62 protein-coding genes and 1 tRNA gene (1 of these 63 running past the window's edge) are annotated in these 54,227 nt (G+C 63.4%); 27 read left to right on the top strand and 36 right to left on the bottom strand.

Annotated elements, in window-relative coordinates:
• From FAX90_RS16235 to FAX90_RS16225, 3 genes are all read left to right on the top strand, one after another.
• Positions 1 to 146, top strand: partial view of a hypothetical protein gene (locus FAX90_RS16235; RefSeq protein WP_144098552.1) — the 3' portion only. Its footprint begins 43 nt before the window's first position; 146 of the gene's 189 nt are visible here — the last part of the coding sequence; its start codon lies off the left edge, out of view; the stop codon is at positions 144 to 146.
• A 315-nt stretch (positions 147 to 461) separates the two neighbouring features.
• On the top strand, positions 462 to 809 hold the full coding sequence (locus FAX90_RS16945) for a zinc-ribbon domain-containing protein (RefSeq protein WP_144098550.1): 348 nt from the start codon (positions 462 to 464) through the stop codon (positions 807 to 809).
• 231 nt (positions 810 to 1,040) lie between these two features.
• A complete protein-coding gene (locus FAX90_RS16225; RefSeq protein WP_144098548.1) occupies positions 1,041 to 1,226 on the top strand; it encodes a hypothetical protein in 186 nt (61 codons plus the stop codon).
• A gap of 23 nt (positions 1,227 to 1,249) precedes the next feature.
• Here FAX90_RS16225 and FAX90_RS16220 read toward each other — a convergent pair whose 3' ends face one another.
• From FAX90_RS16220 to FAX90_RS16850, 5 genes are all read right to left on the bottom strand, one after another.
• Positions 1,250 to 2,680: a glycoside hydrolase gene (locus tag FAX90_RS16220; RefSeq protein ID WP_144098546.1), complete on the bottom strand. Its 1,431-nt coding sequence runs from the start codon at positions 2,678 to 2,680 to the stop codon at positions 1,250 to 1,252.
• A 46-nt stretch (positions 2,681 to 2,726) separates the two neighbouring features.
• Complete coding sequence (locus FAX90_RS16215; RefSeq protein ID WP_144098580.1) at positions 2,727 to 3,830, bottom strand: glycosyltransferase; 1,104 nt, start codon at positions 3,828 to 3,830, stop codon at positions 2,727 to 2,729.
• Positions 3,831 to 3,865: 35 nt separating this feature from the next.
• Complete coding sequence (locus tag FAX90_RS16210) at positions 3,866 to 5,980, bottom strand: GumC family protein (RefSeq protein WP_144098544.1); 2,115 nt, start codon at positions 5,978 to 5,980, stop codon at positions 3,866 to 3,868.
• Positions 5,981 to 6,034: 54 nt separating this feature from the next.
• A complete protein-coding gene (locus FAX90_RS16205; RefSeq protein ID WP_170235020.1) occupies positions 6,035 to 7,345 on the bottom strand; it encodes an outer membrane beta-barrel protein in 1,311 nt (436 codons plus the stop codon).
• Between the two features lie 212 nt (positions 7,346 to 7,557).
• Positions 7,558 to 8,232, bottom strand: coding sequence for a sugar transferase (locus FAX90_RS16850; RefSeq protein WP_338080305.1), 675 nt, complete (start codon positions 8,230 to 8,232; stop codon positions 7,558 to 7,560).
• A gap of 401 nt (positions 8,233 to 8,633) precedes the next feature.
• Here FAX90_RS16850 and FAX90_RS16195 point away from each other — a divergent pair, with 401 nt between their 5' ends.
• Both FAX90_RS16195 and FAX90_RS16190 read left to right on the top strand, forming a co-directional pair.
• A complete protein-coding gene (locus tag FAX90_RS16195; RefSeq protein WP_144098538.1) occupies positions 8,634 to 9,251 on the top strand; it encodes a polysaccharide biosynthesis/export family protein in 618 nt (205 codons plus the stop codon).
• Between the two features lie 151 nt (positions 9,252 to 9,402).
• The gene (locus FAX90_RS16190; protein WP_240704957.1) at positions 9,403 to 10,149 is read left to right on the top strand and encodes a LuxR C-terminal-related transcriptional regulator; all 747 of its coding nucleotides are present in this window, start codon (positions 9,403 to 9,405) and stop codon (positions 10,147 to 10,149) included.
• Positions 10,150 to 10,220: 71 nt separating this feature from the next.
• On the opposite strand, the gene FAX90_RS16185 is transcribed toward FAX90_RS16190, so the two are convergent.
• The 6 genes from FAX90_RS16185 to dinB all read right to left on the bottom strand — a co-directional run bounded on the left by FAX90_RS16185 (position 10,221) and on the right by dinB (position 16,873).
• On the bottom strand, positions 10,221 to 11,420 hold the full coding sequence (locus FAX90_RS16185; protein WP_144098578.1) for an ABC transporter permease: 1,200 nt from the start codon (positions 11,418 to 11,420) through the stop codon (positions 10,221 to 10,223).
• An 8-nt stretch (positions 11,421 to 11,428) separates the two neighbouring features.
• Positions 11,429 to 12,154: an ABC transporter ATP-binding protein gene (locus tag FAX90_RS16180; protein ID WP_144098534.1), complete on the bottom strand. Its 726-nt coding sequence runs from the start codon at positions 12,152 to 12,154 to the stop codon at positions 11,429 to 11,431.
• The gene (locus FAX90_RS16175; RefSeq protein ID WP_144098532.1) at positions 12,154 to 13,470 is read right to left on the bottom strand and encodes an efflux RND transporter periplasmic adaptor subunit; all 1,317 of its coding nucleotides are present in this window, start codon (positions 13,468 to 13,470) and stop codon (positions 12,154 to 12,156) included. Before FAX90_RS16175 ends, FAX90_RS16180 begins: the two co-directional genes overlap by 1 nt.
• Positions 13,467 to 14,813 (bottom strand): efflux transporter outer membrane subunit, encoded by a 1,347-nt coding sequence (locus FAX90_RS16170; protein ID WP_240704954.1) that lies wholly within the window; start codon positions 14,811 to 14,813, stop codon positions 13,467 to 13,469. The genes FAX90_RS16175 and FAX90_RS16170 overlap by 4 nt, the downstream gene beginning before the upstream one ends.
• 282 nt (positions 14,814 to 15,095) lie before the next feature.
• Entirely contained in the window at positions 15,096 to 15,680 is a 585-nt protein-coding gene (locus FAX90_RS16165) for a nitroreductase family protein (RefSeq protein ID WP_144098528.1), read from the bottom strand.
• A gap of 68 nt (positions 15,681 to 15,748) precedes the next feature.
• Complete coding sequence (gene dinB, locus FAX90_RS16160; RefSeq protein ID WP_240704953.1) at positions 15,749 to 16,873, bottom strand: DNA polymerase IV; 1,125 nt, start codon at positions 16,871 to 16,873, stop codon at positions 15,749 to 15,751.
• Positions 16,874 to 17,021: 148 nt separating this feature from the next.
• On the opposite strand from dinB, the gene FAX90_RS16155 reads away from it, so the two are divergent.
• Positions 17,022 to 18,248: a multidrug effflux MFS transporter gene (locus tag FAX90_RS16155; RefSeq protein ID WP_240704952.1), complete on the top strand. Its 1,227-nt coding sequence runs from the start codon at positions 17,022 to 17,024 to the stop codon at positions 18,246 to 18,248.
• On the opposite strand, the gene FAX90_RS16150 is transcribed toward FAX90_RS16155, so the two are convergent.
• On the bottom strand, positions 18,245 to 19,675 hold the full coding sequence (locus FAX90_RS16150; protein ID WP_144098522.1) for a helix-turn-helix domain-containing protein: 1,431 nt from the start codon (positions 19,673 to 19,675) through the stop codon (positions 18,245 to 18,247). The two genes, FAX90_RS16155 and FAX90_RS16150, sit on opposite strands and share 4 nt — an antisense overlap.
• Before the next feature lie 166 nt (positions 19,676 to 19,841).
• On the opposite strand from FAX90_RS16150, the gene FAX90_RS16145 reads away from it, so the two are divergent.
• Entirely contained in the window at positions 19,842 to 21,440 is a 1,599-nt protein-coding gene (locus FAX90_RS16145) for an isocitrate lyase (protein ID WP_144098520.1), read from the top strand.
• Positions 21,441 to 21,520: 80 nt separating this feature from the next.
• Complete coding sequence (locus FAX90_RS16670) at positions 21,521 to 21,691, top strand: hypothetical protein (protein WP_170235018.1); 171 nt, start codon at positions 21,521 to 21,523, stop codon at positions 21,689 to 21,691.
• Positions 21,692 to 21,786: 95 nt separating this feature from the next.
• On the opposite strand, the gene FAX90_RS16140 is transcribed toward FAX90_RS16670, so the two are convergent.
• From FAX90_RS16140 to leuC, 8 genes are all read right to left on the bottom strand, one after another.
• Positions 21,787 to 22,551 carry an NUDIX hydrolase gene (locus FAX90_RS16140; RefSeq protein ID WP_144098518.1) on the bottom strand — a complete coding sequence of 255 codons (765 nt, stop codon included), beginning with the start codon at positions 22,549 to 22,551 and terminating at the stop codon, positions 21,787 to 21,789.
• A gap of 217 nt (positions 22,552 to 22,768) precedes the next feature.
• Positions 22,769 to 23,098 (bottom strand): Grx4 family monothiol glutaredoxin, encoded by a 330-nt coding sequence (gene grxD / locus FAX90_RS16135; protein WP_144098516.1) that lies wholly within the window; start codon positions 23,096 to 23,098, stop codon positions 22,769 to 22,771.
• A 34-nt stretch (positions 23,099 to 23,132) separates the two neighbouring features.
• The gene (locus FAX90_RS16130; RefSeq protein WP_066761407.1) at positions 23,133 to 23,366 is read right to left on the bottom strand and encodes a BolA family protein; all 234 of its coding nucleotides are present in this window, start codon (positions 23,364 to 23,366) and stop codon (positions 23,133 to 23,135) included.
• Between the two features lie 84 nt (positions 23,367 to 23,450).
• Complete coding sequence (locus FAX90_RS16125) at positions 23,451 to 23,774, bottom strand: DUF1476 domain-containing protein (protein WP_144098514.1); 324 nt, start codon at positions 23,772 to 23,774, stop codon at positions 23,451 to 23,453.
• Between the two features lie 23 nt (positions 23,775 to 23,797).
• Complete coding sequence (leuD, locus tag FAX90_RS16120) at positions 23,798 to 24,394, bottom strand: 3-isopropylmalate dehydratase small subunit (RefSeq protein ID WP_144098512.1); 597 nt, start codon at positions 24,392 to 24,394, stop codon at positions 23,798 to 23,800.
• Positions 24,395 to 24,465: 71 nt separating this feature from the next.
• Positions 24,466 to 24,624 (bottom strand): hypothetical protein, encoded by a 159-nt coding sequence (locus FAX90_RS16115; RefSeq protein ID WP_240704951.1) that lies wholly within the window; start codon positions 24,622 to 24,624, stop codon positions 24,466 to 24,468.
• A 41-nt stretch (positions 24,625 to 24,665) separates the two neighbouring features.
• The gene (locus FAX90_RS16110) at positions 24,666 to 25,193 is read right to left on the bottom strand and encodes a DNA-deoxyinosine glycosylase (RefSeq protein WP_144098510.1); all 528 of its coding nucleotides are present in this window, start codon (positions 25,191 to 25,193) and stop codon (positions 24,666 to 24,668) included.
• 22 nt (positions 25,194 to 25,215) lie between these two features.
• Entirely contained in the window at positions 25,216 to 26,643 is a 1,428-nt protein-coding gene (leuC, locus tag FAX90_RS16105) for a 3-isopropylmalate dehydratase large subunit (RefSeq protein WP_144098508.1), read from the bottom strand.
• 69 nt (positions 26,644 to 26,712) lie between these two features.
• Between leuC and FAX90_RS16100 the strand changes: the two genes are divergently transcribed.
• Together FAX90_RS16100 and FAX90_RS16725 are read left to right on the top strand one after the other, a co-directional pair.
• Positions 26,713 to 27,231 carry a sterol desaturase family protein gene (locus FAX90_RS16100; RefSeq protein ID WP_144098506.1) on the top strand — a complete coding sequence of 173 codons (519 nt, stop codon included), beginning with the start codon at positions 26,713 to 26,715 and terminating at the stop codon, positions 27,229 to 27,231.
• A gap of 52 nt (positions 27,232 to 27,283) precedes the next feature.
• Positions 27,284 to 27,622: a hypothetical protein gene (locus FAX90_RS16725; RefSeq protein ID WP_205700716.1), complete on the top strand. Its 339-nt coding sequence runs from the start codon at positions 27,284 to 27,286 to the stop codon at positions 27,620 to 27,622.
• A gap of 177 nt (positions 27,623 to 27,799) precedes the next feature.
• Here FAX90_RS16725 and FAX90_RS16090 read toward each other — a convergent pair whose 3' ends face one another.
• The 9 genes from FAX90_RS16090 to FAX90_RS16665 are packed head-to-tail and all read right to left on the bottom strand — an operon-like array spanning position 27,800 to position 31,164.
• On the bottom strand, positions 27,800 to 28,222 hold the full coding sequence (locus tag FAX90_RS16090; protein WP_144098502.1) for a SufE family protein: 423 nt from the start codon (positions 28,220 to 28,222) through the stop codon (positions 27,800 to 27,802).
• A gap of 55 nt (positions 28,223 to 28,277) precedes the next feature.
• Positions 28,278 to 28,517, bottom strand: coding sequence for a hypothetical protein (locus FAX90_RS16085; protein ID WP_144098500.1), 240 nt, complete (start codon positions 28,515 to 28,517; stop codon positions 28,278 to 28,280).
• Positions 28,518 to 28,545: 28 nt separating this feature from the next.
• Complete coding sequence (locus FAX90_RS16080; RefSeq protein WP_144098498.1) at positions 28,546 to 28,806, bottom strand: hypothetical protein; 261 nt, start codon at positions 28,804 to 28,806, stop codon at positions 28,546 to 28,548.
• Positions 28,803 to 29,126 carry a hypothetical protein gene (locus tag FAX90_RS16075; RefSeq protein WP_144098496.1) on the bottom strand — a complete coding sequence of 108 codons (324 nt, stop codon included), beginning with the start codon at positions 29,124 to 29,126 and terminating at the stop codon, positions 28,803 to 28,805. Before FAX90_RS16075 ends, FAX90_RS16080 begins: the two co-directional genes overlap by 4 nt.
• A gap of 2 nt (positions 29,127 to 29,128) precedes the next feature.
• On the bottom strand, positions 29,129 to 29,419 hold the full coding sequence (locus FAX90_RS16070) for a hypothetical protein (RefSeq protein WP_144098494.1): 291 nt from the start codon (positions 29,417 to 29,419) through the stop codon (positions 29,129 to 29,131).
• A 30-nt stretch (positions 29,420 to 29,449) separates the two neighbouring features.
• Positions 29,450 to 29,824, bottom strand: a complete 375-nt coding sequence (gene pspC, locus FAX90_RS16065) for an envelope stress response membrane protein PspC (RefSeq protein WP_144098492.1) — start codon at positions 29,822 to 29,824, stop codon at positions 29,450 to 29,452.
• Positions 29,821 to 30,114, bottom strand: coding sequence for an envelope stress response membrane protein PspB (pspB, locus tag FAX90_RS16060; protein WP_144098490.1), 294 nt, complete (start codon positions 30,112 to 30,114; stop codon positions 29,821 to 29,823). The genes pspC and pspB overlap by 4 nt, the downstream gene beginning before the upstream one ends.
• A gap of 4 nt (positions 30,115 to 30,118) precedes the next feature.
• Complete coding sequence (gene pspA / locus FAX90_RS16055; RefSeq protein WP_170235017.1) at positions 30,119 to 31,009, bottom strand: phage shock protein PspA; 891 nt, start codon at positions 31,007 to 31,009, stop codon at positions 30,119 to 30,121.
• Positions 31,006 to 31,164, bottom strand: a complete 159-nt coding sequence (locus FAX90_RS16665; RefSeq protein ID WP_170235016.1) for a hypothetical protein — start codon at positions 31,162 to 31,164, stop codon at positions 31,006 to 31,008. Before FAX90_RS16665 ends, pspA begins: the two co-directional genes overlap by 4 nt.
• A 154-nt stretch (positions 31,165 to 31,318) precedes the next feature.
• On the opposite strand from FAX90_RS16665, the gene pspF reads away from it, so the two are divergent.
• The 9 genes from pspF (at position 31,319) to FAX90_RS16010 (ending at position 40,185) form a co-directional block, all read left to right on the top strand.
• Positions 31,319 to 32,344 (top strand): phage shock protein operon transcriptional activator, encoded by a 1,026-nt coding sequence (gene pspF / locus FAX90_RS16050; protein ID WP_144098488.1) that lies wholly within the window; start codon positions 31,319 to 31,321, stop codon positions 32,342 to 32,344.
• Between the two features lie 45 nt (positions 32,345 to 32,389).
• Complete coding sequence (locus FAX90_RS16045; protein ID WP_144098486.1) at positions 32,390 to 32,689, top strand: hypothetical protein; 300 nt, start codon at positions 32,390 to 32,392, stop codon at positions 32,687 to 32,689.
• A 146-nt stretch (positions 32,690 to 32,835) separates the two neighbouring features.
• Positions 32,836 to 33,411: a ribosome maturation protein RimP gene (gene rimP, locus FAX90_RS16040; RefSeq protein ID WP_144098485.1), complete on the top strand. Its 576-nt coding sequence runs from the start codon at positions 32,836 to 32,838 to the stop codon at positions 33,409 to 33,411.
• Positions 33,412 to 33,414: 3 nt separating this feature from the next.
• Entirely contained in the window at positions 33,415 to 35,067 is a 1,653-nt protein-coding gene (nusA, locus tag FAX90_RS16035) for a transcription termination factor NusA (protein WP_144098483.1), read from the top strand.
• Positions 35,048 to 35,794 carry a DUF448 domain-containing protein gene (locus FAX90_RS16030; RefSeq protein WP_144098482.1) on the top strand — a complete coding sequence of 249 codons (747 nt, stop codon included), beginning with the start codon at positions 35,048 to 35,050 and terminating at the stop codon, positions 35,792 to 35,794. Before nusA ends, FAX90_RS16030 begins: the two co-directional genes overlap by 20 nt.
• Positions 35,795 to 35,895: 101 nt before the next feature.
• Complete coding sequence (infB, locus tag FAX90_RS16025) at positions 35,896 to 38,493, top strand: translation initiation factor IF-2 (protein WP_144098480.1); 2,598 nt, start codon at positions 35,896 to 35,898, stop codon at positions 38,491 to 38,493.
• 78 nt (positions 38,494 to 38,571) lie between these two features.
• Positions 38,572 to 39,108, top strand: coding sequence for a DUF1697 domain-containing protein (locus FAX90_RS16020; protein WP_144098478.1), 537 nt, complete (start codon positions 38,572 to 38,574; stop codon positions 39,106 to 39,108).
• Between the two features lie 73 nt (positions 39,109 to 39,181).
• A complete protein-coding gene (gene rbfA, locus FAX90_RS16015; protein WP_144098476.1) occupies positions 39,182 to 39,577 on the top strand; it encodes a 30S ribosome-binding factor RbfA in 396 nt (131 codons plus the stop codon).
• 29 nt (positions 39,578 to 39,606) lie between these two features.
• Entirely contained in the window at positions 39,607 to 40,185 is a 579-nt protein-coding gene (locus FAX90_RS16010) for a thymidine kinase (RefSeq protein WP_144098474.1), read from the top strand.
• On the opposite strand, the gene FAX90_RS16005 is transcribed toward FAX90_RS16010, so the two are convergent.
• Positions 40,163 to 41,755: an AbgT family transporter gene (locus FAX90_RS16005; RefSeq protein WP_144098472.1), complete on the bottom strand. Its 1,593-nt coding sequence runs from the start codon at positions 41,753 to 41,755 to the stop codon at positions 40,163 to 40,165. The two genes, FAX90_RS16010 and FAX90_RS16005, sit on opposite strands and share 23 nt — an antisense overlap.
• 101 nt (positions 41,756 to 41,856) lie before the next feature.
• Between FAX90_RS16005 and FAX90_RS16000 the strand changes: the two genes are divergently transcribed.
• The 6 genes from FAX90_RS16000 (at position 41,857) to FAX90_RS15975 (ending at position 47,385) form a co-directional block, all read left to right on the top strand.
• Positions 41,857 to 42,540 (top strand): site-2 protease family protein, encoded by a 684-nt coding sequence (locus FAX90_RS16000; protein ID WP_144098470.1) that lies wholly within the window; start codon positions 41,857 to 41,859, stop codon positions 42,538 to 42,540.
• Positions 42,540 to 43,424: a tRNA pseudouridine(55) synthase TruB gene (gene truB, locus FAX90_RS15995; protein WP_240704950.1), complete on the top strand. Its 885-nt coding sequence runs from the start codon at positions 42,540 to 42,542 to the stop codon at positions 43,422 to 43,424. Before FAX90_RS16000 ends, truB begins: the two co-directional genes overlap by 1 nt.
• Positions 43,425 to 43,448: 24 nt before the next feature.
• Positions 43,449 to 43,718, top strand: a complete 270-nt coding sequence (gene rpsO, locus FAX90_RS15990) for a 30S ribosomal protein S15 (RefSeq protein ID WP_144098466.1) — start codon at positions 43,449 to 43,451, stop codon at positions 43,716 to 43,718.
• Positions 43,719 to 43,952: 234 nt separating this feature from the next.
• Positions 43,953 to 46,265: a polyribonucleotide nucleotidyltransferase gene (pnp, locus tag FAX90_RS15985; protein WP_144098464.1), complete on the top strand. Its 2,313-nt coding sequence runs from the start codon at positions 43,953 to 43,955 to the stop codon at positions 46,263 to 46,265.
• A gap of 86 nt (positions 46,266 to 46,351) precedes the next feature.
• Entirely contained in the window at positions 46,352 to 47,023 is a 672-nt protein-coding gene (locus FAX90_RS15980; protein ID WP_144098462.1) for a spermidine synthase, read from the top strand.
• A gap of 98 nt (positions 47,024 to 47,121) precedes the next feature.
• A complete protein-coding gene (locus FAX90_RS15975; protein ID WP_144098460.1) occupies positions 47,122 to 47,385 on the top strand; it encodes a hypothetical protein in 264 nt (87 codons plus the stop codon).
• Here FAX90_RS15975 and FAX90_RS15970 read toward each other — a convergent pair.
• Both FAX90_RS15970 and FAX90_RS15965 read right to left on the bottom strand, forming a co-directional pair.
• Complete coding sequence (locus FAX90_RS15970) at positions 47,382 to 47,663, bottom strand: hypothetical protein (RefSeq protein ID WP_144098458.1); 282 nt, start codon at positions 47,661 to 47,663, stop codon at positions 47,382 to 47,384. The genes FAX90_RS15975 and FAX90_RS15970 overlap by 4 nt on opposite strands.
• Positions 47,664 to 47,751: 88 nt before the next feature.
• Entirely contained in the window at positions 47,752 to 48,423 is a 672-nt protein-coding gene (locus FAX90_RS15965; RefSeq protein ID WP_144098456.1) for a GcrA family cell cycle regulator, read from the bottom strand.
• 103 nt (positions 48,424 to 48,526) lie between these two features.
• Here FAX90_RS15965 and FAX90_RS15960 point away from each other — a divergent pair, with 103 nt between their 5' ends.
• On the top strand, positions 48,527 to 49,381 hold the full coding sequence (locus FAX90_RS15960; protein WP_144098455.1) for an ABC transporter permease: 855 nt from the start codon (positions 48,527 to 48,529) through the stop codon (positions 49,379 to 49,381).
• On the opposite strand, the gene FAX90_RS15955 is transcribed toward FAX90_RS15960, so the two are convergent.
• Positions 49,338 to 49,988 carry a hypothetical protein gene (locus FAX90_RS15955; RefSeq protein WP_144098453.1) on the bottom strand — a complete coding sequence of 217 codons (651 nt, stop codon included), beginning with the start codon at positions 49,986 to 49,988 and terminating at the stop codon, positions 49,338 to 49,340. The genes FAX90_RS15960 and FAX90_RS15955 overlap by 44 nt on opposite strands.
• Before the next feature lie 42 nt (positions 49,989 to 50,030).
• Entirely contained in the window at positions 50,031 to 50,465 is a 435-nt protein-coding gene (hspQ, locus tag FAX90_RS15950; protein ID WP_144098451.1) for a heat shock protein HspQ, read from the bottom strand.
• 168 nt (positions 50,466 to 50,633) lie between these two features.
• On the opposite strand from hspQ, the gene FAX90_RS15945 reads away from it, so the two are divergent.
• Positions 50,634 to 50,723 (top strand) — tRNA-Ser (locus FAX90_RS15945).
• Between the two features lie 63 nt (positions 50,724 to 50,786).
• On the opposite strand, the gene FAX90_RS15940 is transcribed toward FAX90_RS15945, so the two are convergent.
• A complete protein-coding gene (locus tag FAX90_RS15940; RefSeq protein ID WP_144098450.1) occupies positions 50,787 to 51,803 on the bottom strand; it encodes a PepSY-associated TM helix domain-containing protein in 1,017 nt (338 codons plus the stop codon).
• A complete protein-coding gene (locus FAX90_RS15935; RefSeq protein WP_144098448.1) occupies positions 51,803 to 53,983 on the bottom strand; it encodes a TonB-dependent receptor in 2,181 nt (726 codons plus the stop codon). Before FAX90_RS15935 ends, FAX90_RS15940 begins: the two co-directional genes overlap by 1 nt.
• Between the last annotated feature and the right edge of the window lie 244 nt (positions 53,984 to 54,227).

The following is a 54,227-nucleotide window of genomic DNA, read 5'->3' as shown; positions in this document are numbered from 1 at the left end:
TGAAGTGCGTCTGGACGCCAAGGACCATCTGGCCGGATGCCGACTGGACAGGTGCGGCCGCTGCCGGGGTGGGCGAAGGCGTCGGCGAGGGCGAAGGCGTCGGGGACGGGCTCGGGGTCGGCGTACTGCCGATCTGGACGGGCTGACTTGCGGATCCGGAGGAGTCTCCGCCGCCACAAGCAGCAAGGGCTGCGAGCATGCCGAGCATAAGCGCCGAGTTTGACACAGGGCGAACGATCATTCCACGTGTCCCGTCGTTTTTGCGATCCGGGTCTCACAGCGCCACAAGGTGCTTACTATCGGGTTAAAGAGGGCGCGGGCGCCCCGCGGAAACGGGCGGGCCGAACGCCTGTTGCGACAAGCTGCCTGCTTCTGGCGCACCGGGCGCGCTGCACCCCGGGATCATCGCCCCATTTGGATACAGGGCATGCTTTCGGCTTGCGGCCCGATATTTTGTTCTTATGACTCGCCCAATGCGCGTCGATTGTCCGGAATGTAGCGTCGAGTTCCGGGTCCCCCAGGAATACATTCGGCACCCAGGACGATGGCTGCGGTGTGGTTTTTGCGATAATTCGTGGTTCGAATTCGCGGATCAGGATCAGGGGGATCCTCCAGGAATCGAAGACGCGCCCTCTACCGCCATCGCGAGGGTGGAGCAGCCATTGCAGGCCGACTTCAGCCCTGTCGGCCGTCCGTCGCCATCTTCCAGATTTGCGATGGATATTCTCGACGGGTCATTAGCCGTGATCGACAAGCGCAAGAGACCGGGGTGGTTCGGCCGGATTTTGAAGTCGCGGCGCCAATCCTGACCGATGATTCCGACGGGGTGGTCATAATCCAGTCGGGTTAGTGGTGCGCTTTATTGGCAGGCCCCGGCACGGCGGGATTAGCCGACTTCCATTGTCGGGAAACCGCGGTCACGGTGTGGATGCTTTCTTCATCCCTTGAACCCCCATCGGGCGCGGAGTGCGACATTGCCAATCGATCGATATGATGATCACGGCGGACTGCCCTCCGCAGATGCGTCCTTGCGTGCGTTCATGGCGACGTCGCAGAGCTTCGTCGACAGTTACACCATGCTGACCTCGCACGGTTTCAAACCGGAAGACATCGCGCGTTCGATGCTGGCTGCGGCCATCAATTTCTATCAGATCTTCGAAATTCACCAGGCCCTGCCGGAGACGCTGCGGCTATTGGCGGACAGTCTCGAGGACAGCCACAACTAAGGCGAAGCCCGAGCAATCGTGCGTCAGGACGTAGTAGGGGTTACGTCCTGACGCACTTGCCGCCACGAGCTCGCTGACGACAATCTGAAATGCGGTCGCAGGGCCAGCGATGCCCCGGCCAGTAATCCGAACATGAAGTCCGGTACCGGCGAACTTGCCGTGAACATGGCCGGGATGAGCGAGAGGACCGCGGCGGTGCCGCAGGCGCCCGACAGGCTCGCCTGCAAATCGGACGAATTGCCCCACGAGGACTTGTTCGCGGGACGGAAAATCCAGAGGGCATAGGCGCCGATCGACAGGATACCGACGACACCCGTCGATCCCAGAACCGCTGTCAGCAGGCTGGAGGACCGGAAGCTGCCCGGCCCGATGCCCAGCCCGCCCGAGGCGAGCATCGCGTCGATGCCTTGCGCCATCCAGAACCAGCGTTGCTTGCCCGAAACGGTTTCGGCTTTCGAAAAGACCATCTGGTCGATGACCCGACCCGCCGTGTCGACATAGGCAGGCAAGGCGACCAGCATCGCCGCGATGGCAATCACGCCGACAATCGCCGCGATGGCGGCCTCGTTCACGCGGCGATGACTGGCCAGCCGCCAGAAAACCGCGAGGCGCAAGAGGAAAAAGACGGCATAGGCGGCAAGCGCCAGATACCCGGTAGACGCGGTACTGCCGATCAGCGCCAGCATAAGCACGATCGCAGCGGCCCCTGTGCGCCTTGGCAGGACCGATCGATACCAGCATTCAGCCATGAAAACGAACAGTCCGAAGCCGAAGGCGGCATAGGCCGAGGGTTCCGGGAACAGTCCGTTCATGCGCGCCACACCGCTGACGGTCTGGCTCAACTGTTCATACGATCCGTTGCGCAGGCGCTCGAAGACCAGGTCGATCGGTGTTCCGCGCGCCGCGACTTCGATCATCCCGGTCAGGGCGTGAAGCCACGCCATGACCACGGCCCCCTTGACCAGCGCCTCGGCCCCGCCGCGCTGGCGGCACAGGACCGTCATCGCGAGTGCCAGCAGGGCCACCCCGATCAGGTAGACCGAGGTCGTGATGTTCTGCGAACTGGGCCGAAGCGGTTCGGTGTAATAGATCATCCGCGACACTTCGTTGCGCAGCGGCGTTACGTCGATCATGCCATGGAAGAGGCGCGGGCCGATAAAGGCCATGAACACCCCGTAAGCCACGAATATGCAGAGGAAGACGTTCTCGCGCAAAGCCGCCACGATCAGCGGCGCATTGCCCGATCCGGGCACCATGAGCCGTGCAATGACGAATACGAGCGCAAATTGCACCGGCGGGATCGACGATCCGCCAAGCGCCGGAAGCTGGATTGCCGCCGATCCGCCGAACAGGGCGGATGCCAGCAGAAACCATACGCAATGTCGGCTGGTGCCGCCGACAAGAAGAAGGGTGCCGAAGAGCAGCTGGACCAGTCCGATATAGGTCGGGATCATGGCAGTGCTGCTCTTCGGCACGGGCAAGGATGGCAGGTCCGGTTGGTCATGCCGAGACAAGATCCATCAACTTGCGGTCGAAATGTTCAGGCGCGAAATTGCGCGCGTGAAGCATTGCATCGTCCGGGGCGAAATCGCGCAGGAAATGTTCCATGCGAGCCACCCCGTCGATCAGCGACGGCGTATCCTGCCGGTCGAAAAACAGGCCCGACACCCCGTCGAGAACACTGTCGAGCGCACCGCCGCGACCGTATGCCAGCACCGGACGTCCCGAGGCCATCGCCTCTACCGGCACGATCCCGAAATCTTCCTCGGCGGTGAAGACAAGCGCTCTCGCAGTCGCGTAAGCCTTGCGCAGGTCGTCGAAATTCATCCTCTCGATGAAACGGATGTTCCCCTTTGCCTGCGACTTCAGGTTCTTCAACATGCTGCCGCTGCCCACCATCGTAAGCGGCAGGCCCAGCGCGTTGAACGCATCCACGGCAAGATCCGGACGCTTGTACGGGACCATCTGGCCGACCCAGAGATAGGCGCTGGAAATGTCGTCGGACTTTGAAAACAGGCTTGTTTCCACCGGCGGGTGGATCACTTCGGCCTCACGGCGCCAGAACTTGCGGACGCGGCTCTGGATGAAGCGCGAATTTGCGGCGATGCGATCGACCCGCGCGCTGGAACTGACGTCCCATGCGCGCAACCGGTTGTACATCACCGGCATCGCGATCCGGGCCAGCGGGTTCGCCTCTGCGCGGTAGTGATGATAATGATCCCACAGATATCGCATGGGCGAGTGGCAGTAGCAGACGTGCGTGGACCCGGGATCGGTGATCACGCCTTTCGCCGGACCGGATTCGCTGCTGATCACGATATCGTAGCCGCGCAGGTCCAGCTGTTCGAGCGCCATGGGCATCAGCGGCAGATAGTATTGGTAGAACCGGCGCGATCCGGGCAGGCGATCGATGAAGCTCGTCGTCACTTTCCGGCTGCGGATCTTTTCCGAAACGGCGGCTGGGTCATAGACGTTGGTGAAGATGTCGGCCTGCGGAAACAGGTCCAGCATGCGTTCGATCACCCGTTCGCCGCCACGCATCGACACCAGCCAGTAATGCACGATGGCAACGCGCGGCTGAGAGAATGCCGTTTGCAGCGGCATCGCGGCATCGGCCACGATCTGCGGCGAGAACGAATTCAAGCGTAATATTCCTTGTACTGCTCGAAGTAGTAGTAAGGATCCTCGCGGCCGAACCGGCCCCGCCGCTTCATGTCGACCTGGGTAATCGCGACGCCGGCCACCGTGATCCAGCTGCCCGCCATCAACCGCATCGCGGCCTGCAGGGCATCGACAGGGGTCTTGCCAAAGCGGGCCAGCATGATCGTGGTATCCGCCTTGGCCGCGACCGAACGCGCCGACGCGATGGGCAGAACCGGCGGCAGGTCGAGCACGATGTTATCGAACCGGCTGCGCAAACCTTCCAGCAGCGCGCTGAACGCATCGCCGTTAATGAGGCTTTCCATGTTCTCGTTGGCGCTGGTGATCGGCAGGATGGCCAGCTTGTCTCCATCCCACAGAAGCGCGTCCTCGATCGATGCTTTTCCTTCGAGCACTTCGCAAAGGCCCGGTCGGCCCGAAACGTCCATCAGTTGCGAAACGCCGCGGCGGGCATAGTCGCAGTCGATCAGCAGCGTATGCCGGTGCCCCGTCGACAGGACCTGCGCGAGGCTTGTGGACGTGACCGACTTGCCTTCCTGGGGCAGGGGAGAGGTGATCGCGATGACCTTGGTCGGGCCGTCGGCGGTGAGTTCGACCGACGTGATGAGCGAGCGTAGCGATTCGACGAAAGGCGAACGCGGCTCTTCAAAGACATAGCGAACGCCGCTCCCCTTGTGCTCAAGCTTGGGGATCGAGGTGAGATACCGCTGGCCGGTCGCGTTTTCGACCTGGCGCGGCGTGGCGATGGTGCGATCCACCGAGTCCGCGAGGAACCCGGCAAGAAGCCCCAGTCCCAGCCCCACGAATGTCGCGAGCAGGAGATTGATCGGGATATTGGGAGAGCTGGGCTTAGTCGGCAGCGGCGACCGGGTCAGGACGCGCGCGTTGGGTCGCTCTGTCCCCTCGCTCGCGACAAGCTGCTGGTACGAATTGAGGTAGGCCTCGTAAAGCCCTTGCGAGACTTGCGCATTGCGCTGCAATTCGTCGAGACCGGCGAGCGCACCGTTGGAAACCGCAAGGTTGGAACGGGCCCGCGAAAGACTGCCCGAAAGCGACGAAAGGCGCTGCTGCGACACGGTCGCCTTGGCCTCAAGGTTCGAAATGACCCTGCCGATTTCCGCCTGAATACGCTGGCGCACTTCGGCCAGCTGATCCCTGGCTGCAATCAGCGCGGGGTGGTTCGGGCCGTAGCGTGAAGACAGGTCGGCCACTTGAGCCGCGATTGTCGCCTCCTGCGCGCGCAGGTCCGAGACCACGCTCGATCCAAGTGCTTCGCCGACATCGTCGCCGCTCGATCCGGAACGCAGTTGTCGGCGCGCCGTCGAAAGCCGCGCCTGATCTTCGGCGGCCGCAGCGCGTGCGGACGTGACTTCCTGATTGTAGCTGGAGATTTCCTGCTCGGTCAGCGAAGCGCCCGACGTGCTCAACAGGTCGTGACGAATGCGGTAGTTCTGCAACGCGACCGTGTCGGCCTGTGCCTGGGATCGAAGTTCGTTCAACCTTTCGCGGATTGCACCGATCGATCCGGTGGTGCGTTCCTTGGTCGAAAGCAGTTCCCACTGGACGAACTGGCTGGCGAATTCGTTGGCGCGGTCCGATGCCTCCTGCGGGCTGTCCCCTTCGTAGGCGATGGTTATGGCATAGCTTTCGCCGCTCCGCGTGGCCGACACCCGGTCCACGATGTCATCGATGATTTCGTCCCGTTCGTCGGGGCTCTTGCCGTTCAGCAGACCTGCGGCACTGGCCACGCGATTTGCCATTTCCCGCGATTCGATGATCTCGATCTGGGTATCGACCAGCGCGCTGTTCGGAAGCTGGTCCGGATTGGCCGCCGCCGCGCCGGGATTTTCGGGCGAGGGCGATTCAAGGCTGACGACCGAGCGTGCCGTGTAAGTCGGCTGCATCAGGAACGTGATTGCGATGCCCAGCGCCAGTACCGCGGCAAAGACGGCCGCGATCAACTTGAACCGGCGCCTTATGAACGAAAGGCTCTCGGAAAAGTCGATGGAATCGGCTTCGCCGAATGTGCGGTTCCCGATCTCGGCAAGAGAGCCGTGGGATGCGCCGTGTACGACGAGACGGGTGCCGTGCATGTCACTCACCTTCTGATTGGCCTTGGCCGGGGGACCTTGTGATGAAGTCGAAGGTCATATGATGACCGCCAGACCGATGCGGATCGTCGCGCCATCGTAAGCGCGGCCACCACCGGTCTCGGTTTGCTTGCGATAGCCGGCACCGCCGGTCACGCTGAACATTCGCGCCAGCCGCACGCTCAGCGATCCGTCGATGGCGTATCGTGTCTCGCGAACGGGGCTGTCCTGATAGTCCCACCGCGCGACGTCGGCGGAAAGCGCGGCAATCATGCGCGATCCCAGGCTTTGCCGCGCTTCCAGCTGAAAGCGGCTCTGCACCACGGCCGGAATGCCGACGGAAGGCGAACGTTCGACCGAGCGGCGACCCACGGCCGCAACCTGCAGGCGCGGCGTAGGGCTCCAGCGGCCAAGGACGCGGAAATCCAGCCCGTTGAAGGATCGGATCGTCGGATCGTCATAGCTGCGATGGACGTAGCCGGCCGCGACTTCCGCCTCGATCAGGTCGGATACGTCGAAGCGCGCCCCGGCGAGCAGCGAGTAGCCATCGGAATCGCGGTCCCTGACCGGATTAACGTCATAGCTCGTGGTTTCGTAGGAAGCCTCGCCAAATGCCCTTATTCCGGGTGAAAGCCGGATGCTGCCGTCAACGAAGGCGCGCTTGTCAGTTACGTCGCGGAAGGACAGATCGGTGTCGACACCGCCGATCGAAACGTCGGAATAGTTGCGATGGCTTATCTGTGCGCCTGCGCCGAGTTCAAGGACGCCGCCATAACGCCCGACGTTCAGGCCGCCCGACGTCAGCGTGTATTCGATCGGACTGTCACTTAACGGATTGTCGCCGAATTCGCCCCGGCTTTCCACGCGCCTCGCGATTTCGGCGGTGCTGCGGACGACGATCCGCTGCGCCAGATCCAGCCTTGTCCTGGCGCGAAGTCCGAACTGCTCGCTGTTTTCCGAGGACTGTTCGAAATAGCGGCGTATTTCGCCGCTGGCGGTAACGTCGACTTCGTGTCGGGAGAGGTCGGGACGATAACTGACGCTGGGCCGCACCGATACGAAGGTGTCGGCGATCTTGGCCGTTTCGCGGTCGTAGATGTTGGTATCGCGAGCGAGATCGAAATCGATCCGGGGGTAGAAGGCTTGCGGACCGGACCGCAGTCCCTGCGGGGTCTGATCGACCAGCAGGTCCTCCGGGTTCTGTATCCCGAACGACTGGGCAGCTGCGGCACCCGGTGTGGCCAGTCCCAGCGCCGCGGCAGCGGCCAGGCAAATTGCCCTGGCGTTCAGGCGCAGCGACCTTGGCGCCTCTTTACCACTTGTTAACGATAAGTGGGGATAAGCTGGGCGCTCACGGATCAAGATCATTTCTGCTTTGCTATAAAGCGCACACTCATCCAAAAGAGGTAGATGGAGGGGCACGATGGAACTCGCCTTGTGGTCTGGCACACCGAAATCTGCAGAGGGCATCTTGGCTAGGCGCGCGCGGCCGCTGCGTTCGTTCGGGCGCGGACTGCTGTTCGCAGCCCCCGTCGCCATCGCGGCATGGGCGCTGCTTTTCTGGCTTCTGTAACGCTTCATCAAACCGCTCCCTTGCGCAAAAGAACGGCCGGAACGGTCGCTGCCAGTATTCTCAAATCCATCCCCACACTCCGCGAACAGGCGTAATAGCGATCGGTCGCGACGCGCCTGCGATATGTCGTGCCGCTTCTGCCGGTTACCTGCCAAAGCCCGGTGAGACCCGGCTTCACCGCGTGATAATGAGAGATGAAACGGCCGTAGCGCGGAACCTCGTCGCGCACGATCGGCCGGGGGCCGACCAGGCTCATTTCCCCGCGTATCACGTTCAAAAGCTGCGGTAATTCATCAAGGCTCGTGGCGCGTAAAAAGGCGCCGAGGGGCGTGACCCGGGGGTCATTCGCCAACTTCTGGTGAAGCGCCCATTCGGCAGCGGCCAGAGGGTCGGTATCCAGCAGAATCCTGAGCACTTCGGCGCTGTCGCAGCGCATGGAGCGGAATTTGAAGCATTCGAATTCCGAGCCGCCGCGCCCGATCCTTTTTTGCCGGTAAAGTGCGGGACCGGGATTGAAGATGCGGATCGCGATCGTGATCAGAACCATGACCGGCAGCAGGAACACGAGGAGCAGGATCGCCCCGACGAGGTCTATGCAGCGTGTGATCAGGGCGTGCGGCGCGGCGAGGACCAGGGTTTCCGGCTCTTTCGCGCGATTCCCTGCGGTCTGGTCCGATCTCACTACCGGGAGCGGGACGGGCGCCGGGAGCGTATCGCCCCCTTTGCGGTCATCGCCTTTTCCAGCCGACCTGCCGAGGCACGGCCGATTCACTGCGCTGTCCGGCCAAACCAGGTCGGGGCGCTTTCCGTGATCGTTGTTAGTAGCTAGCAAGATGTGGACCCGACATTGTTCGTGACTGCAAGGGCCGTGATCTGGAGAAGCACGGTCACTTGGCGATGACGATATTGTCAGGCGGGCAGAGGCTGTTAGGCAAACGGGCATTGGGTCTAGTGGACCTACCCGCAGGGGCTAATCTTTCTGATCCCTTGGTTCCCCGTAAAGGCGCGCTCTACAATTCCACGCAATTTCGGCGCGTGTGGACATGATGCCAGCGCGCCCTATCGATTACGAGGAGCTGTGAAATGGCGATCCATGCAAAGAACACGAGCGCGCGGCCTGCTGCGCGCATCCGTCCGGCCCTGGTGCTCGGGCTGATATCTGCAATCGGGCTCTCCGGCTGCGCATCCAGCAATTATGGCAGTGTGTCCGCCATGTCGGCGAACAACGCGGTCGAACGTGGGTATGCGCTTGCCGCGGGTGAGACGGTCAAGGTCGGTGTCTTCAACGAACCCAGCCTTACCGGCGAGTTCGTGATCGGGCCGGACGGCAAGCTGGCTCTACCCCTGATCGGGGTCGTCGACGCAGCCGGACAGACGCCAAGCTCGCTCGGAACGATCATCAGTACGCGATTGAGCGAGGGCGGCTATGTCCTCGATCCCAAGGTCAACGTCGAGACGCTGGCATTTCGTCCGGTCTATGTTCTTGGCGAAGTCCAGAAGCCGGGGGAATACTCCTACTCGACCGACATGACCTTATTTCAGGCCATTGCAAAAGCCGGAGGTTATACGCCCCGTGCAGCCAAGAACTACGTCGTTCTGCAAAGATCGTCATGGGACGCTCCGAAGCGTGTCGAGCTTGAGGAAAGCGTCCTCCAGATCGGTCCTGGCGACACGATCATGGTGGCTGAGTCGTTTTTCTGACCCGGAATTTCTGTCCCATAATGGCACACAAATTTATACGTAACAATTGTTAACAGAAATTCACCTTTTTTTTACCTTTAATTCTGCCACTCTATCGCAGTCGCACAAATTTAGGTGAGTCGGGGAATTTTGGCTAGCGGTGCCTTAGTTGGTGCCGCGGCGCTCACCAATGCTGTGCCCATCAAGATGGGGGTTAGACATGGGCAGTTCCGTCAAGTTGATTTGCCAAAACGCGATCGCTCGCGAAGGGTTGGTTCGAATACTTTCCGCAGAAGACTTCAGTTCGGTCGAAGCCTCTGGCGATTTCGAAGCCGCATCGTGGCCGACGTCCAACGATATCGGTCTCGTCATTATCGACGTTCCCGATCACGACAAGCTCGATGAAATTCTCGACAGCATCGCCACGGACAATCCGCACGTGCGGCCCGTCGTTCTGGCGAACGCACTCGAAGTCGGCGCGATGCTGAACTGTTTTCGCAAAGGCGCACACGGGTACATCATCAAGGACCTCGATTGCGCCGGACTTCTGGCGTCCTTGAAGTTGATCGCCGCCGGTCAGAAGATCGTCCCGCCCTCGATTCTTGAGGAGTTCGAGAACCAGTTGCCTGCGTTTGAAGGGCATGATGCGTCCGAGGAATCGCTGAGCCGCGCAAATCTCTCCAACCGCGAAACTGACGTGCTCTGCTGCCTGATGGCGGGCCTGTCGAACAAGCTGATCGCGCGTAAGCTCGATGTCAGCGAAGCGACGATCAAGGTCCATGTGAAAGCGATCCTCAGGAAGATCAAAGTCGGCAACAGGACCCAGGCAGCGATCTGGGCAACCTCGCAGGGCTCTGCCTTGACCTCGACCCACAACTGGGCTCGCCGCCATCCGGAAACGTCGGCTGGCGCGGCGTAAGTCGATCCGGGGTCTCGCCTGATAGAGACGGAAACCGTTTCCTCGGGCGAAAAACCCGGTCGCTGCGCGCGCTATTCGTGGCGTAGTGCGTCGATCGGGTCGAGCCGCGAGGCCCGGGCGGCCGGGTAATAGCCGAAGACGATCCCCATCACGGCCGAGAACAGGAAGCTGAGCAGGTTGATCGCCGGGCTGAAGATGAACGGCACGTCGATCACCGATGCCAGCGACCAAGACAGCACAAAGGCCAGCGCGATCCCGGCAAGACCGCCCAGACTGCACAGCACGACAGCCTCGGTCAGGAACTGGAGCCGCACTTCGCGCGCAAGTGCCCCGATGGCAAGGCGAATGCCGATCTCCCGCGTTCGTTCGGTGACGGATACCAGCATGATGTTCATGATCCCGATACCGCCGACCAGAAGGCTGATCCCCGCGATCACGGCGACCATGGCGGTCAGCGCGCCGGTCGCCGCGCCAAGGGCCTGGTTCACTTGCGCCGTGTCGATGATGTTGAAATCGTTGTCCGCCCCTTCCTGCAACAGGCGGCGTTCGCGCAGCAGGTCGATCAGTGAATCCTGGATCGCGCTGCTGGCATACGCGCTGTCGTACTTGATTACGAAGTACTGCAGGTCGTCGCTGCCGGTGAAACGGCGCTGCACCGTTTTCAGCGGCATCATCACCGTGTTGTCCTGGTCCTGGTTCGGCCCGCCGCCCTGACCGCGTTCGGCCAGAACGCCGATCACGGTGCACGATACCCCGCCAAGCCGCATTTCCTCGCCCAGTGGGCTGGTATCGGGCACGAAAATCGCATCGCGCACTTTCGGACCCAACAGGCACACGTTCTTGCCCGCGCTTTCCTCTTCGCGTGTGAAGGGGCGGCCGACTTCGACATCGATCGATTGCGCGCGCAGGAACGCGTTGTTCACGCCCTGAACGCTGGTGGTCCAGTCCGCACCGTTGTGAAACGCGGTGGTGGACGCGGAGACGCTGCCCGCCACTTCCTCCGCGCCCGCGATCTGCTTGGCCACGGCCTCCACGTCGTCTTCTTTGAAGGGGCGGATCACTTCACGGTCGCCGCGCAGCGGAAAGACGATGAACACGTTGGAGCCGAGCGAGCTGATCTGGTCCCGGATCGAAGCGGTGACGCCATTGCCCAGCGTAACCATGGTGATGACCGCGGCGACGCCGATGATGATGCCCAGCGTCGTCAGGAACGAGCGCAGCAGGTGGCGCCGGATTTCGCGGAAGGCGAGCAACAGGGTCGCGCCGAACATCCCGAACATCAGGCCTGCTCCGCCACGCGGGTCTTGCCGCGTTCGATACGCTCGACCAGCCCATCGCGGAAATGGACGATGGTACGCGCGTACTGCGCCATCTCTTCCTCGTGCGTCACCATCAGGATGGTAATGCCTTCACCGTTCAGGCGAGTGAGCAGTTCCATGATTTCCAGCGATCGTTCGGTGTCGAGATTGCCCGTCGGCTCGTCCGCCAGCAGCACGTCGGGTTCGGTTACCAGCGCACGGGCGATGGCCACGCGCTGCTGCTGACCGCCCGACAGTTCGGCGGGCGAGTGCGAAGCCCATGGCGCAAGCCCGACCTGATCGAGTGCGCGCATTGCCGCTTCGCGCCGCGCGGCCTTGTTCTCGCCGCGGTAGAGCAGGGGCAGTTCGACATTTTCCAGCGCGCTGGTGCGGGCGAGCAGGTTGAAACCCTGGAACACGAAGCCGAGATAGCGCCGCCGCAGGAGTGAACGCTGGTCCCGGTCCAGCGACTGCACCTCGATCCCGTGAAAGCGGAACACGCCGCTGGTCGGCACGTCGAGACAGCCAAGGATGTTCATCGTCGTCGACTTGCCCGAACCCGACGGGCCCATGACCGCGACGAAATCGCCGCTCTCGATCGCCATGTCCACGCCCTTCAGCGCCTGGAACGCGGCCGGCCCCTCACCGAAGGTCTTGGTGATACCCTCCAGTTCGATCAGCGGCCGGGTTTCGGGCGACGTGCCCATCAGCGCGTCTTCGCACCGACGCCGGTGACGACTTTCATGCCGGCTTTCAGGTTTTCCGAGGTCACGACCGTCAGGCGCCCGTCGCTCTGTCCCGTCACGACGTCGATCGGGTCCAGCGTGCCGTCATCCTTCAGGACATAGACTCTCTGGCGGCTGCCGATGCCGATCGTGGCCTGCTGTTCGTTCTGCTCCAGCCCAATTTCGGGGTTGAGCACGCCACCGCCTTCGTCCTTGCCGACATTCTCGGGCTTGAAACGAAGCGCGCTGTTGGGGACGAGCAGGCGCTTGCCGGTGTTTTGCGTCGCGATTGTCGCGGTGGCCGTCATGCCGGGGCGCAGCAGCCCTTCGGGGTTGGCCACGGCAAGGCGCGCTTCGTAACTGACGACCTGGTTGGATGATGCAGCGGAAGACGCGCCGTTGGTGTTGGCGGTCGCGATATTGCTCGACGCGCGGTTCACGCGCTCGACCTCTGCGGGAAACTTGCGGCCGGGATAGGCATCGACGGTGAAAGTGGCGTCCTGCCCGGCTTCGACCTGGCCGACGTCGGCCTCGTCGATATCGACGCGCAGCTGCATCTGCGACAAGTCTTCGGCGATCACGAACAGGGTCGGCGTGTTGAAGCTGGCCGCAACGGTCTGTCCCGGTTCCACTTGGCGCGCCAGCACGACACCCGAAACCGGCGAACTGATGATCGCGCGGCCCCGGTTGGTCAGCGCGGATGACAGCTGCGCCTCCTGCGCCTTCACGTTCGCCTCTGCCGAGGCGACGGCGGCGCGGTCGCGCTTTACCGCGGCGGTGGCCTGTTCCAGCTCGGTCTTCGACGGCACTTTGCCGCCCGACGCCTCGTAGACGCTGCGCAGGCGGGCAAGCTGGGCCTCGTCCACGTCCAGTGTCGCGCGCGCCTGTGCGACTTGTGCGCTGGCGGCGTTGATATTGGCACGGGCCTGGGTGATCTGGTCGTCGATGATATCGGTGTTGATCACGGCCAGCGTCTGTCCGCGCGTCACGCGGTCGTTCACGTCGACGTAGATCTGGTCGATCCGGCCCGACACTTCCGAGCCGACCTGCACCTGGTTGGTCGGGCGCAAGTTGCCCGTGGCAGTGACGGTCAGGTCGAGCGAGCGTTGTTGCACGGGTTCGGTAATGTACTTCGGCTTGTCATCGCCGCCGGTGCACCGCGCGATAAGCAGGACGAGGATTATCAGGACGAGCGCGGGCAGCCAGTAGCGCATGTACTTGCGCCAACGCGGCTTCGGCTTCGTGCCGAGGAAATCGTCGATACCTTCGGGCCCTTGCCCGTCGTCGGCATCGCTCATGGCTCGATCCTTTCGGGATATTCGGAATTGTCTGGTGCTGGCGCGACTGTGCCGTCGGTCCACCCGCCGCCCAGCGCCTGTGTCAGGCGGACGAAGGCATTGGCGCGTTCCGCCTCGCTTGCGGCCAGCGCGTTGCGTGCGGACAGCAACTGGTTTTCGGCCAGCAGCAGCGTTTCGAAATCGATCAGCCCCGCCTGGTACTGGCTGCGGGCCAGCAGCGCGGCGTTGCTGGCCGCGTCGAGCGCCTCTTCGAACAGGCCGACCCGCTGGCGCGCGGCGCGCAGGGCGACGTTTGCGCTTTCCACGTCTTCGAGCGCGAGGAGTATCGCCTGCTCCCACCCGGCCAGCGACGCTGCGGCACGCGCGCGCGAAGCCTCTATCTGCGCGGCGGTGCGTCCCCCGTCGAAGATCAGCTGGCTGATCCCGGCGAAAAGCCCGCCGGTGATGATGTCGAACAGGTCGCCCGTGCGGATCGCGGCGGTGCCGATATTGCCCGTCAGCGACAGCATCGGGAAAAGCTGCGAACGGGCAAGACCGATACGCGCGGTGTCGGAAATCAGGGTCGCCTCGGCCTGCCGCACGTCGGGCCGGTTGCGCAGCACTTCTGCCGGCATGGCATAGCCGAGCAGTTCAGGCGGTACGGGTATCGTCTCCGACCCCTCGAAACGGTCCAGTACGGGTCCGGGCGCTTCGCCGATCAGCGTGGAAATGGTGTTGGCCGCCGCCGCCAGGTCGCGTTCCAGCGCGGGGATCGACGCGGCGGTTTGCGCGCGCTGAGTCCGGGCCTGTTCGACATCGAGGCTGGAAACCAGCCCCGCCTCTAGCCGCCAGCGCGCGATCTGCAGGTTTTCGTCCTGAATCGACAGCGTCTCGCGCGCGATTGCCAGTTGCAGCGCCAGCGCGCGCGCCGAAATCGTCGTCTGCGCGACTTGCCCGACGATCAGCCGCTGCAGGTCCGCCAGCGAATAACCCGCTGCCAGCAGGTCCGCCTTGCTGGCCGCGACGTCGAAACCGATGGAACCGAACAGGTCCGCTTCCCAGCGCGCATCTGCGCCGACGGAAAAGGTGTAGTCGTCACTGGCAAAGTCGCCGATGTCGCGCTGAACCCCGGCATTGGCGCCGATTTGCGGGAAATAGCCCGCGCGGCTGGACTTCACTCCCGCACGGGCGACACGCACGCGCGCAGCGGCGGCGGCAAGGTCGCGGTTATTCTCTATCGCCGCGGCGACGAATTCGGTGACGAGCGGATCGTCCAGCAAGGTCCAGTATTCGGCAAGATCGACCGTGACCGGGGCAACCGGCATCGACCATGTATCGGGCACGGCGACTGCCGGTTCGGCCACACTGGCGCCAAGCAGTGACGTGCAGCCACCAAGAGGCAGCGATGCCGCGCCAAGCAGAAGAGCCGCCGAACGTACCGATGCGAGCCTTTTGGCCAGAGTAATTCCCACCCGATCTTCGCCTGCACGCAGCCCCCCGATTGCGTTTGACCGTGCAGAAACTAGTTTCGATCGAAATGGACTTTACCGGATTTCCGGTTTTGGGACAGGGCTAAGTCTTCAGATTTCATCAGGTTTCGCGAATTTATCTGCCCCATGCGGCATCGATGCAACGCGGCCGGCCTTTCAGCCGGGTGAAAAGCTGCCCGGCTGAAGAATGGCGTCGACCGGCTTGCGACCTGAAGGCTGTTCCTTTTCGCGCAGGTCTTCAGGCAGGCGCTGCGGATCGGCGCGGCGGCCGATGGCCACGGCCGCTTCCAGCCGGTGGGTATCGGGGATGGCAAGCGCCTTTTCCGCCTTGCCGAATTCGATGCCGGTCATGCCATGGGCGTGATAGCCCATGGCCGTCGCCTGAAGGGCAAGGTTCGCCCAGGCCGCGCCCGCGTCGAAACTGTGGCTGTGCGAAGGCGATCCGTCCTTGCTTTTCGTGGTTCCGCGATCGGACACGATGAACAGCAGCGCGCCCGCCGCGTCGGCCCAGCCCTGGTTGAACGGGACCAGCAGGTCGAGAAACCTCGCCCAGTTCTCGTCACCGTGAAGGGCGTAAAGGAAGCTCCACGGCTGTGCATTGAATGCGGACGGGGCCCATCCGGCCGCCTCGACGATGACTTTGAGGTCTTCCAGCGGCAGGGCCGTCTCGTCGAAGGAACGCGGGGACCAACGCTCCACGATCAGGGGGACGATCTTTTCGTGTGCGTCGCGCTCGGTCATGGCTGTTTCGATTCCTGTTGCCTTGTGAAGGGGGTGATCTGGTGATCGAATCCCAACCTGCAAGGGTGTCAGAACAGGTCCAGCTGCGCGCTTTCCCCCCGGCGAGAGGAGTTGGCTCCGTCCAGCTTGGACAAAGTCAGCCCCATCAACCGGATCGGGCGGGGCAAGGGCAGCATTTCGGACAGGAGCGCATGACCGATCCGGCCGAACTCTGCCTTGTCCGCGACGATGCGCGGCAAAGTGGCGGCGCGGCTCTGGATCGTGAAGTCGTTGTACTTGAGCTTCATCGTGACGGTGCGGCCCGTCGCCTGGGCGCGTTCGATCCGTTCCCACACGATGTCGATGATCCGGTCCATCGCCTCGCGCAGTTCGGCCGGGCTCGACAGGTCCTCGTGGAACGTACGTTCGCCGCCCACCGACTTGCGATTGCGGCTGGCGCGGACCTGTCGCAAGTCGATCCCGCGCGCCGCGCGGTAGAGATAGTCTGCAAAGCTGCCGAAATTGGCGCGGAGGAAGGCAAGGTCCTTCGTCGCGAGATCGGCGCCGGTTTCTATGCCCAGCCGCGCCATCTTTTCCGCGCCCTTGGGGCCGACCCCGTGAAAGCGTTTGACCGGCAGCGTTGCAACGAAAGCCGCGCCGTCACCGGGGCGGATGACGCACAGGCCATCGGGCTTGTTCTGGTCGCTGGCCAGCTTGGCGAGGAACTTGTTGTAGCTGACCCCGGCACTGGCGGTGAGGGCGGTTTCCTCCCGGATGCGGCGGCGGATTTCCTGCGCGATGCGCGTGGCCGAACCCAGTCCGCGCAAGTCCTCGGTCACGTCCAGGTACGCCTCGTCCAGCGAAAGCGGTTCGACCAGCGGGGTATAGTCATGAAAGATCGCGCGGATCTGGCCCGATACCTCGCGATAGACGTCGAAACGCGACTTGCGGAAAATGAGGTCGGGACAAAGCCGTTTTGCCGTCACCGACGGCATGGCCGAACGCACGCCGAACTTGCGCGCCTCGTAACTGGCCGCGGCCACAACGCCGCGCCCCGACGATCCGCCGACGGCAACCGGCTTGCCGCGCAGCGAAGGCTCGTCGCGCTGTTCGACGCTGGCGAAGAAGGCGTCCATGTCGACGTGGATGATCTTGCGCAGCCCTTCGGCCTCGCCTTCCTCGTCGTCGTCGTCTTCCCGGATCGTCTCGCTCACGGCGACGTTCCATAGCGCAAGGCCCGGCCACTTGTCAGGCGAACAAGTACCGATTGCGACAATCGCGCGGCCCGATTTGCCATTGCGGCAATGACCTATCGGGCGCATGAGGCTGCCGATGTTCCGACTGCCGACGCCACCCGATAAATTGAGCCGAACCGAATTCACGGTCATGCTCGCCTTCGTGATGGCGCTGCAGGCGCTGGGCATCGATGCCATGTTGCCCGCCCTGTCCGACATCGCCGCCGAACTGAACGTACAGGACCCGAACGATCGTCAGCTGGTCGTCGGCACGTACCTGATCGGCATGGGCGTCGGGGCGCTGATCTTCGGTTTTCTTGCCGACCGCTTCGGGCGGAAGCCGGTGCTGCTGGGCGGTATCGGGACATATTGCCTGTTCGATTTCGGGTGCATGATCATCACCGATTTCAACACCATGCTGGTCTTTCGCTTTGCCAATGGAATGGTCGCGTCGGCCGGCAGCGTCGTTGCCAATGCCATCGTGCGCGACCGGTTCGAAGGCGACGCCATGGCGCGGGTCGTGTCGATGATCGCGGTGGTCTTCATGATCGTGCCGGTGCTTGCTCCGACGATCGGGCAGATGATCCTGTTGTTCGCGGGCTGGCGTGCGATTTTCGGCATGATGTTCGTGACCGGCGTGACGATGTTCCTGTGGGTGCTGTTCCGCCTGCCCGAAACGCTTGCCGCCGATGAGCGTCAGTCGCTCAAGTTCGGGCGGCTGATGCACAATTTCCGGCTGGTCATCACCAACCGCGATGCTTTCGGCTACATCTTCGGGGCGATGCTCGTGTTCGCGGGGCTCTATGGCTACATCAACTGCGCCGAACAGCTGGTGGGTGAACACTTCGGGCTGGGTCAGCGGTTCGCCTATGTCTTTGGCGCGATGGCGGTGTTCATGGCGCTGGCGAACTTCGTCAATTCGCGCATCGTCGAACGGTTCGGCGCGCGGCGGGTCAGTCATACGGCACTGCTGGTCTTCGTCGTCACCGGCCTTGCCCAGCTTGTCGTCGCGTGGGCCGCGCCGGACAACTTCTGGCTTTTCGCGCCGCTGATGACGGTGAACCTCGGCCTCATCGGATTCCTGGGCGGCAATTTCAGCTCGATCGCGCTGCAACCGTTCAAGCATTTCGCGGGCTCTGCCTCTTCGCTGCAGACGACGATTCGCGTCGGCGGCGGCGCGGCGCTGGGTGCGATCGTGGGCGCGGCCTACGATGGGACGGCCCGTCCGTTGGGCGCGGCGCTGTTCGGGCTGTCGCTGCTCGGCGTGCTGCTCATCCTCTATTCCGAACGGGGCAAGCTGTTCCGCCGCCGCAAGGAAACGATCGCGCAGGTCGAAGGCGAGGGCCCGGCCTAGTCGCCCGCAAAGGCGAAAGGCACGCCGGTATCGCGATTGTCGTCGGGCCGCAGCTCGCGCCCGATGGGCGGGGCGGACCGGGCGATGCAGTGCGGACGGTGGCACAACCGGCAGGCGACCCCGATCGGCGTCGTGTCGTCTGCATCCAGGCCATCGGAATAGATCACGTGCCCGGCATGGTCGGCGGTGCAGGCCAGCGCGACCGCGCGAGTGGCGCGCGGGGCGTCCCACGATCCGCCCCCGGCTTCGACCGACCGGGAGATGGAAAAGAACTTCTCCCCTTCCGGCAGTTCCAGCCATTGCGGACGGATGCGGCCCGGCGTTTCGAACACGGCGTGCACGTTCCACAAGGGGCATGACCCGCCGGTCCGCGCGAAAGGGAACCCCGCGCCGTCCAGCCGTTTGGAGACGTTGCCCGCCCGGTCGACGCGCAGGAAGAAGAAGGGAACGCCTTCTTCTCCGGGCCGGCCCATCGTGGTCAGGCGGTGGGCGATCTGTTCGAAGCTGGCGGCAAAGCGGCGGGACAGCGCCTCTATGTCGTGGCGCGTCTGGCGCGCGGCGCGCAGGAAGGGGCGGTACGGCATCAGCAGCGCTGCGGCCCAGTACCCGCTCAACGCCCGCTGCGCGAGGCGGCGGGCGTTCTCTCCCGAAAAGCGGCCCTCTATCACTTGTGTCTGGATCACCTGCCGCGCTTCCAGAAGAGCGATCTGCAGGGCCAGCTGGAACCGGCGGCCCGGATTGTCGAGAAGATTGGAGATCAGGACCTGTTCGCGGTGCCGGTCGTGCCAGCGCAGCGAACCAAGGATCAGTTCGGGATCGGAAAATCGCACCTTCTGGCCGTGCTTGCGGGACAGCCGGGCAATGAGGGCGTCGGTCGAAACCGATTCCTCGCGCGATTGGGCGGCGGCCATTTCCTGCGCGACTTCGGCGGCGTGATCGTCGAGCGCCGGAAAACAGTTGCGCCGCGCGGCCAGGAAAGCGCGTGCTTCGCCCACCGGATCGCTGGACGCGGTGGGCGCGCCTTCGCCGCTGGCCATCTCGCGCCGCTGGGCATGGGCCATCTGTTCTTCGGTAAAGGCGGTGTGCAGGCGCAGCAATGCCTCTGCAAATCCGGGATAGCTGGTGGCGATGTCCGCACTGTCCAGCGCGGGCAGGTCGATGTCATCGAAGATCGGCTGCTTTAACGTTGCCTGCAGACGCTTGGCCAGATCCTCGCCCCCGTCGTCGGCAAGGCTGGCGATGTCGATCTTGTACGTGGTTGCCAATTTCAGCAGCAGGTCGGCCGTCACGGGGCGCTGGTTACGCTCCATCAACGCGACATAGCTGGGCGAAATGTCGAGATCGGCGGCCATGTTGGCCTGAGTCAGGCCAAGGTCGCGCCGCACGCGTTTCAGCCGCGGTCCCATGAAAAGCGCCTTGCGAACCATCGAATCCCACACTCCCTACACCGATCGAGTGAAGGACATTACAACATTACAGCCGATTTTTGTAAAGTTTGACATGATGACACCGCAGGCCGTTCCGCAGCGCACAATTTCGCATCATAAGCAGGCCATCGGATTTAATCATTTTCGAATCGTGAGGGCTTGAACAATGACCTACCAGCAGACCATCGCGTCCCTGAAGGACACGATCGAGGGCAACGGCGCGCCGTGGAACGCCATCGACGCCGAAAGCGCGGCTCGCATGAAGCTGCAGAACCGCTTCAACACTGGCCTCGACATCGCGAAGTACACCGCGAAGATCATGCGCCAGGACATGGCGGCCTATGACGCGGACCCGGCGAACTACACCCAGTCGCTCGGCTGCTGGCACGGGTTCATCGGTCAGCAGAAGATGATCTCCATCAAGAAGCACTTCGGCACGACCCGTCAGAAGTACCTCTACCTGTCGGGCTGGATGGTTGCCGCCCTGCGCAGCGAGTTCGGCCCGCTGCCCGACCAGTCGATGCACGAAAAGACCACGGTTCCGGCCCTGATCGAGGAGCTTTACACGTTCCTCAAGCAGGCCGACGCCCGCGAACTGGGCATGATGTTCCGCGACCTTGATGCAGCGCGTGAGCGTGGTGACGAGATCGAGGCGAAGCGCATCGAGCAGGCGATCGACAATTACGAAACGCACGTCGTTCCGATCATCGCGGACATCGACGCCGGTTTCGGCAACCCGGAAGCGACCTACCTGCTGGCCAAGCAGATGATCGAAGCCGGTGCCTGCGCCCTGCAGATCGAGAACCAGGTTTCGGACGAAAAGCAGTGCGGCCACCAGGACGGCAAGGTTACCGTTCCGCATGAGGACTTCCACCAGAAGATCCGTGCGATCCGCTATGCCTTCCTCGAACTCGGCGTGGATGACGGCATCATCGTCGCTCGCACCGACTCGCTGGGCGCTGGCCTGACGAAGCAGATCGCGTTCACCAAGGAGCCGGGCGACCTGGGCGACCAGTACAACTCGTACCTCGATTGCGAAGAGGTCGATGCATCGAACCTTGGCAACGGCGACGTGCTGATCAGCCGCGACGGCAAGCTGCTCCGTCCCAAGCGCCTGCCTTCGAACCTGTACCAGTTCCGTTCGGGAACGGGTGAGGACCGCTGCGTCCTGGACGGCATCACGTCGCTTCAGGCCGGTGCCGACCTGCTGTGGATCGAAACCGAAAAGCCGCACATCGGCCAGATCGGTGGAATGGTGAACCGCATCCGCGAAGTCATTCCGAATGCCAAGCTGGTCTACAACAACTCGCCCAGCTTCAACTGGACGCTGAACTTCCGCCAGCAGGTCTATGACGCCTGGGAAGCGGCAGGAAAGGACGTGTCGGCATTCGACCGGGCAAAGTTGATGAGCGTGGATTACGACGGCACCGAACTGGCTGCCGAGGCCGACGAGCGCATCCGCACCTTCCAGAAGGACGCGGCGGCACAGGCCGGTATCTTCCACCACCTGATCACGCTGCCCACGTACCACACGGCGGCGCTGAGCACGGACAACCTGGCCAAGCGTTACTTCGGCGAAGAGGGCATGCTCGGCTACGTCCTCAACGTCCAGCGCGAAGAAATCCGCCAGGGTATCGCCTGCGTGAAGCACCAGAACATGGCCGGCTCCGACATCGGGGACGACCACAAGGAATACTTTGCCGGCGAAGCGGCCCTCAAGGCCGGCGGCAAGGACAACACGATGAACCAGTTTGCCGCGGCCTAAGGCACGGCAAACCGGAAACCAGATGAGAGTGCAGAACTGAAAGGCCGCTCGAAGGGCGGCAGATCGAAGGAGCAAATGACATGAGCACCGAAGAAACGACCCGCCCCGAACAGCGTCCCCGTGCAATCTTCAGCAACGCGGACTTCCCGATGCTGAAGACCGCGGTCGCCCACTACGCCCGGACCTGCGAGGACCCGGCAGAGGCGAACCGGTATGCCAACCTTCTCCACCGTCTCGGCCGCGCCGGCTGAACGGTTAGAAAAGAACATGACGCGGCCCGCTTGAGGGAGAGGGTCGCGAAACTCCGAACGGCGCGGGGGCAATATGCTCCCGCGCCTTTTTTTGCCTATTCCCGGCGCATGGTATCCAGCGGCTGGGCATAGGGCGGGTAACCGTGACCGTCCGGCACGGAGAGGTAGCGCGTGCCATTCTGCTCGATCACGACCGGGCTGACCGAACGCGGAGGAATGGCCAGAGCCTGCTCGCGCGCATTTTCGAAACTGCCCAGATGCGCGATCCGCAACAGGTTCATGCGCGTCGGGAACATCAGTTCTTCCTCGCCCGTGTCCGCGCGTTGCAGCATGGCCTGCGGCGTGATCCAGAAATGCTCCGTCGTCTCCGATCCGTCTGCGGACAAGTCGACCGCCCCGGTGCCGAGGTCGGCGATAAGGAAATGCGTGTCGAACCGGCGCTTGATTTTCATCGGCGGCAACCAGCGCGCAAAGGGGACGAGCCTTTCCGCCACGATCGCCAGGCCAAGCCCCGCGAGAATTTCGGCCAGCGGCATGCCCGAACAGAGCCTGGCGCGGGCCTCGACCGCCTGGGCCGCGCTCACCTGACCATCGACTCCGACAAGCAGGCCCGCTTCTTCCAGCGTCTCGCGCACGGCGGCGACGCGGGCGGCGTTCCATTCGGCATCGCCGGGCATGTCGGCGGCAAGCTCGTGATCGGCCGGATCGACCCGGCCACCGGGAAACACCGCCGCGCCCCCGGCGAAGACCAGCTCTTGCGAGCGGCGCACCATCAGGATTTCCGGACCGCTGACGCCGTTGCGAAAGGCGATCAGGGTCGCGGCCGGGATGCCGGGGGAAGGGTTCTGGCTTGCAGTCATGTCGGAATTCTTGACAGTCGGCGGGTTCGTTGCGGAAGCCCCAAATGAAGAAACCGCGGAATTCCGCGGTTTCTTACGACTTGGCACGCTTCATGCAAGCCTTGTGAGTGTTCAAACGCAATTTCCGTTGCACCCGAAAGAAACGCCGAACACGCGGGGTTGTCGTATTGGTCTCCGACAGCCCCGCGAGCATACGGGACGGGCCGGAGCGCCATGGTCAATCCGCCTTCGCGACCTGCTTTTCGTTCATCAGCTGCTGCAGTTCGCCTGCCTCGAACATTTCCATCATGATGTCGCTGCCGCCGACGAATTCGCCCTTAACGTAAAGCTGCGGGATGGTCGGCCAGTCGGAGAAAGACTTGATTCCCTGACGGATTTCCATGTCCTGCAGAACGTCGACCGAACCGAAGGCGACACCGCAATGATCGAGGATCGCGACCGCGCGGCTGGAAAAGCCGCACTGCGGAAAGAGGGGGGTGCCCTTCATAAAAAGGACGACATCGTCAGCCGTGACGATATCCTGGATGCGCGCGTTTACGTCGGACATGTAATTCAGTTTCCCGTGAAGAATCTCGTGCAGTTCACTTGGGAACCGAAGTGGTCAGTTGCAAGGCGTGGAGTTCCCCGCCCATGCGCCCGCCCAGCGCCTCGTACACGGCCTTGTGCTGCGCCACGCGCGTCATTCCGGCAAAACTGGGCGATACGACGTGCGCGGCATAGTGATCCCCGTCGCCGGCAAGATCGGTGATCGTGACCTCGGCATCGGGAAGGGCGGCGCGGATCATGGATTCGATCTCACTGGCCTGCATTGCCATGATGAATTTGCCTTTCGCGCCCTTGCGGGGGCGCACTGTCGGTATTTCTTACAGCCCCGATACGGGCCCGATGCGGAGACGCGATCAGACCTCGCCGAGGTACTGGCGGCGGGCTTCGACCATCTTTTCTTCGAGCGCGGCGCGGACCGTGGCGTCGTCGACGTCGAGCCCGGCTGCGGTCATGTCGCCCAGAAGCTTGCGGATGACGTCCTCGTCACCCGCTTCCTCGAAGTCGGCCTGGACGACGGCCTTGCGATAGGCCTCCGTCTCGGCATCGCTCAGGCCCATCTTGGCCGCGGCCCATTCGCCGACCAGCCGGTTGCGGCGGGCGGTGATGCGGAACAGGGTTTCTTCGTCGAGTGCGAACTTGGCTTCCTCGGCGCGTTCGCGGTCACGGAAATCGGTCATGGCAGTTTCCCTTGCAGATAAGATCAGGCTGCACGCGGCCCGGAAAGAAATGGAAGAGCGGACGCGGTCTTCGCCTCATAGGCCGAAATCGCGTCGCCGCGAGTCATCGTCAGGCCGACTTCGTCGAGCCCTTCGATCAGGCAGTGTTTGCGGAACGGGTCGACTTCGAACTCGAACCGGTCCTGGAACGGGGTCGTCACCGTCTGGTTTTCAAGGTCGATCGAGATGTCTTCCTCGGCCGCGACTTCAAGCAGGCGGTCCACCTTGTCCTGCGGCAGGACGACGGTGAGGATGCCGTTCTTGAAGGCATTGCCCGAAAAGATATCGGAAAAGCTGGGCGCGATTACGGCCTTCACGCCCATGTCGAGCAAGGCCCAGGCGGCGTGTTCGCGGCTGGACCCGCAGCCAAAGTTGTCGCCCGCGATTAGGATCGGCGCGCCCTTGTAGCGTTCGGAATCGAAGATATTGTCCGGATCCTGCCGAACCGTCTCGAACGCGCCCTTGCCAAGGCCTTCGCGCGTGATGGTCTTCAGCCAGTGCGCCGGGATGATGACGTCTGTGTCGATGTTCTTCGCGCCATAGGGAATGGCACGGCCTTCGATTTCGCGGATCGGTTCCATGCACTTTCGCCTAGATGAAGCGGCCCCCCGCCTCAACACGAATCTCACCCGGTCGGGGCGCGAAACGGCGCTCAGTCCGTTTCGGGCGTATCCACTGGCGGCGTCGTCGTCTTCTTTTCGGCCCGTTCCTTGCGGCGCGAGGCGTAGAGAAGCGCGGCGGTCAGCGCGGCGGAGCCGATCGCGGCACCGGCCATGGCGGCCTTTCCGGTCCAGTTCTTGTCGTCGCTCACGTAGAAGATCCTTGTCTGTCGTTTCCTCTGTCACGAACCGATCATGCGCCGGTTTCGCAACTGCTGTCCTTGCGCTCGGTCAGAAACGGGCGAAGCGCAAGCCACTTGTCGGTCTTTTCCGCAAGGCTCATCGCGGCAAAGGCCGGGCTGCTGGACGGAAGATCGAGCAGGGCGAGGTCCGTTTCGGCCCCGATCAGCCGCCTGCCGATGCGCGCCGCCGTGCCTCCGTTGAAGCCGATTGCGGCAAGATTCGGCAGTTCGGCGACAAGATCGTACAGGGCGTTTCCCTCAACCTCGCGCAGCGCGGCATCGAGGCTCCCCTCGCGTTTTCCGCTCTTCACCACGTCCCACAATCCGATCCCGTGATCGAGCAGGACGGCCAGCCGGTCTTCGTATTCCAGTGCAGGCAGATCCACGCCGATGACCGCGCCGACCAGGTGCCAGAAACGGTTCTGCGGATGGGCATAGTAACGTGCCGCCCGCAATGAAGCTTCACCCGGCAGGCTGCCGAGCAGGAGCAGGCGGGTATCGTCCCGGACGACAGGCGCGAAAGAGGACTTGCGGGTCAGCGTATCGGGCCGCCCGCCGCCGTCAAAGTTCGCGGACGTCGGTCAGGTGGCCGGTTACCGCCGCTGCCGCCGCCATCGCGGGGCTGAGCAGGTGAGTGCGCGCTCCCGGACCCTGCCGGCCCACGAAGTTGCGGTTGCTGGTCGATGCGCAGCGTTCGTCTGCGGGCACTTTGTCCGGGTTCATGGCGAGACAGGCCGAACAGCCCGGTTCGCGCCATTCCAGCCCCGCATCGGTAAAGACCTTGTCGAGGCCCTCTTCCTCTGCCTGTCGTTTGACGAGGCCCGATCCGGGAACCACGATGGCCCATTTCACGCCATCGGCCTTCTTGCGCCCGCGCAGCACGTCGGCGGCGGCGCGAAGATCCTCGATCCGGCTGTTGGTGCACGAACCGATGAACACGTTCTCGACCGCGATGTCGGACATCTTCATGCCCGGCGTCAGGCCCATGTAATCGAGGCTGGCCTGCGCGGCCTTCTGCTTCGACGGGTCGGCAAAGCTGGCCGGGTTGGGGACCACACCGCCAATGGCGACGGTGTCTTCGGGGCTGGTACCCCAGGTAACGGTCGGCTGGATGTCGGCGGCGTCGATGTGGACCGACTTGTCGAACTTCGCGCCCGGGTCGGTGGGAAGCGTCTTCCACCAGGCCAGCGCCTTGTCCCAGTCGTCGCCGGTGGGGGACATCGGGCGGCCTTTCACATAGGCGAAGGTCTTTTCGTCCGGCGCGACGAGGCCTGCGCGCGCGCCGCCTTCGATCGCCATGTTGCACACGGTGATACGGCCCTCGACGCTCATGTCCTCGAACGTGGAGCCGCAGAATTCGATCACGTGGCCGGTACCGCCGGCCGTGCCGATGACGCCGATGACGTGCAGGACGACGTCCTTGGGCGTGACGCCTGCGGCCAGCTTGCCCTCGACGCGGACTTCCATCGTCTTCGACTGTTTGAGCAGCAGCGTCTGGGTGGCGAGGACGTGTTCGACCTCGCTCGTCCCGATGCCGAAGGCCAACGCGCCAAGCCCGCCGTGTGCCGCCGTGTGCGAATCGCCGCAGACGATGGTGGCGCCGGGCAGCGAGAAACCCTGTTCCGGCCCGACGACGTGGACGATGCCCTGTTCAAGGTCGGCGTCGCCGATCAGGTGAACGCCGAATTCGGGCGCATTGCGTTCCAGCGCCTCAAGCTGCTGCGCGCCTTGCGGATCGGCGATGGGCACGCGATTGCCCGCAGCATCGCGGCGCGGCGTCGTCGGCAGGTTGTGATCGGGCACGGCCAGCGTCAGATCGGGACGGCGCACCTTGCGGCCCGAAACGCGTAGCGCCTCGAAGGCCTGAGGGCTGGTCACTTCGTGAACGAGGTGACGGTCGATATAGATGAGACAGGTGCCGTCATCACGGCGTTCGACGACGTGGGCGTCCCAGATCTTCTCGTAGAGAGTGCGCGCTTTTTCAGTCATGATGAGCGCGCATTTGCGCGTCTGAGCCGCCGATTGCAAGCATTGACGCAGGTGAGTATCAGGGTTGCCATGGGACTGACCGAAAAGATCCTGATCGTGCTGGCCAGCGTCGCGGCGATGGAAATCGTCGCTTGGGTTTCGCACAAGTACATCATGCACGGCTTCGGCTGGGGCTGGCACCGCGATCATCATCAGCGGCACGACGGTTTCTTCGAAAAGAACGACCTCTACGCCCTTGTCGGCGCGGCGATGAGCATTTCGATGTTCGCGCTGGGCAGCCCGCTCGTCATGGGCGCGGATGCGTGGGAACCGGCGACATGGATCGGCGTCGGAATCCTGGTTTACGGCGTGATCTACACGCTGGTTCACGACGGGCTCGTCCATCAGCGCTGGTTCCGCTACGTCCCGCGGCGCGGATATCTGAAGCGGCTGGTCCAGGCGCACAACCTGCACCATGCAACGCACGGCAAGGAGGGCGGGGTCAGCTTCGGCTTCGTGATCGCCCGCCACCCGGACAAGCTGAAGCAGGACCTGATGCGCCAGAAGCGCGAGGGCAAGGCCCGGCTGCGCAAGTCGCAAGGCGCCTGACGGTTCCGAATTTCAAAGGGGCGGATTTCAAAGCCCCGATTTCAAAGCTTAGGTGAAAAAATGGACGCGCCGGGCCGGTTTGGTTCCGGCTCCGGTCGCGTCCGCTGTCTTCAGTGCGTTGTCAGCAGATTTCGTAGCTGTGCGCGTCGAACAGCCGATGGCCGTCCTTGGCGACAGAACGATACGGAAAGGCGTGATTTTCGATCAACCTTCCGAAGCTTTCCGCTTCCTTGCAATGCTGCATCCGTTCCGCAGGCGTCTTCGCGCATTGGGCCCGGATCAGTTCGACCTGCTCATTAAGCAGGAGGCTGTTGAAGTCTTCCATGGTGCCGCTCTCCCCTCGGCAGACATGCTGGCATCGGCCCGCCCTTGGGAGACGGGTCTGGTCTAATAGGCTTGCTTGTATGGGTACTCGCGCGCCGGAATCGGCTATAGCACGAATGATGCGCAAAGTCCCGCACTTTGCGCATTTATGTTGCGCGTGCGAGGTCGGGTGCCTCTTTGGCGCGGCGGGCTGCCAAAATCGCCGTTCCAGTTCGCACATGCAGCGCGAAAAGTGTGAAAATCCTTAGCTTTCCGAGGCGATCCGGGCCGCCGTTTCGCGAATCAGCGCGATCATGTTCGGCACGCCCTGCGTCCGGTTCGACGACAGCTGGTTCTTGAGATCGAAGGGATCGAGACAGGCCGCAATATCGGTTTCGGCGACTTCGCTGGCACTGCGGTCCTGTACTGCGGAAATGACGAGGGCGACGATGCCCTTGGTGATCGCGGCGTTGCTGTCGGCCAGGAAGTGCAGCTTCTCTTCGCTGCCATCGCCGACGCGGGTGGGATAGACCCAGACGGCGGCGGAGCATCCCTTGACCTGTGTCGCCTCGGTCTTGAGCGCATCGGGCATGGGTTCAAGCTCACGGCCCAGTTCGATGAGAAGGCGGTAGCGTTCGTCCCCTTCAAGGAACTCGTACTCTTCGGCTATGTCGTCGATCGATCGCATGGCCTACCCGCTAGCGAGCCGCGCGTGATCGATCAACGCTTCATAGTTCGACGCCTTATAGTTCAACCCCGGCCGCGATGGCCTCAAGCTGGCGGACGCGTTCCTTGAGGTCGGCCAGTTCGATGCGGGCAGCAGGAACGCCGTCTCCCATGCTATCGCGGTGCCGGTCGTCGGCGCGGCCGATCTCTTGCATGCGCAGGGCAAGGTATCCCTGCCAGCCGCGCAGCGCGGCCATGGTGACGATGGCGATGGCGGCAAGGGCGGCGATCGCGATGGTCAGTGTTTCATAGGCCATGTCCTTTTCCCCTTCCTTGCGGTGGCGCTCAGTCGCGCAGGCTTTCGATCTCGTCAGCAAGGCCAAGCCGCTTGCGGTCGTCGTAGGCGATCCGTTCCAGCACCTTGATCCGTTCTTTCAGTTCGGAGACCTCGTTTTCCAGTTGGCGTTCGCGCCCCGTGTCGGCGCGCGGCACGGGGTCGCCGTCGCCGTTGGTGCCGAAACCGGCGGCGGAATTATGCCGGGAACGGATGGCCTGGCCGATGACAACGATGGCCACGATGACGACGATGGCGCTCCAGAAGCTCACTGCATCTTCTCCTTGTCGCCCGAGAGGCGAAGCTGTTCGATTTCCTGTGTCAGGTGATATCCGCTGTCGGTGACGATGCGTTCGACGTTGGCGAGCCGGTCCTTCACCGAACCGATCTCTGCGCGAAGCTGGGCATTTTCCTGCGTCATCAGCTTCATTCGTTCGGCGGTCTCGGCATCCTTCTTCGGATAGACCGACCGGCCCCAGCTGTTTTCCAGCGGATAGCCGTGGCGCACGCGGATAGCGGTGTTGATGATCCAGGCAACGCTCATCGCGATGATGCCGATGCCAAGGACGGCGGGGGTGAGCAGTTCGTTCATTCTCAGACCTCGTGGCGCGGGCGTTCTACAGGTGCGTTGAGGCGGCGATCGCTGTCTTCGGTGCGCAGCGCCTCGATCTGGTGGGCCAGGTCATAGCCGCGGTCGGTAACGATGCGTTCCAGCACGCGGACCCGCTCTTCAAGCTGCGAGGTGTGCTGCGCGTATTGAGCCGCTTTCTCTGCCGAAAGCTCGCTCGTCATCTGCAGCTCCTTCTGCTTGTGCTTGGTCCAGATCCACAGGCCGCCCAGCATGAACGGGGCCAGCGGGATCAGTACTGCAAGGTCAGCTATCATCCTGGATTTCCCTTTCGAAAATTCGGTCGATCAGCGCAGGTTTTCGATCTGGGTCGAAAGCGCGCGGTTGTTGTCGACGTAGTGCTCTTCCACGCGGGCAAGGCGGCGGTCGATATCGCGAAAGCGGCTGCGAACCTCGCGGGCCGAGCGGGCCGGCGACTGGCGCACGCCCTGCCAGAATTTCTCTTCCTGCTTGTCGGCATAGAGCGCGGTAGGCTTCTTCTCGGCGAACATGCCGATCGCGAAGTAGACCAGGATCGGCCAGCCCAGTGTGAACATCGCGACCAGAAAGCCGAGGCGGATCCACAGGGCGTCGACGCCGGTGTAGTCGGCAACACCCGAACACACGCCCAGGAACTTGCCTTCCGCCTTGTTGCGATAGAAGCGGGTGCGGGGCGTGTTCATCGTGCGGTCCTTTCCTTGAGCTTGCGCTCGATCTCGGCAAGCGTGGCATTGTCTTCGGCGCTGTCTGCGATCAGGCGCGGGGCTTCGAATTCCGGGCTGTCGGCAGCGACAAGGCGTTCGACGGTATCCATCCGGGCATCGAGGCGGCGGGCCAGCTGGTAGAGTTCCTCCAGCATCTGTTCGTCGCCGTCGGTGAGCTTCGGGGCGGTCTTCCACTTGGTGACATAGTGAAGGATGAGCCACGGCAGGGCGATGAACAGAATTGGTACGGCAATAAATTCGATGTCCATCGGATCAGTCCTCCTTTGCGTCGCCGCCCTTGAGGGCGCGCTTCATGTCTTCGAGTTCGGCATCGACGGTGTCGTCGATGTTGAGGGCGTCGATCTGTTCAGCCAGGCTCATCTCGCCCTTGGCCTGTGACAGGCTGACCGCCTCGGCGCGGCCCTCGGCATAATCGACGCGGCGTTCGAGCTGGTCGAAACGGGCCATCGCCTCGTCCACCCGCTCGGTCGAAAGCAGCGAGCGCAGCTTGAAGCGGTTTTCCGCGCTTTCAAGGCGGGCCGCGATCTGGCTCTGGCGGCTGCGGGCTTCGCGAAGGCGGCCCTGCAGCTTGGAGATATCCTCCTCGTAAGTCCGCAGGCTTTCATCGAGCAGTTCGACTTCGGCCTTCAGCTGGGCCGACAGGTCGCCGGCCTTGCGCTTTTCGACGAGGGCGGCGCGAGCAAGATCCTCGCGCTGCTTCGAAAGGGCGAGTTCCGCCTTTTCGCCCCAGTCGGACTGCAGCTTTTCCAGGCGAAGCTGGTGGCGCTGCATTTCCTTTTGGTCGGCGATGGTGCGGGCCGCGCTGGCGCGGACCTCGACAAGGGTTTCTTCCATCTCGACGATTATCATGCGGATCATCTTGTGCGGATCGTCGGCCTTTTCGATCAGGTCGGCGAAGTTCGCTGCGATAATGTCTCGGGTGCGGGAAAAGATGCCCATCAACGGCGCTCCATACTGGCTAATGTCCATGTTCTTGCGGCCTTCGGGGCGGACGGCGTCCTCTCCCTCGGCCTTCTTGCCATTGCGAAGGCGTGCGACCTCGTTGTCGATCCGCGAAGAGGCACGCTCAGCGCGGTTGGTGACGCGAGCGGCACGGCGGCGCCGTTCCTCGCGTTCGGGTTCGAGGTCGAACGGTTCGCTCATGCCAGCGCTCCCTGCACGATGACGGCCGGTGCAGCGAACTGCGGGGCCTCGTGCAGCTGCTGGCTCAGCGCGAAGACGTTGAGCGACAGCATGGCCACCAGGCTGGCCATCGAGGACCAGGCTACGGGGCTTTGCTTTGCAAGACAGTTGAACATGGTGTCCCTTCCTCCAATCGGGTTCACCAAGCATTCAGCAAAAGCCGTGCCAATTTGATCTTATCATTATTTATCAACACTTTGACCACTTTTCCGCTCAAACCAACTATCGGGCATATTGCCATAACTTGGGAAATTTCGCTAATGTTAGGGCATGGAGCGGGACAATCAGTTCGTCGGCCAGTCGCAGTCGATCCTCGACGCGGTAGAGCGTGCCAGCCGCGCCGCCGCCCTTTCGCGCCCGGTGCTCGTCATCGGGGAGCGCGGGACCGGCAAGGAACTGATCGCGGAACGCCTGCATCGCCTGTCCGACCGCTGGGGCGAACCGCTGGTCGTGATGAACTGCGCAGCGCTGCCCGAGACATTGATCGAGGCCGAACTGTTCGGGCACGAAGCGGGTGCCTTCACCGGCGCGACGAAAGTGCGCGAGGGCCGTTTCGAGGAAGCCGATGGCGGCACGCTGTTCCTCGATGAACTGGGCACCCTTTCGATGGCGGCACAGGAGCGCCTGCTGCGCGCGGTCGAATATGGCGAAGTCACGCGCATCGGGTCTTCGCGGCCCAAGCGGGTCGACGTGCGTATCGTCGCCGCCACGAACGAGGATCTTCCCTCAATGGCCGAACAGGGCAAGTTCCGCGCCGACCTTCTCGACCGGCTTTCGTTCGAGGTCATCACTCTCCCGCCCCTGCGCGCGCGTGAGGGGGATGTGTTGGTCCTTGCCGATTTCTTCGGTCGCCGCATGGCCGCAGAACTTCGCTGGGAGGAATGGCCCGGCTTTTCCGACAGCGTGATGGACCAGCTGGAAGGCCACGACTGGCCCGGCAACGTACGCGAATTGCGCAACGTGATCGAACGCGCGGTCTATCGCTGGGACATGTGGGACATACCCATCGGCGAAGTCGTGTTCGACCCCTTCGACAGCCCCTGGGCCCCGAAGCCTTCCCATGTCGCGCAGGCTGCCGCGCCGGCCGCGGCCCCTGCGCCAACCGCGAAGAAGCCGGCGTTCGACTATTCCGCCGTCACCGACCTGCGTCTTGCCGTCGACGGGCACGAAAAGGCGATCGTGGAGGCAGCGCTCGATCGCAACCGCTGGAACCAGCGCAAGACGGCGGAGGCGCTGGGCGTGACCTACGACCAGTTGCGCCACTGCATGAAGAAGCACGAGATTACGGCAAGTTAACCCCTTCGCGCTATCCCGGCCGGTGAACGTGAAGGGGGGTACATCATGCGCGGCCTGAAAACGGCGATGCGGATCATTACGATCATGAGCCTCGTCCTGTCGGTGACGGGCGGGATGATCTTCATGCGCTACAAGGACGATCCCGTGGTGATGAAGCGGCTTCAGGCGGCGGCCATCGCGCAGTACGGCGGCGAAGACGCCGGTCGGCTGGGCGGAGAGGTAGCCCGCATGGGCGAGATGTTGAGCTTTCTGGGCAATACGCCGATTGATGAAGGTGGCGAGGGCGATCTTGCCGCGTGGTACGCCGCGGACGCCCCTGTCGAAGAACCCGACACAATCGAATAGCGACCTCCAAGACGCACTTGTAAATCGCGTGCAAAGCGCCTAATTGGCGACTCATCCCGAAATTGTCGCAAGCAAGGCCGGGCCGGAGCGGACACGCCCCGGCACGATTTCTCGCATGCATACGGGGCCTGACAACCGGAGACAGAATGACCGACATCGCACGCGCAACCGACCTGATCGAAGCCGAAGTGACCGCTTCCGGCCTCGAACTCGTGCGCGTGAAGCTGTTCGGTCAGGATGACGAGCGTACGCTGCAGGTCATGGCCGAGAACCCGGAGACGGGCCAGCTGGTCATCGAACAGTGCATGGCGCTGTCCCGCCGCATCTCCGAACAGCTGGACAAGCGCGAGGAAGCCGGCGACGACCTGATCGAAGGGGCCTATCGCCTTGAAGTCAGCAGCCCGGGCATCGACCGTCCGCTGACCCGTGCCAAGGACTATGCCAACTGGGCCGGGCACGAGGCGCGCATCAACATTTCCAAGGACGCCGAAGCGCCGACGGGCAACCGCCGCACGTTTCACGGCGACCTCATCGGTCTCGAAGGCGAAAACGTCGTCGTCGACGACCGCAAGAACGGGCGGGTCGAAATCCCGCTTGCCACCATTCATTCGGCCAAGCTGGTCCTGACAGACAAGCTGATCAAGGCCACCGTGCCGCTGGACACCACAGGCGCGGATGAAATCATTGAAACCGAAGACGATCTTCAGGAACAGGAAGACTGATTAATGGCCAGCCCGATTTCCGCAAATCGTGCCGAACTGCTCGCCATCGCCAACTCGGTGGCGAACGAGAAGATGATCGACAAATCGATCGTCATCGAGGCGATGGAAGAGGCGATCCAGAAGTCCGCCCGCAACCGCTATGGTGCGGAAAACGACATCCGTGCAAAGCTTGACCCGAATACCGGCGACCTGCGCCTGTGGCGCGTCGTCGAGGTCGTGGAAGAGGTCGAGGACTACTTCAAGCAGGTCTCGGTCGAACAGGCCCAGAAGCTTCAGGACGGCGCAGTCGTGGGCGACTACATCGTCGACCCGCTGCCCCCGGTCGACCTTGGCCGTATCGACGCTCAGTCGGCCAAGCAGGTCATCTTCCAGAAGGTCCGCGACGCAGAGCGTGAACGCCAGTTCGAAGAATTCAAGGACCGCGCCGGAGAGATCATCACCGGCGTCATCAAGTCGGTCGAATTCGGCCACGTGATCGTCAACCTGGGCCGCGCCGAAGGCATCATCCGCCGCGATCAGCAGATCCCGCGCGAAGTCGCCCGCACCGGCGAACGCATTCGCGCCTGGATTTCCAAGGTCGAACGTTCGAACCGTGGCCCGCAGATCTTCCTGTCGCGCGCCCACCCCGAATTCATGAAGAAGCTGTTCGCGCAGGAAGTGCCCGAAATCTACGATGGCATCATCGAGATCAAGGCCGCTGCCCGCGATCCGGGCAGCCGCGCCAAGATCGGCGTGATCAGCCACGACAGCTCGATCGACCCCGTCGGCGCCTGCGTCGGCATGAAGGGCAGCCGCGTTCAGGCCGTCGTGCAGGAACTGCAGGGCGAAAAGATCGACATCATCCCGTGGAGCGAGGATACCGCGACCTTCATCGTCAACGCGTTGCAGCCGGCCACGGTCAGCCGCGTCGTCCTTGACGAGGAAGAGGGCCGCATCGAAGTCGTCGTTCCCGACGATCAGCTGTCGCTCGCCATCGGTCGCCGTGGTCAGAACGTGCGTCTGGCATCGCAGCTGACCGACAGCCAGATCGACATCATGACCGAGGCGGAATCGAGCGAGAAGCGCCAGAAGGAATTCGCCGAGCGTTCCAAGATGTTCGAGGAAGAGCTCGACGTCGATGAAACGCTGTCGCAGCTGCTCGTCGCCGAAGGCTTCACCGAAATGGACGAAGTCGCCTATGTCGAGATGGCCGAACTGGCCGGTATCGAAGGGTTTGACGAGGAACTGGCCGAGGAACTCCAGTCGCGCGCTATCGAGGCGCTGGAACGCCGCGAGGCTACCTATCGCGAAGCCCGCCGCGAACTGGGCGTCGAGGACGCGCTGGCCGATATCCCGCACCTGACCGAAGAAATGCTCGTCGTGCTGGGCAAGGGCGGCATCAAGACGCTCGACGATCTTGCCGACCTTGCGACCGATGAACTGATCGCGCGCAAGCGCGAAGCACCGCGTCGCCGTAACAACACCGACGGCCCGCCGCTCAAGCGCAACGTGCGCGAAGGCGACAAGGGCGGCGTGCTGGGCGAATTCGGACTGTCCGAAGAGCAGGGCAACGAAATCATCATGGCGGCCCGCGCCCACTGGTTCGAAGACGAGGAGCCGGCCGAAACTGCCGCTCCCGCAGCAGAGGAGGCCGCCGATGCGGAATCCTCACAATGAGCCTCTAAGCGAAAGCTTCGATGACACGACGGTGCGCTCTGCCAAGAGCGCGCCGGAACGTCGCTGTGTCCTGACCGGACGCACGCAGCCGCGCGAACGCCTGCTGCGTCTCGCGATCGGTCCGGAAGGTCAGGTGCTGCCCGACGCCCATGCCAAGGCGCCGGGCCGAGGCGCGTGGATCGGTGTCAGCCGCGAAGAACTTGAAGATGCGCTTTCGAAGGGCCATCTGAAAGGCGCGCTGGCCCGCGGGTTCAAGGGGGCATCCCTGTCGATACCCGCGGATCTTCCCGATCTTGCCGAGGCGGCTCTGCGCCGTGCATTTGCCGACAGGCTCGGGATCGAGTGGCGTTCGGGCAACCTGCTTGCAGGCTCCGACCGCATTGCCGAACAGGCCCGATCGGGCCGCGTGAAATGGCTTGGCCATGCATCCGATGCAGGCGAAGACGGGTCGAAGCGGCTGGATCAGGCGTGGCGCGTGGGAAGCGATGCGGAAGGGTCCGGAAAGACCGGCGTGCGCTTGCCACTGGACCGGGCGGCTCTCTCTGTGGCATTGGGCCGCGAGAATGTCGTCCACCTGGCATTGACCGATCGTGCCGCTGCCGGGCGAGTGGAAGCCCAGCTGGCGCGATTGTCGCGTTTTCTCAGGCCTCCTGTCCACGGACAGGAGAGCCCGCCCATCGGTGCCGACCCGCCCCCAAAGGGCCCGGTTGAGGGACGGGTCGTTTAGCGGCCGGGACCACCGATGCCAGCGTAACCGCTGGAAAGCGCCGATCCAGTCCGTTGGATCGGTGGACGAGATGAAGAATTTTTGAAGGACGTTTTGACCGTATGAGCGATACCAACGACACCCCCCGGACCCGCAAGCCGCTTGGCCTCAAGCGCTCGGTGGACGCGGGCGAGGTCAAGCAGACCTTCAGCCACGGCCGCACCAACAAGGTCGCGGTCGAGGTCAAGCGTCGCCGCAAGATCCTGAAGCCGGGTGAAACCCCCGCGCCTGCCCCGGCACCCGAGCCGGAGGCCGAGGCCCCCGCGCCTGCACCTGCACCGGCCCCGCAGCCTGTGGCGAAGAAGCCCGCCGCCACGCGCGAAAGCCGCCAGGAGATGCAGGCCCGCCTGCTGCGCGAGGCCGAAGAGGCACGCCTTGCCACGCTGGAGGAAGCCAACCGCCGCGAGCAGGAAGAAAAGCAGCGCGCCCTCGAAGAAGAGAAGCAGCGCGCCGAAGATAACCGCAAGGCCGAGGAAGAGGCCGAGAAGGCCGCCGCCGAGCAGGCCAAGGCTGCTGTCGAAAAGCCCAAGGAAGAAGAGCCCAAGGCTGAAGAAGCAAAAGCCGAGGAAGCAAAAGCCGAGGAAGCGCCCGCCGTCACCGAGAGCGAAGAGGCAAGCGACGAGGCTTCGCCCGCGCCGCGCCGGTTCACCCCGGTCAAGCGCCCCGAGCCCAAGCGCGCTCCGGCCGAAAAGGAAGCCAAGAAGCCCGCACGCGCCGCCGAAAAGCGCGACGACCGTGCAGAAGATTCCAAGGCCGACCGCCGCCGCAGCGGCAAGTTGAGCGTTTCGAAGGCGCTGAACGAGGACGAGGGCCGCCGAGCCCGCAGTCTCGCCGCGCTCAAGCGTGCGCGTGAAAAGGAACGCCGCATGCAGGGCGGTGGTGGCGGTTCGCGCGCCCCGCGTGAAAAGCAGGTCCGCGACGTTATCGTCCCCGAGGCGATCACCGTCCAGGAACTGGCGCAGCGCATGGCCGAGAAGGGCGCAGACCTGGTCAAGGAGCTGTTCAACCTGGGCATGATGGTCACCGTCAATCAGACGATCGATCAGGACACCGCGGAACTTCTGGTCGAACAGTTCGGCCATAACATCCAGCGCGTGTCCGAAGCCGACGTCGACATCGACACGACCGAAGACGTCGATCCGGAAGAAACGCTGAAGCCGCGTCCGCCCGTCGTCACGATCATGGGCCACGTCGACCACGGCAAGACCAGCCTGCTGGACGCGCTGCGCGGCACCGACGTGACCCGTGGCGAGGCCGGCGGCATCACGCAGCATATCGGCGCGTATCAGATCACGACCAAGGACAAGCAGAAGATCACGTTCCTCGATACGCCCGGACACGAGGCGTTTACCGAGATGCGTGCCCGCGGTGCCAATGTCACCGACATCGTGATCCTGGTCGTGGCTGCCGACGACGGCCTGATGCCGCAGACGATCGAGGCCATCAATCACACGAAGGCCGCAGGCGTTCCGATGATCGTGGCGATCAACAAGATCGACAAGCCCGAGGCCAATGCACAGAAGATCCGCGAACGCCTGCTCGAACACGAAATCGTGGTCGAGGCGATGAGCGGCGACGTGCAGGATGTCGAGGTTTCGGCCAAGACGAAGCAGGGTCTCGACAAGCTTCTCGAGGCGATCAACCTGCAGGCCGAACTGCTCGAACTGAAGGCCAACCCCGACCGCGACGCCGAGGCGACCGTGATCGAGGCCAAGCTGGACAAGGGCAAGGGTCCGCTGGCAACCGTGCTTGTCACGCGCGGCACGCTGAAGCGCGGCGACATCTTTGTCGTCGGCACCGAAAGCGGCCGTGTTCGTGCGCTGCATGACGACAAGGGCAAGCAGCTCAAGGAAGCCGGGCCGTCGATGCCGGTCGAGGTCCTGGGCCTTGGCGGTGTGCCGAACGCCGGTGACCAGCTCGCCGTCGTCGAGAACGAGCAGCGTGCCCGCGAGGTTTCGGCCTATCGTACCGAAAAGGCGAACGAGCAGCGCACGACGAGCGCTCCGGCCAGCTTCGAGAACATGTTCTCCGCGCTGAAGAGCAATGTCATCGAGTATCCCGTCGTCATCAAGGCCGACGTCCAGGGCTCGGTCGAGGCGATCAGCAATGCGCTGGCCAAGATCTCGAACGACGAGATCAAGGTTCGCGTGCTGCATTCGGGCGTGGGCGCAATCACCGAAAGCGACGTGACGCTGGCCGCGGCCACCGGCGCGCCGATCATCGGTTTCAACGTGCGTCCCAATGCCAAGGCGCGTCAGCAGATGGAAAAGGACAAGGTCCGTCTGATGTATCACGACGTGATCTATCACCTGACCGAAGAGATCACGAAGGAACTGGCCGGCGAGCTGGGTCCCGAGCGGATCGAACACGTCGTGGGCCGTGCGCAGGTCAAGCAGGTCTTCCCGGCCGGCAAGAAGGACAAGGCCGCCGGTCTGCTCGTCGAGGAAGGCGTCATCCGCAAGGGCCTGTTCGCGCGTCTTACCCGCAACGACGTCATCGTTTCGGCAACGACCATCGCGTCGCTGCGCCGCTTCAAGGACGACGTGGACGAAGTCCGCGCAGGTCTGGAATGCGGTGTCGTCCTCGAAGACACGAACGACATCAAGGCTGGCGACCAGCTGGAAGTCTTCGAGATCGAGGAACGCGAACGCGTTCTCTGATCCCGGGACTGAACGGATAAGGATCGGGGCGCCGGGCACAGGTCCGGCGCCCCGTTTTCATGTGACGGGAGATTCCCAATGCGCCGCTATTGCGCCTTCTTCGCCAGCATGAATGTCGGCGGAAATCGCCTCAAGATGACCGACCTGCGCGACGTACTGGAGCGGGAGGACCTTGAGGACGTGGAGACCGTCGTTGCCAGCGGCAACGTGCTGTTTTCCTTCGATGAACGCCCTTCGGACGGGCTTTCCGAAATGCTGGCCTTCATCGTCAAGGACCGCTTCGGGTTCGCCACGTTCGCCGCCGTGCGCAACGCCGACGAAGTTCGCGCCGCGTTCGAAGGCAATCCCTTTCACGGTGCGGGCGAGGACAAGTTCGTCCATACCCTGTTCCTCGACGCCCCGGCCGATCCGGCGATGTTCGATGCCATGGTCGCGGCCTACGAAGGACGCGGGCCGGAACGCATCGCGCTGGGCGATGACTGCATCTACGTCGATTACGTCGACGGGGTTGGGTCATCGAAGCTGACCAACGCCTTTATCGAGCGCAGGCTGGAACGGCAGGTTACGGCGCGCAACATGGCCTCGCTCAAACGCATTCACGAAAAGATGGTTTGACCTCCAACGCATTCGGATGACCGGACCGGCCTTGTTGCAAATTGCCGCCGGGTCCCCCAAATCGGCAGAAATCATGGCACGTCAGAATTCCAGCCCCGAAGACCGCTCCGTCCGCCTTTTGAAGGTGGGGGAGCGCGTGCGCCACGTCCTGTCGGAAATCCTGACCCGGCAGCAGGTCCATGACGATACCCTGACCGCCCACACCGTTTCTGTGACCGAGGTGCGCATGTCGCCCGACCTGCGGCTGGCCAAGGTCTATATCAAATCGCTGATGGGCGCGGACGAGGACAAGGTGCTGAAGGCGCTGCAGACCCATACCGCTTTCTTCCAGCGCGAGGTTGCCAAGCGGCTGGGCCTGAAGAACGCGGCGAAGATCCAGTTCCGCGCGGACGAAACTTTCGACGAAGCCAGCCGGATCGACCGCCTGCTCGACGATCCGCGCGTGCGGCGCGATCTGGGTGAAGAGTGACCGGGTGACACAGCCGTAACGGGGGCCGCGTGGCAAAGCTCTATTTCTACTATGCCAGCATGAACGCGGGCAAATCGACCACGCTGCTGCAGGCCGACTTCAATTACCGGGAGCGGGGCATGAACACGATGCTCTGGACCGCCGCGCTCGACGATCGCAGCAGCGGCAAACCGATCGCCAGCCGCATCGGGCTTGAGGCGGAGGCGCATCGTTTCACGCCTGAAACCGATCTCTACGCGCGGGTGACCGCCGCCCACCACGTCGAGCCGCTGGCCTGCGTCCTCATCGACGAGGCGCAGTTCATGACTGTCGAGCAAGCGTGGCAATGCGCTCGCCTTGCGGACGAGGCGAACGTGCCCGTGCTCTGCTACGGCCTGCGCACCGATTTCCAGGGGGAGCTGTTTCCCGGCTCGGGCGCATTGCTGGGCATGGCCGACGCGCTGATCGAGCTGAAAGCGGTGTGCCACTGCGGGCGCAAGGCGACGATGAACTTGCGCGTCGATGCCGGCGGCGCGGCGGTAAAGGCGGGCGCGCAGACCGAGATCGGCGGCAACGACCGCTATGTCGCGCTATGCCGCAGGCACTTCAGCGAGGCGCTGGCGAGCTGAGCGGTTCGATGAAGATCGCCGCCCCCGGCCCCGGCGGCACTTCCAGCACGACCCAGCCGACGATCAGCAACAGGCCCGCCGCCATGATGCCCACGCCATAGGGCACCATCGTCGCGGTCAGGCTGCCGATGCCGTAGTCCGCGACCCAGCGGCGGCAAAAGATCAGGACCAGCGGGAAATAGACCATCAGCGGGGTCAGGATATTGGTCGCGCTGTCGCCCACGCGATAGGCGGCCGTGGTCATCTCAGGGCTGATCCCCAGCAGCATCAGCATCGGCACCAACACCGGCGCGACGACGGCCCATTTGGCGCTGGCCGAACCGATGAACAGGTTCAGCACGCCCGCAAAGATCACGATCGCGGCCAGCATCGCCCAGGCCGGAAGCCCGCTGGCGCGCAGCTGGTCCGCGCCTTCGACCGCCATGACGAGGCCGAGGTTGGACCATGCGAACATCGCCACGAAATGCGCCGCGACAAAGGCGAGAACGAGGTAATAGGCCATGTCCTCCATCGCGCCGGTCATCATCTTCACCAGGTCGCGGTGGTCGCGGATCGAGCCGGTGACGCGGCCATAGGCCCAGCCGGGGATGAGAAAGATGAAAAGGAAAAACGGCAGCAGGCTTCGGAAGAACGGCGTCATCCGGGCCTCGGGCGCGGCGGTTTCGTCGATCAGCGGGGTGCCGGGGCCGAATGTGAACAGAGTCCACGCCCCGATCACGGCCAGCGCGCCCAGCCCGGCGTGGATCATCGCCTTGCGCTGAATGGCGGGCGAGAGTTCCTCCGTGCCCTCCCTATTGTCCGACAGGCCCGCACCGCCCTGCCATACGCCCATGCGTGGTTCGACGATGCGGTCGGTGACGAACCAGATCACGGGGGTATAGACGATGGCCATCGCGGCGATGACGTACCAGTTGCCCGCGATATTCGCCGTCCAGCCCGCCTGTACGGTATGGACCGCGGCCTCGGTAATGCCGAGCAGCAGTGCATCGAGCTGTCCGGGCAGGAGGTTTGCCGAAAACCCGCCAGAAACGCCCGCAAAGCTGGCCGCGATGCCGACCAGCGGGTGACGGCCCGCCGCGTGGTAGATCACGCCCGCCAGTGGGATCATCACCACGAAGGCGGCATCGGCGGCGTGGTTGCCCATCATCGATACGAGCGCGACGACCGGCGTCAGCAATGCGCGCGGCGCCTTGGCGACAGATGCGCGCATGGCCGCCGCGAACAGGCCCGACCGTTCGGCAACGCCTGCACCCAGCATGACGGTAAGCACATAGCCCAGCGGCGGGAAGCCGGTGAAGGTATGCGGCATTTCGGTCAGCAATTGCCGGATATTGGCGGCAGAGATCAGGCTTTCGACCGCCACGACCAGCGGGCGGCCCGCATCGTCGAGGGCGGTGGGGTGCGGCACCGACCATCCGGCCAGCGCGCCCGCCACCGAGATGGCGACAAGGATCGCGATCAGCCAGAGGAACAGGAATACCGGGTCCGGCAGGCGGTTGCCGACGCGTTCGATCCATCCGAGGATGCCCGAGGTTACCTTGCGGTCATGGACCTGTGCGGTGCTGCTCACCTGCAATTCTTGGCTCAGTCCGGCCCTGCTTGGCAAGGCGCGATGGGTATTGGCGGTGACTTCTCTTTACCAGCGCGCCTGCAATCCCCATCTGTGGCGCGATGTCCGATACCCTGATTCTCGCGGCGATCCTGATCCCGATCCTCGTCGTCTCCATCGTGTTCCACGAAGTCGCGCACGGCTGGGCCGCGTTGGCGCTGGGCGACACGACGGCCAAGGAACGCCGCCGCCTGACGCTGAACCCCATACGCCATGCCGATCCGGTCGGCACCGTGCTGGTCCCCGGCGCGCTGGCGCTGTTCGGTGGGCCCATATTCGGCTGGGCGAAACCGGTGCCGGTGAACAAGTGGCGTCTGCGCAATCCGCGATACGGCATGATGGCTGTCGCCGCCGCCGGGCCGGGCACGAACTTCGCGCTGGCGCTGCTGGCCGCGATCGCGCTGGGCCTGATGGGCCGGGGCATGACCGTTGCGCCGACCGGCGCCATGGAATGGGCGTTTCTCGGCCTCAACTACATGATCCTGATCAACCTGTTCCTGGCGCTGTTCAACCTGCTGCCGATCCCGCCGTTCGACGGGTCGCACATCGTTGAAGGGTTGCTGCCGCGACAGTGGGCCGCCGCTTATGAAAAGCTACGCCCGATCGGCATGGTTTTGCTGGTCCTGCTGATCGCGGCGACATGGGCGTTTCCGCAATGGGGTCTGATCGAGAAGATCATCCTGCCGCCGGTCGAATGGATCCGGATGCACTTCATGGAACTGGCGCTCGCCATCGCGCAAAGCTGATGCCCAACGGCTGGATCATTCTCGACAAGCCGCTCGAACTCGGCTCGACCCAGGCTGTCGCGGCGGTAAAGCGCAACTTGCGTCAGGCCGGTTTCGGCAAGGTGAAGGTCGGCCACGGCGGCACGCTGGACCCGCTGGCGACCGGCGTGCTGCCGATTGCGGTGGGGGAGGCGACGAAGCTTGCGGGCCGCATGCTGGACGCGACGAAGGTCTATGCGTTCACGCTGGCCTTCGGGGCGCAGACCTCGACACTGGATGCCGAAGGCGAAGTGGTTGCGACCAGCGACGTGCGCCCCACGCGGGACGAGATCGCGGCGGTCCTGCCGCGCTTCACCGGCCCGATCGAACAGGTTCCGCCCGCCTATTCCGCGCTGAAGATCGACGGCAAGCGCGCATATGACCTTGCCCGCGCGGGTGAGGACGTGGAAATGAAAACACGGTCCGTCACGATCCATGCACTGGACGTCACGGACGCGGGCCCCGATTCGGTCACGCTGGTGGCAAAAGTCAGCAAGGGCACCTATATCCGGTCCCTCGCAAGGGACATTGCCCTCGCGCTCGGTTCGGTTGGCCACGTCACGATGCTCAGGCGCGTGAAAGCAGGCCCGTTCACCCTTGAAAACGCGATTTCGCTGGACAAACTGAACGAACTGGGTAAGGGCGCGCCCCTTGAAGATATGATCCTGCCGTTGGAGGCGGGGCTGGACGACATCCCGGCCCTTGTACTCTCCCCGGATGCGGCAGGGGCGGTCCGACAGGGCCGGAAACTGTCCGGGTTGCCAGAACCAGACGGCACTTACTGGGGACGAGAGGGCGATAAGCCCGTGGCCCTCATGGAAGTGACCGATGGCGAGGCAAGGGTCCTTCGGGGCTTCAACTTATGACCAGATGTCGCGGAGTATTGAAGTATGACGGTTACCGCCGAACGTAAGCAGGAAATCATCAAGGACAACGCGCGCGTCGATGGCGACACGGGCAGTCCGGAAGTCCAGGTCGCGATCCTCACTGAGCGTATTCGCAACCTGACCGACCACTTCAAGGAAAACCACAAGGACAATCACTCGCGTCGCGGACTGCTGGTGATGGTCAACAAGCGGCGCTCGCTGCTGGCGTACCTCAAGAAGAAGGACGTCACGCGCTACAACGCCCTTATCCAGAAGCTCGGCCTGCGTAAGTAAGCTGAAACCGGAAGGCGGCCCCACGAGGGCCGCTTTTCATATCTGCAAGTATCGCAGCAAAAGTGGGAACCGGTTTTGCGGTTCGCGATACGACCAGACAAAACCACGGTTCGCGTTGCAATTCGGCAAAGCGGACCAGGGGCACGATGAATGGCTCCACACCGGACCGGGACGGTACCCCCGGCAAGTAGGCCCCGCGATGCAATCGGGCACGCGGGTTCGTAAGGAAATCAAATGTTCGACACCAAGACTGTATCGATTGAGTGGGGCGGAAAGACCCTCACCCTCGAAACCGGCCGCATTGCCCGTCAGGCTGACGGCGCGGTCCTCGCCACTTACGGCGAAACCGTAGTTCTTTGCGCCGTCACGGCCGCGAAGAAGGTGAAGGAAGGGCAGGACTTCTTCCCGCTCACCGTTCACTACCAGGAAAAATTCTCGTCCGCCGGCCGTATCCCCGGTGGCTTCTTCAAGCGCGAACGCGGCGCGACCGAGAAGGAAACGCTGACCAGCCGCCTGATCGACCGTCCGATCCGCCCGCTGTTCCCCGAAGGTTTCTACAACGAAATCAACGTCATCTGCCAGGTGATGAGCTATGACGGCGAGACCGAGGCCGACATCCTTGCGATGATCGCCGCGTCTGCCGCGCTCACCATCTCCGGCGTGCCCTTCATGGGCCCGATCGCCGCCGCACGCGTCGGCTATGTCGATGGCGAATACACGCTGAACCCGAAGCAGGATGCCGCTCTCGAAGACGGCCGCCTCGATCTTGTCGTCGCCGCCACCAACGACGCGGTGATGATGGTCGAATCCGAAGCCAAGGAACTGACCGAAGACGAAATGCTCGGCGCTGTCATGTTCGCGCATGACGAAGTGAAGAAGGTCATCGGCGCGATCATCGATCTGGCCGAAAAGGCCGCCAAGGCTCCTTGGGAAATCGACACTTCGGACGATACCTCGGCGATCAAGGAAAAGCTGCGCGGCATCGTCGGCGACGATATCGCCGCTGCCTACAAGCTGACCGACAAGTCGGCCCGTTCGGACGCGCTGAACGCCGCCCGTGCCAAGGCCAAGGAAGCTTTCGCCGACGAAGAACCGCAGACGCAGATGGTCGCCAACAAGGCGGTCAAGAAGCTGGAAGCGGAAATCGTGCGTACCGCCATCCTCAAGGATGGTCAGCGCATCGACGGACGCAAGCTCGACCAGGTCCGCCCGATCGAGGCGACGGCAGGATTCCTGCCCCGCACGCACGGTTCGGCGCTGTTCACGCGCGGTGAAACGCAGGCGATCTGCACCACCACGCTGGGAACCAAGGAAAGCGAGCAGATGATCGACGGGCTGGAAGGCCTGACGTATTCGAACTTCATGCTGCACTACAACTTCCCGCCCTACTCGGTCGGTGAAGTGGGCCGCTTCGGCGCCCCGGGCCGCCGCGAAATCGGCCACGGCAAGCTCGCATGGCGCGCGCTGCACCCGGTGCTGCCGTCGAAGGAAGACTTCCCCTACACCATCCGCATCCTGTCGGACATCACCGAGTCGAACGGCTCGTCCTCGATGGCGACGATCTGCGGCGGCTGTCTGTCGATGATGGACGCAGGCGTTCCGATCGAACGTCCGGTGTCGGGCATCGCGATGGGCCTCATCCTCGAAGGCGAAGACTTCGCCGTCCTTTCGGACATCCTTGGCGACGAGGATCACCTCGGCGACATGGACTTCAAGGTTGCCGGCACCGAAGCGGGCATCACCACGATGCAGATGGACATCAAGGTCGCGGGTATCACGAAGGAAATCTTCGCCGCCGCCCTCAACCAGGCGAAAGCCGGCCGCGCGCACATCCTTGGTGAAATGACCAAGGCGCTGAGCACGGCTCGTACCGAACTGTCGGCCCACGCGCCGCGTATCGAGACGATGCAGATCGACAAGTCGAAGATCCGTGACGTCATCGGCACCGGCGGCAAGGTCATCCGCGAAATCGTCGCGGAAACCGGCGCCAAGGTGGACATCGACGACGAAGGCGTGATCAAGATCTCGTCCAGCGATCTTTCGCAGATCGAAGCCGCACGCAAGTGGATCGAAGGCATCGTCGAAGAAGCGGAAGTCGGCAAGATCTACACCGGCAAGGTCGTCAACATCGTCGACTTCGGCGCATTCGTGAACTTCATGGGCGGCAAGGACGGTCTCGTCCACGTGTCGGAAATGAAGAACGAGCGCGTTGAAAAGCCGACCGACGTCGTTTCTGAAGGCCAGGAAGTGAAGGTCAAGGTCCTCGAGATCGACAACCGCGGCAAGGTCCGCCTGTCGATGCGCGTCGTCGACCAGGAAACCGGCGAAGAGCTGGAAGACACCCGTCCGCCGCGCGAACCGCGCGAGCCCCGTGGTGATCGCGGCGATCGTCGCGGCCCGCGTCGTGATGGCGGTGGCGGCCGTGGCCGTGGCGGCGATCGTGGAGATCGTGGCCCGCGTCGTGACCGTGAAGGCGGCTCCAGCGACGGCGAAGGCAAGTCGGGCGGCAACCCCGACCACATGCCCGCGTTTCTGAAAGACGACTGATCCTTCAAGGATTGACTGAAAACGGGCCGTCGGAGCAATTCCGGCGGCCCTTTTCATTATGGCTCTAGCGAACCGGACAGGACGACATGCTGAAACGCGAATTGCTGGGTGAAGCACAAGTGCCGGGCGGGGCGCTGCTCCAGCTCTTTTCCCATGGCACCGATTATATCATCGCGCTCGACCGCAACGAGCTGATGAGCACGCGGATGTGGTTTTCCGAAGAGCAGCTTTCGCATCTCACGATCGACCGGCTGGATCGGCCCGACCCGCATATCCTGATCGGCGGATATGGCATGGGCTTCACCCTTCGCGCCGCATTGGCGCGGCTGGGCGACAAGGGCCGCGTGACGGTGGGCGAACTCGTGCCCGAGATCATCGCATGGGCCCGCGGACCCATGGCCGAAGTCGCACAAGGCTGTCTCGACGATCCGCGCGTGACCCTGCGCATGGGCGACGTCAGGGCGGTGATCGCGGAAGGGAATGGTACCTACGATGCCATCCTGCTCGACGTCGACAACGGCCCCGACGGGCTGGTCCGGCCCGAGAACGACGCGATCTATTCCAATGCGGGGCTGGCGGCGGCGAAACGTGCGCTAAAGCCGGGCGGTGTGCTGGCCATCTGGTCCGCCGCACCCGATCCGCGCTTTACCCGGCAGCTGACGAGGGCAGGCTTCGAAGTCGATCCGGTCGAAGTGCGCGCCCGCCCCAACAACAAGGGGCCGCGCCACACGATCTGGTTCGCGCATCGCCGCAGATAGAGGATACACCGCCGTTAGGGGATAAAGGGGCTCGCTTGCTCGACATATCCGCCCCGTGGGGCACTGTGTCGCGGCAAGAGGGACGAAAGGGCACCCGCATGGACCACGCAGACGAGATCCGCCGCCTTGGCGCAGAGAACGTCGCGCTGCAGACGCTGGTCATCGGATTGATGCATGCCCTGTCGGAAAGCGGGCGGGGCGGGATCGCTGCTGACGCATTCGAGAAAGCGGACCAGGCGATGGAGATTGCAATCCTGTCGCTGGGCGACCGTGCTTCGCCGGAATATGTGCGCCACGCGATGGAAAGCCTGGAACAGATGCGCCGCATGGCCTTTCCGCAGCGTCCGGCGCAGGACGGCTAGTCCCTGTCCTGCGGTTTGGGGGCGGAGTGTCCCACGCCGAATTCCTCGATGACGGAGCCTGTCGTCACGAAACAGGCACGCGCCAATACGAAGAGGACCAGCGCGACGATTAGCCCGAACCAGCGTAGCTCGCCCTCGTCATTGCCGGGCGGCAGCGAGAAGTAGGCCGCAAGGAAACCTGCCGCACCCAGAACTCCTGCGATCAGGCGGTTCATCCCCCGCTCGATCCGGCGACCCACCTTGCGGCGATACCAGTTCTCCTGCCTCTCTTCGTTCATGCGTCGCGGTTTAACACGAAACCCCTGACCAAAAGAAAAAGCCGCCGGATTGCTCCGACGGCTTTTGCTTGTCTGGTGTGGCGGAGCCTTAGCGCACGCGCGGGCCGCCGAAGGGCAGGGGCGGAGGCGGACGGCGCGCACCGCGGGGCAGCTGTGCCTGATAGGCCCGGCCGCAATGTTCCACGCAATAGGGGAAGCCGGGGTTCACGGCCTCACCACAGAAGTGGAAATCGGGTTCGCCCGGATGACCCATCGGCCAGCGGCAAATACGGTCGCTGAGGTCGAGCAGCGAAGTCTTGTCCGCGATCTCCGGGCTGGGCTTTGCTGGGACCAGGCGGCGCGGCGGCGCCGGCGGGATCGGGGGCTGCTGATCGCCGGGGCCCTGGCGCAGGAAGCCGCCGGGACCGACCGAGACGATGCGCGGCTGGTTACCGCTAGGCTGTGCCTGCGGCGCGGCCTGTGCGGGCGCGGCCGGACGCGGTGCGGCCGGCGCGGGTGCGGGCGTCGTCGATGCAGGCTTGGGCGCTGCGGCCTCGACCTTGGGCTTGGCCTCGACCTTGGGCTTTGGCTTTGGCGCCGCCTTTGCCTTGGCGGGCTTTTCCTTCACCGGCGAAGGGCGCGCCTTGAGGCCAAGGCGGTGCGCCTTGCCGATCACGGCATTACGGCTGACGCCGCCCAGCTCTTCCGCGATCTGGCTGGCAGTCGATCCGCTTTCCCACATCTTGGTCAGCTTCTCGATCCGTTCTTCGGTCCAGCTCATGCTTACTCCGTAAAAAATATCAGTCCCTCGGCACCAGTGCCGCACGCATCGATGCGCAGCTCGCTTGCCTTCAGGAAGTCCTGCCGGTAACCGCGGGCATTACATGACCCAGACAAACCCCCAGCAAAACCAGAAAATCGACTTCAGTCCGCCAGGACAGCCTGTCATGGGCCGGGTCAACCGGCTGGGGCTGTGGACCCTCTATATGAAAGAGGTGCGCCGCTTCTTCAAGGTGCAGCTGCAGACGATTTGGGCTCCGGCGATCACGACATTGCTGTTTCTCGTGATTTTCACGATCGCGATGGGCCGTGGGGACCGTGAAATCCTCGGTGTGAACTTCGCAACGTTCGTCGCGCCGGGCCTGATCGTGATGGGCATGATGCAGAATGCCTTTGCCAATTCCAGCTTCTCGCTGCTGGGCGGGAAGATCCAGGGCACGATCATAGACTACCTGATGCCGCCGCTGTCCAACCTCGAAATGCTGGTCGGGCTTGTCGGTGCGGCGATGACGCGCGCGGTGCTGGTCGGGCTGGCCGTCGGGCTTGCCATGATGCTCTATCCCGGTGTCGACCTGTCGATGGCGCATCCCTGGGCCGTGGCATGGTTCGGCCTGATGGGCGCGATGATGCTGTCGTTCCTGGGCGTTCTGACCTCGATCTGGGCGGAAAAGTTCGATCACAACGCGGCGGTCACGAATTTCGTCGTCGCCCCGCTCGCCCTGCTGTCGGGCACGTTCTACGTGATCGACAACCTTGCCCCGTTCTTTCAGTCGGTCAGCCGGTTGAACCCGTTCTTCTACGTGATTTCCGGATTCCGCTTCGGATTTCTGGGGCAGAGCGACATCGGCGACACCAACATGGCGGTCCTGCACGGGGCGCTTGGGCTCGGCGTGCTGAATGTCGCGCTGGGCTTCTTTACCTATTTCGTTCTGCGTTCGGGCTGGAAGCTGCGCAGTTGAACCGCATCTCCTCTGCCGCGCGCAGGGCAGAGCGGATCGACGGCAGGTTGCGGATGGCTGTGCGCCTGGGCCCCTTTAGCCTTTCGTGGCGGCGGCGCTTGCCGGTGGCGGCTGGCTGATCGAAGCTGACCAGCAGCGTACCGGTGCCGTCGAACTTCGCCAGGTGGTCGACTTTCGTCACCCATTCGCCGGGAATAATGCGGAGAGAGGCTTTCCACCCGACGACGATGCGCAGGATGCGGCGGTCTGTAATCACGTTCAAGGTCCGGCCCGGCACAGTGATCGCGAAAAAGGGCGAGATCATCATGACCAGCCCGATGATGACGAAGGGCAAGCCGAACAACGGGAAAAGCAACGCGGCGATCCGCAAGCCGCCTTCATCGGGCGCAGCGGTCTGGGACAGCGAATATGTCGTCATGACCCAGAAAAGGGAAAACGCCGTCCAGGGGATGGCGAAGACCCAGATGAGGAAGGCGCTATAGGTAGTCTTGCGAGTCGGGCGCCCTTTCCAGAGCACGCGTTCTCCCCGATCCAGCACGTGGCGCAGCGCCGAATCGAGGTCCTGGGCCCCGTATCCCTTGATCTCTCGGAACGTCTCGCTCGCCATCTCGGGTTCAGGACCTAGCCGGAAGGCATTAAGAAACCGGCCCTAGTGCTTGAGGCTGCGGTGCAGGGCATAGCGGCCCTCGATCTCTTCGAAATCGCCGAAAACCATGTCGATCGAAGGGTGATCGACCGGCCCCGCATCGCCGTCGCCGATCAGGTTCTGCTGGCTGACATACGCGATATAGGTCGATTCGTCGTTCTCCGCGAAGAGGTGGTAGAACGGCTGCTCGCGCGCGGGGCGCATGGCTTGCGGGATGGATTCGTACCATTCCTCGCTGTTGGCGAAGACGGGGTCGATGTCGAAGATGACGCCGCGAAAGTCGTGCTGACGGTGGCGGACGACGTCGCCGATGGCGAAGCGTGCTTCCGATACCGAGGGTGCGGATACCGCGCGTCCCGCCTGCGGCGAGAAGTAGGTCGAGCGATCGCCCTTGGCGTCCCTGCCAGTATCGGGCTGGCTACGGAAAAATGCGGTCATGCCCGAAATATATGGCTGATGGCCTCTGCAAACAATGGCTGCGGCGCATCCTGTGAACAGCTGCGCGCAAAAAGGGTCGTTTTGCCCCTTGGCAAGCCGCGATCCATCGGCTAACCGCGCGGCTTCGTTCGACCCGAGGGGCACTGCCCCACGCGAACCTCGATAAGCGGAGAGGTGGCAGAGAGGTCGAATGCGCCGCACTCGAAATGCGGTGTACGGGCAACCGTACCGTGGGTTCGAATCCCACCCTCTCCGCCACGGGTTTCCAGGCCCGAATTATTCCCAGAAGACGCTATTTCTCTTCGTTTTTCGCGCGAGGATTCAGCGTTTGCCCTTTCGCATGGCCCAGAATCCGAACGCGGCCAAAGCGCCGAGGATGACCAGGCTCAATCCGGCCAGCGTGAGAAGGACCTTCCACGCCAGTCCGCCGACTTTGCCCGCATGGACGGGATAGAACTTCTCGCTGACGCTCTGCCGGTCGAGCGTGCCGTCGGGCGCGTCGATGTTGACCGTGCCCGATCGGTCGATCCGGAGATAGGTCCTGCCGTTGGGCGTCCATTCGAACGATTGGCGCATGCGCAGGGTCGCACCATCTTCCGCGAACTGAAGCCGGCGTAGCGCTGCGTCGGGGAATGCCTGTTCGGCCATGCGGAAGACCGCGTGCCAATCGCCTTGATCTACGCGGGTTTCCAACGTGCGGGTTGGCGACGACCGTTCGGGGAACGGGGCGACGATGGCGTTCGAGACGGGATCGAAAATCATGGCGCCGCCCGTCAGCAGGGTCACGAACAGCAGCGGGGCCATGACGATGCCCAGGTCGCGGTGCTGGCGAATGATGGCGCTTCGCGTCATGCGCTTGGGCCAGAGCCGGAAGACGAAAGTCCTGCGCGTGCGCCACCACAGGATCACACCCGATACGACAAAGAGAACGCCCGCGATTCCCGCAACGCCAACGACGATCGCACCCGTCTTGCCGGCGAAAAAGTAGTAGTGGAGGTCGAAAATCCATAACTCGGGCCGTTCCCACATCGTGGGCCAGGCATCGACAATCGTGCCGGATTGATCGAGGTAGGCGCCGCTTCCGTCGCTGTACGCGGCCTGGTGCAGGGCCATGTCGTCACTGGCGAACGTTATCCGGCTCAGCCCCGGGCGGTGGACCGAAGCCGCCTCGACCGTCTGTGCCAAAGCGGCCGGCGCGGCGCTGACGGGATCGTCCACGCCCGGCAGGCCGATCCATTCGCTCTCCCAGATCAGGACGGTGCCCGACAGGCCGAGGACGACGAGGAGCAGTCCGATCGTCGCCCCGGCCCAGCGATGCAGCGTGGCGAGAAGTGCCATCAGAACTCGCTTTGCAGCGAAAGCGTGAACGTGCGCCCGCGCCCTGCGAAGAACCGGGAATTGTCGAACGTGCGCACGGTATCGCTGTCGTAGGTCAGGTAATATTTGTCGAGCGCGTTCTGAACGCCCAGCGACACGAGGCCAAACCCGGTTTCGTAGCCAAGATACGCGTCGAGCAGCGTATAGCCGTCGAACGCACTTTCGCGCACTTGCCCCTCAAACGTGCGGGACAGGTAGAAACGTGCCTGCGCCCGTGCGCTAAACCGGCCATTGGCGTAATCTGCGGCAAGATTGAGCCGGTCGGGCGAGATGTTGGCACCATCCAGTTTGGCTTCGAGTACGCCGTCTCCATCGTCGTCGGTCCGTCCGACAAGGTGGCTGTAGGCAACCGACAGGTCGAGGCCCGGCACGGGTGTCCTGGTCTTGAGGCTGAGTTCCAGTCCCTCGATCTCGACCGGTGCGCGCACGACTTCGAAAATGCCGTCGCCGGTCAGGACAAGGCGCGAACCCAGTTTGCTGGAAGACCAGAAATAGCTGACGCTGGCGTCGAGCGGTCCGCGTTCGACCTCAATGCCCAATTCCCTGTTGTTGGAAAGCACGGGTTCGAGCGAGAGGTAGCTGTCGATATTGACGCCCCGTTCGGTAATGCCGCGCAGGATGCGGCCGACGTCGGCGATCGTGAAGCCCTGCGCATAGCTGCCGTAGGCGCGGACGCCGCCGATCGGTTCGACGATAACGCCGCCGTTGATCAGCGTCTTGCTGAACGACGGACTGCCGCCTTTCACGAAGACCGGCTCATACGTCGAGATGTCGCCCGCATTGCTGGCACCATAGGACGCCAGCGTCTCGTAATCGGAGACCTTCAACTTCACGTCTTCGTGACGCAATCCGCCCGCAAGACGCAGCAGGCCGCCCGCCAGTTTCAGGTTTGCCTGCGCGAAAGGCGCATAGCTGCGGAATTCGGTTTCGGGCACCCATGCACGGCCGGTCTGGACAAGGGTCTGCTCGGTCTTGTCGACCAGAGCATCGAAACCCAGCGTGACGACGAGATCCTCAAGGCCGGGCACGGGGCGTTCATAGCTGACCTTGCCGCCGATCTTGCGCGACTTGTTCGCCGACTGGTCGAACAGCTGGCCGGTCGGGTCGATGGCCGGGTCCTGAAACGTCGCGAAAGTGCCGCCACCGAACGTGTCTTGCGTGCGGTTGTAGAACCCCTGAAGCGTGAAGGCGCCGCCGGCCAGATCGCTGTCGGTCAGCGAAGCCGAGAGCATGTCGGCCTCGTTCGATGGCGCATCGCCGGGCGTCCTGCCCCGGATGCTCGACGATGGCCGGTAGGGGCTCCTGTCCCCGGGCACGATGACGTAGTTGTTGTTGCCTTCAAGTTCGAAGTGATTGGCGATCAGTTCGATCCGGGCATCAGGCGAAAGCTGGTAACCCACCCGGCCAAAGACCGACCAGCTGTCGCTGTCCTGGATTTCCCCTTGCGTGCCATCGACGCCGATGCGGTTGCCCGCGCCGTCGACGAAAGCGCCGCGACGTTCAAATGCCCCGCCGACAGAAGCGTCGAGCGCACCGCCGCGCCATCCTGCCAAGGCCGCCACTTTCCCGCCAAGTGCTTCTGCGTCGAAGCCGTCCGCCGCCGTTCCCTGAAGCAGCGTGCGCACAGTCAGCCCGTCGGCCTTGGGCGCGGGGACGGTGACCTGATTGACCACGCCGCCGGTCGCACCGATGCCCTGCAGGGCGTTCGAGCCGTAGATGACTTCGACCCTGTCGATGAAGAACGGGTCGATCGTGTAGCCGTCGCGCGATCCGTCCCGAACGGGGGTCGACTGCGGGATGCCGTCGATCGCGTAGAGCGGGGATCGGCCGCGCAGGCTTTCGCCGGCTCCGCTCAACTTTTCACGCGTGGGCGAGAAGGAGGGGAGAAGAGCCGAGACCGCGTCGACCGTCGATCCTGAAATGGTGAGCTGACGGTCGAAGCTCTCAGCGTCGATGACGTCGATCGTCAGGGGCAGGGCGCTTACCGGCAATTGCGTACGGGCGGCGGTCACCACGATATCGGGCGCGACGCTTTCGTCCGCCTCGCTTGCGGGAAATTCTGGCTCCGTGGTCTGCGCGAATGCCGGACTCGCCAGGGCAAGAGCGGACGCTGAATACACGAAAAACGGGCTGATACGCATTTTTCCTCCTGTGAACACGGAGGGCCACTAACGCTAATGATAATGCGTTGCAATAGAAGTTGAGGACAATTCTCTGTGGGGGTAAGCGTGCCTATCGAAACTGCTTAGCCGAGAGCGGGCAAGGAACTGGGCTGAAGATACTCCCCGCGTCGTTCAGCCTGCCTGTATGAGGGCGTCGAGTGCGACGCAGCCTTGTCCTTCGGGGAAGACGACGACCGGGTTGAGGTCGATCTCGGCGATTTCG

The sequence above is a fragment of the Croceicoccus sediminis genome (assembly GCF_007570835.1).
Lineage (GTDB): Bacteria > Pseudomonadota > Alphaproteobacteria > Sphingomonadales > Sphingomonadaceae > Croceicoccus > Croceicoccus sediminis.
The sequence above is the reverse complement of the archived record's forward strand: the minus strand, read 5'-3'. Positions and strand labels throughout refer to the sequence as shown.

What these genes read in the sequence shown, in the direction of transcription:
- FAX90_RS16000 (WP_144098470.1), top strand. Translation starts at nt 41,857, where the DNA reads ATGTCCGATACCCTGATTCTCGCGGCGATCCTGATCCCGATCCTCGTC.
- rimP (WP_144098485.1), top strand. Translation starts at nt 32,836, where the DNA reads ATGACCGACATCGCACGCGCAACCGACCTGATCGAAGCCGAAGTGACC.
- FAX90_RS16100 (WP_144098506.1), top strand. Translation starts at nt 26,713, where the DNA reads ATGGGACTGACCGAAAAGATCCTGATCGTGCTGGCCAGCGTCGCGGCG.
- FAX90_RS15935 (WP_144098448.1), bottom strand. Translation starts at nt 53,983, where the DNA reads ATGCGTATCAGCCCGTTTTTCGTGTATTCAGCGTCCGCTCTTGCCCTG.
- pspC (WP_144098492.1), bottom strand. Translation starts at nt 29,824, where the DNA reads ATGAACACGCCCCGCACCCGCTTCTATCGCAACAAGGCGGAAGGCAAG.
- FAX90_RS15965 (WP_144098456.1), bottom strand. Translation starts at nt 48,423, where the DNA reads ATGAGCTGGACCGAAGAACGGATCGAGAAGCTGACCAAGATGTGGGAA.
- FAX90_RS16130 (WP_066761407.1), bottom strand. Translation starts at nt 23,366, where the DNA reads ATGGCAATGCAGGCCAGTGAGATCGAATCCATGATCCGCGCCGCCCTT.
- FAX90_RS16165 (WP_144098528.1), bottom strand. Translation starts at nt 15,680, where the DNA reads ATGACCGAGCGCGACGCACACGAAAAGATCGTCCCCCTGATCGTGGAG.
- FAX90_RS16665 (WP_170235016.1), bottom strand. Translation starts at nt 31,164, where the DNA reads ATGTTCAACTGTCTTGCAAAGCAAAGCCCCGTAGCCTGGTCCTCGATG.
- FAX90_RS16945 (WP_144098550.1), top strand. Translation starts at nt 462, where the DNA reads ATGACTCGCCCAATGCGCGTCGATTGTCCGGAATGTAGCGTCGAGTTC.
- truB (WP_240704950.1), top strand. Translation starts at nt 42,540, where the DNA reads ATGCCCAACGGCTGGATCATTCTCGACAAGCCGCTCGAACTCGGCTCG.
- FAX90_RS16145 (WP_144098520.1), top strand. Translation starts at nt 19,842, where the DNA reads ATGACCTACCAGCAGACCATCGCGTCCCTGAAGGACACGATCGAGGGC.
- FAX90_RS16180 (WP_144098534.1), bottom strand. Translation starts at nt 12,154, where the DNA reads ATGGGCACGTCGCCCGAAACCCGGCCGCTGATCGAACTGGAGGGTATC.
- FAX90_RS16150 (WP_144098522.1), bottom strand. Translation starts at nt 19,675, where the DNA reads ATGGTTCGCAAGGCGCTTTTCATGGGACCGCGGCTGAAACGCGTGCGG.
- FAX90_RS16030 (WP_144098482.1), top strand. Translation starts at nt 35,048, where the DNA reads ATGCGGAATCCTCACAATGAGCCTCTAAGCGAAAGCTTCGATGACACG.
- FAX90_RS15975 (WP_144098460.1), top strand. Translation starts at nt 47,122, where the DNA reads ATGGACCACGCAGACGAGATCCGCCGCCTTGGCGCAGAGAACGTCGCG.
- FAX90_RS16175 (WP_144098532.1), bottom strand. Translation starts at nt 13,470, where the DNA reads ATGAGCGATGCCGACGACGGGCAAGGGCCCGAAGGTATCGACGATTTC.
- FAX90_RS16070 (WP_144098494.1), bottom strand. Translation starts at nt 29,419, where the DNA reads ATGATAGCTGACCTTGCAGTACTGATCCCGCTGGCCCCGTTCATGCTG.
- pspF (WP_144098488.1), top strand. Translation starts at nt 31,319, where the DNA reads ATGGAGCGGGACAATCAGTTCGTCGGCCAGTCGCAGTCGATCCTCGAC.
- FAX90_RS16090 (WP_144098502.1), bottom strand. Translation starts at nt 28,222, where the DNA reads ATGCGATCGATCGACGACATAGCCGAAGAGTACGAGTTCCTTGAAGGG.
- pnp (WP_144098464.1), top strand. Translation starts at nt 43,953, where the DNA reads ATGTTCGACACCAAGACTGTATCGATTGAGTGGGGCGGAAAGACCCTC.
- FAX90_RS16075 (WP_144098496.1), bottom strand. Translation starts at nt 29,126, where the DNA reads ATGAACGAACTGCTCACCCCCGCCGTCCTTGGCATCGGCATCATCGCG.
- pspA (WP_170235017.1), bottom strand. Translation starts at nt 31,009, where the DNA reads ATGAGCGAACCGTTCGACCTCGAACCCGAACGCGAGGAACGGCGCCGC.
- FAX90_RS15960 (WP_144098455.1), top strand. Translation starts at nt 48,527, where the DNA reads ATGACCCAGACAAACCCCCAGCAAAACCAGAAAATCGACTTCAGTCCG.
- FAX90_RS16215 (WP_144098580.1), bottom strand. Translation starts at nt 3,830, where the DNA reads ATGCCGCTGCAAACGGCATTCTCTCAGCCGCGCGTTGCCATCGTGCAT.
- FAX90_RS16670 (WP_170235018.1), top strand. Translation starts at nt 21,521, where the DNA reads ATGAGCACCGAAGAAACGACCCGCCCCGAACAGCGTCCCCGTGCAATC.
- FAX90_RS16185 (WP_144098578.1), bottom strand. Translation starts at nt 11,420, where the DNA reads ATGTTCGGCGCGACCCTGTTGCTCGCCTTCCGCGAAATCCGGCGCCAC.
- rpsO (WP_144098466.1), top strand. Translation starts at nt 43,449, where the DNA reads ATGACGGTTACCGCCGAACGTAAGCAGGAAATCATCAAGGACAACGCG.
- grxD (WP_144098516.1), bottom strand. Translation starts at nt 23,098, where the DNA reads ATGTCCGACGTAAACGCGCGCATCCAGGATATCGTCACGGCTGACGAT.
- FAX90_RS16205 (WP_170235020.1), bottom strand. Translation starts at nt 7,345, where the DNA reads ATGATCTTGATCCGTGAGCGCCCAGCTTATCCCCACTTATCGTTAACA.
- FAX90_RS16195 (WP_144098538.1), top strand. Translation starts at nt 8,634, where the DNA reads ATGGCGATCCATGCAAAGAACACGAGCGCGCGGCCTGCTGCGCGCATC.
- leuC (WP_144098508.1), bottom strand. Translation starts at nt 26,643, where the DNA reads ATGACTGAAAAAGCGCGCACTCTCTACGAGAAGATCTGGGACGCCCAC.
- FAX90_RS16210 (WP_144098544.1), bottom strand. Translation starts at nt 5,980, where the DNA reads ATGCACGGCACCCGTCTCGTCGTACACGGCGCATCCCACGGCTCTCTT.
- FAX90_RS15970 (WP_144098458.1), bottom strand. Translation starts at nt 47,663, where the DNA reads ATGAACGAAGAGAGGCAGGAGAACTGGTATCGCCGCAAGGTGGGTCGC.
- pspB (WP_144098490.1), bottom strand. Translation starts at nt 30,114, where the DNA reads ATGGACATCGAATTTATTGCCGTACCAATTCTGTTCATCGCCCTGCCG.
- FAX90_RS15955 (WP_144098453.1), bottom strand. Translation starts at nt 49,988, where the DNA reads ATGGCGAGCGAGACGTTCCGAGAGATCAAGGGATACGGGGCCCAGGAC.
- FAX90_RS15980 (WP_144098462.1), top strand. Translation starts at nt 46,352, where the DNA reads ATGCTGAAACGCGAATTGCTGGGTGAAGCACAAGTGCCGGGCGGGGCG.
- FAX90_RS15940 (WP_144098450.1), bottom strand. Translation starts at nt 51,803, where the DNA reads ATGGCACTTCTCGCCACGCTGCATCGCTGGGCCGGGGCGACGATCGGA.
- FAX90_RS16220 (WP_144098546.1), bottom strand. Translation starts at nt 2,680, where the DNA reads ATGATCCCGACCTATATCGGACTGGTCCAGCTGCTCTTCGGCACCCTT.
- FAX90_RS16225 (WP_144098548.1), top strand. Translation starts at nt 1,041, where the DNA reads ATGGCGACGTCGCAGAGCTTCGTCGACAGTTACACCATGCTGACCTCG.
- hspQ (WP_144098451.1), bottom strand. Translation starts at nt 50,465, where the DNA reads ATGACCGCATTTTTCCGTAGCCAGCCCGATACTGGCAGGGACGCCAAG.
- infB (WP_144098480.1), top strand. Translation starts at nt 35,896, where the DNA reads ATGAGCGATACCAACGACACCCCCCGGACCCGCAAGCCGCTTGGCCTC.
- rbfA (WP_144098476.1), top strand. Translation starts at nt 39,182, where the DNA reads ATGGCACGTCAGAATTCCAGCCCCGAAGACCGCTCCGTCCGCCTTTTG.
- FAX90_RS16140 (WP_144098518.1), bottom strand. Translation starts at nt 22,551, where the DNA reads ATGACTGCAAGCCAGAACCCTTCCCCCGGCATCCCGGCCGCGACCCTG.
- nusA (WP_144098483.1), top strand. Translation starts at nt 33,415, where the DNA reads ATGGCCAGCCCGATTTCCGCAAATCGTGCCGAACTGCTCGCCATCGCC.
- FAX90_RS16045 (WP_144098486.1), top strand. Translation starts at nt 32,390, where the DNA reads ATGCGCGGCCTGAAAACGGCGATGCGGATCATTACGATCATGAGCCTC.
- leuD (WP_144098512.1), bottom strand. Translation starts at nt 24,394, where the DNA reads ATGGAACCGATCCGCGAAATCGAAGGCCGTGCCATTCCCTATGGCGCG.
- FAX90_RS16085 (WP_144098500.1), bottom strand. Translation starts at nt 28,517, where the DNA reads ATGGCCTATGAAACACTGACCATCGCGATCGCCGCCCTTGCCGCCATC.
- FAX90_RS16125 (WP_144098514.1), bottom strand. Translation starts at nt 23,774, where the DNA reads ATGACCGATTTCCGTGACCGCGAACGCGCCGAGGAAGCCAAGTTCGCA.
- FAX90_RS16020 (WP_144098478.1), top strand. Translation starts at nt 38,572, where the DNA reads ATGCGCCGCTATTGCGCCTTCTTCGCCAGCATGAATGTCGGCGGAAAT.